At 70.6% G+C, this 42317-nt stretch carries 38 protein-coding genes, 1 tRNA gene and 1 pseudogene; 14 read left to right on the forward strand and 26 right to left on the reverse strand.

Annotation, left to right across the window (positions count from 1 at the left end; translation table 11 throughout):
- Positions 1-136, reverse strand: a pseudogene (locus VGR06_RS07905) (gamma carbonic anhydrase family protein); the annotation flags it as partial.
- A 125-nt stretch (positions 137-261) separates the two neighbouring features.
- Here VGR06_RS07905 and VGR06_RS43830 point away from each other — a divergent pair.
- Positions 262-645: an excalibur calcium-binding domain-containing protein gene (locus tag VGR06_RS43830; RefSeq protein WP_414637189.1), complete on the forward strand. Its 384-nt coding sequence runs from the start codon at positions 262-264 to the stop codon at positions 643-645.
- Here the strand turns inward: VGR06_RS43830 and VGR06_RS07915 are convergent, their stop codons facing one another.
- Positions 646-1788, reverse strand: a complete 1143-nt coding sequence (locus VGR06_RS07915) for a serine hydrolase domain-containing protein (RefSeq protein WP_327558314.1) — start codon at positions 1786-1788, stop codon at positions 646-648. It lies immediately after the preceding gene.
- 26 nt (positions 1789-1814) lie between these two features.
- Complete coding sequence (locus tag VGR06_RS07920; RefSeq protein WP_327558315.1) at positions 1815-2165, reverse strand: DoxX family protein; 351 nt, start codon at positions 2163-2165, stop codon at positions 1815-1817.
- 50 nt (positions 2166-2215) lie between these two features.
- On the opposite strand from VGR06_RS07920, the gene VGR06_RS07925 reads away from it, so the two are divergent.
- Both VGR06_RS07925 and VGR06_RS07930 read left to right on the forward strand, forming a co-directional pair.
- Entirely contained in the window at positions 2216-2797 is a 582-nt protein-coding gene (locus VGR06_RS07925) for a TetR/AcrR family transcriptional regulator (RefSeq protein WP_327558316.1), read from the forward strand.
- Positions 2798-3511: 714 nt separating this feature from the next.
- Entirely contained in the window at positions 3512-3886 is a 375-nt protein-coding gene (locus VGR06_RS07930) for an XRE family transcriptional regulator (RefSeq protein WP_327558317.1), read from the forward strand.
- Positions 3887-4096: 210 nt separating this feature from the next.
- Here VGR06_RS07930 and VGR06_RS07935 read toward each other — a convergent pair whose 3' ends face one another.
- The 4 genes from VGR06_RS07935 to VGR06_RS07950 all read right to left on the reverse strand — a co-directional run bounded on the left by VGR06_RS07935 (position 4097) and on the right by VGR06_RS07950 (position 6560).
- Positions 4097-4579: a hypothetical protein gene (locus VGR06_RS07935; RefSeq protein WP_327558318.1), complete on the reverse strand. Its 483-nt coding sequence runs from the start codon at positions 4577-4579 to the stop codon at positions 4097-4099.
- A gap of 63 nt (positions 4580-4642) precedes the next feature.
- A complete protein-coding gene (locus VGR06_RS07940; protein ID WP_327558319.1) occupies positions 4643-5869 on the reverse strand; it encodes a helix-turn-helix transcriptional regulator in 1227 nt (408 codons plus the stop codon).
- A 74-nt stretch (positions 5870-5943) separates the two neighbouring features.
- Positions 5944-6480 (reverse strand): NUDIX hydrolase, encoded by a 537-nt coding sequence (locus VGR06_RS07945; RefSeq protein WP_327558320.1) that lies wholly within the window; start codon positions 6478-6480, stop codon positions 5944-5946.
- A gap of 3 nt (positions 6481-6483) precedes the next feature.
- Positions 6484-6560, reverse strand: a tRNA-Thr gene (locus tag VGR06_RS07950).
- Between the two features lie 84 nt (positions 6561-6644).
- On the opposite strand from VGR06_RS07950, the gene VGR06_RS07955 reads away from it, so the two are divergent.
- A complete protein-coding gene (locus VGR06_RS07955; RefSeq protein WP_327558321.1) occupies positions 6645-8204 on the forward strand; it encodes a hypothetical protein in 1560 nt (519 codons plus the stop codon).
- Here VGR06_RS07955 and VGR06_RS07960 read toward each other — a convergent pair.
- From VGR06_RS07960 to VGR06_RS08000, 9 genes are all read right to left on the reverse strand, one after another.
- On the reverse strand, positions 8201-9391 hold the full coding sequence (locus VGR06_RS07960; RefSeq protein ID WP_327558322.1) for a DNA polymerase III subunit delta': 1191 nt from the start codon (positions 9389-9391) through the stop codon (positions 8201-8203). The genes VGR06_RS07955 and VGR06_RS07960 overlap by 4 nt on opposite strands.
- Entirely contained in the window at positions 9388-11457 is a 2070-nt protein-coding gene (locus VGR06_RS07965) for a dTMP kinase (RefSeq protein WP_327558349.1), read from the reverse strand. Before VGR06_RS07965 ends, VGR06_RS07960 begins: the two co-directional genes overlap by 4 nt.
- A gap of 100 nt (positions 11458-11557) precedes the next feature.
- Complete coding sequence (locus tag VGR06_RS07970; RefSeq protein ID WP_327558323.1) at positions 11558-12043, reverse strand: hypothetical protein; 486 nt, start codon at positions 12041-12043, stop codon at positions 11558-11560.
- A gap of 5 nt (positions 12044-12048) precedes the next feature.
- On the reverse strand, positions 12049-13221 hold the full coding sequence (locus VGR06_RS07975) for a hypothetical protein (RefSeq protein ID WP_327558324.1): 1173 nt from the start codon (positions 13219-13221) through the stop codon (positions 12049-12051).
- A 146-nt stretch (positions 13222-13367) separates the two neighbouring features.
- Positions 13368-16046: a type I DNA topoisomerase gene (gene topA / locus VGR06_RS07980; protein ID WP_327558325.1), complete on the reverse strand. Its 2679-nt coding sequence runs from the start codon at positions 16044-16046 to the stop codon at positions 13368-13370.
- A 170-nt stretch (positions 16047-16216) separates the two neighbouring features.
- Positions 16217-16813, reverse strand: coding sequence for a hypothetical protein (locus tag VGR06_RS07985; RefSeq protein WP_327558326.1), 597 nt, complete (start codon positions 16811-16813; stop codon positions 16217-16219).
- 42 nt (positions 16814-16855) lie between these two features.
- Positions 16856-17938: a peptidoglycan-binding protein gene (locus VGR06_RS07990; RefSeq protein WP_327558327.1), complete on the reverse strand. Its 1083-nt coding sequence runs from the start codon at positions 17936-17938 to the stop codon at positions 16856-16858.
- Positions 17939-18063: 125 nt separating this feature from the next.
- Positions 18064-18675 carry a hypothetical protein gene (locus VGR06_RS07995; RefSeq protein ID WP_327558328.1) on the reverse strand — a complete coding sequence of 204 codons (612 nt, stop codon included), beginning with the start codon at positions 18673-18675 and terminating at the stop codon, positions 18064-18066.
- Positions 18676-18793: 118 nt separating this feature from the next.
- Entirely contained in the window at positions 18794-21100 is a 2307-nt protein-coding gene (locus tag VGR06_RS08000; RefSeq protein ID WP_327558329.1) for a sodium-translocating pyrophosphatase, read from the reverse strand.
- 158 nt (positions 21101-21258) lie between these two features.
- On the opposite strand from VGR06_RS08000, the gene VGR06_RS08005 reads away from it, so the two are divergent.
- Positions 21259-23559, forward strand: a complete 2301-nt coding sequence (locus VGR06_RS08005; protein ID WP_327558330.1) for a DEAD/DEAH box helicase — start codon at positions 21259-21261, stop codon at positions 23557-23559.
- 487 nt (positions 23560-24046) lie between these two features.
- Here the strand turns inward: VGR06_RS08005 and VGR06_RS08010 are convergent, their stop codons facing one another.
- From VGR06_RS08010 to ssd, 8 genes are all read right to left on the reverse strand, one after another.
- A complete protein-coding gene (locus tag VGR06_RS08010; RefSeq protein WP_327558331.1) occupies positions 24047-24670 on the reverse strand; it encodes a bifunctional DNA primase/polymerase in 624 nt (207 codons plus the stop codon).
- A gap of 270 nt (positions 24671-24940) precedes the next feature.
- Positions 24941-25291: an Rv3654c family TadE-like protein gene (locus VGR06_RS08015; protein ID WP_327558332.1), complete on the reverse strand. Its 351-nt coding sequence runs from the start codon at positions 25289-25291 to the stop codon at positions 24941-24943.
- The gene (locus VGR06_RS08020) at positions 25288-25650 is read right to left on the reverse strand and encodes a TadE family type IV pilus minor pilin (RefSeq protein ID WP_327558333.1); all 363 of its coding nucleotides are present in this window, start codon (positions 25648-25650) and stop codon (positions 25288-25290) included. Before VGR06_RS08020 ends, VGR06_RS08015 begins: the two co-directional genes overlap by 4 nt.
- Positions 25650-25832 carry a DUF4244 domain-containing protein gene (locus tag VGR06_RS08025; RefSeq protein WP_327558334.1) on the reverse strand — a complete coding sequence of 61 codons (183 nt, stop codon included), beginning with the start codon at positions 25830-25832 and terminating at the stop codon, positions 25650-25652. The genes VGR06_RS08020 and VGR06_RS08025 overlap by 1 nt, the downstream gene beginning before the upstream one ends.
- A 17-nt stretch (positions 25833-25849) precedes the next feature.
- The gene (locus tag VGR06_RS08030) at positions 25850-26596 is read right to left on the reverse strand and encodes a type II secretion system F family protein (protein WP_327558335.1); all 747 of its coding nucleotides are present in this window, start codon (positions 26594-26596) and stop codon (positions 25850-25852) included.
- Positions 26593-27405 (reverse strand): type II secretion system F family protein, encoded by an 813-nt coding sequence (locus tag VGR06_RS08035; RefSeq protein ID WP_327558336.1) that lies wholly within the window; start codon positions 27403-27405, stop codon positions 26593-26595. The genes VGR06_RS08030 and VGR06_RS08035 overlap by 4 nt, the downstream gene beginning before the upstream one ends.
- Positions 27399-28565, reverse strand: coding sequence for a TadA family conjugal transfer-associated ATPase (locus VGR06_RS08040; RefSeq protein ID WP_327558337.1), 1167 nt, complete (start codon positions 28563-28565; stop codon positions 27399-27401). The genes VGR06_RS08035 and VGR06_RS08040 overlap by 7 nt, the downstream gene beginning before the upstream one ends.
- Positions 28562-29641: a septum site-determining protein Ssd gene (ssd, locus tag VGR06_RS08045; RefSeq protein WP_327558338.1), complete on the reverse strand. Its 1080-nt coding sequence runs from the start codon at positions 29639-29641 to the stop codon at positions 28562-28564. Before ssd ends, VGR06_RS08040 begins: the two co-directional genes overlap by 4 nt.
- A gap of 564 nt (positions 29642-30205) precedes the next feature.
- Between ssd and VGR06_RS08050 the strand changes: the two genes are divergently transcribed.
- The 6 genes from VGR06_RS08050 (at position 30206) to VGR06_RS08075 (ending at position 38602) form a co-directional block, all read left to right on the forward strand.
- Positions 30206-31063, forward strand: coding sequence for an HAD family hydrolase (locus tag VGR06_RS08050; protein WP_414637190.1), 858 nt, complete (start codon positions 30206-30208; stop codon positions 31061-31063).
- A 633-nt stretch (positions 31064-31696) separates the two neighbouring features.
- Positions 31697-33496, forward strand: coding sequence for a glycoside hydrolase family 3 protein (locus tag VGR06_RS08055; protein WP_414637191.1), 1800 nt, complete (start codon positions 31697-31699; stop codon positions 33494-33496).
- On the forward strand, positions 33490-34749 hold the full coding sequence (locus VGR06_RS08060) for a DUF1343 domain-containing protein (RefSeq protein WP_327558340.1): 1260 nt from the start codon (positions 33490-33492) through the stop codon (positions 34747-34749). The genes VGR06_RS08055 and VGR06_RS08060 overlap by 7 nt, the downstream gene beginning before the upstream one ends.
- A 10-nt stretch (positions 34750-34759) precedes the next feature.
- Entirely contained in the window at positions 34760-36508 is a 1749-nt protein-coding gene (locus VGR06_RS08065; protein WP_327558341.1) for a serine hydrolase domain-containing protein, read from the forward strand.
- A gap of 166 nt (positions 36509-36674) precedes the next feature.
- Positions 36675-37592: a MurR/RpiR family transcriptional regulator gene (locus VGR06_RS08070; protein WP_327558342.1), complete on the forward strand. Its 918-nt coding sequence runs from the start codon at positions 36675-36677 to the stop codon at positions 37590-37592.
- Between the two features lie 86 nt (positions 37593-37678).
- Positions 37679-38602 carry an N-acetylmuramic acid 6-phosphate etherase gene (locus tag VGR06_RS08075; protein ID WP_327558343.1) on the forward strand — a complete coding sequence of 308 codons (924 nt, stop codon included), beginning with the start codon at positions 37679-37681 and terminating at the stop codon, positions 38600-38602.
- A gap of 354 nt (positions 38603-38956) precedes the next feature.
- Here the strand turns inward: VGR06_RS08075 and VGR06_RS08080 are convergent, their stop codons facing one another.
- The gene (locus tag VGR06_RS08080; RefSeq protein WP_327558344.1) at positions 38957-39760 is read right to left on the reverse strand and encodes an AraC family transcriptional regulator; all 804 of its coding nucleotides are present in this window, start codon (positions 39758-39760) and stop codon (positions 38957-38959) included.
- A gap of 244 nt (positions 39761-40004) precedes the next feature.
- On the opposite strand from VGR06_RS08080, the gene VGR06_RS08085 reads away from it, so the two are divergent.
- Entirely contained in the window at positions 40005-40898 is an 894-nt protein-coding gene (locus VGR06_RS08085; protein WP_327558345.1) for a DMT family transporter, read from the forward strand.
- A 4-nt stretch (positions 40899-40902) separates the two neighbouring features.
- The gene (locus VGR06_RS08090; RefSeq protein WP_327558346.1) at positions 40903-41478 is read left to right on the forward strand and encodes a hypothetical protein; all 576 of its coding nucleotides are present in this window, start codon (positions 40903-40905) and stop codon (positions 41476-41478) included.
- Here the strand turns inward: VGR06_RS08090 and VGR06_RS08095 are convergent.
- Positions 41465-41923: a group II truncated hemoglobin gene (locus VGR06_RS08095; RefSeq protein ID WP_327558347.1), complete on the reverse strand. Its 459-nt coding sequence runs from the start codon at positions 41921-41923 to the stop codon at positions 41465-41467. The two genes, VGR06_RS08090 and VGR06_RS08095, sit on opposite strands and share 14 nt — an antisense overlap.
- A 113-nt stretch (positions 41924-42036) precedes the next feature.
- Here VGR06_RS08095 and VGR06_RS08100 point away from each other — a divergent pair, with 113 nt between their 5' ends.
- Positions 42037-42204: an AAA family ATPase gene (locus VGR06_RS08100; protein ID WP_327558348.1), complete on the forward strand. Its 168-nt coding sequence runs from the start codon at positions 42037-42039 to the stop codon at positions 42202-42204.
- Positions 42205-42317: the final 113 nt, after the last annotated feature.

Here is a 42317-nt window from a genome sequence, read left to right on the forward strand (position 1 = left end):
CGGCGCGGATGACGGCGCCGTACCAGACCGACGCCCTCGCCTCGACCGTCACGTCGCCGATCAGCGTGGCCGTCGGCGCCACCCAGGCCTCCGGGTGCACGATCGGCGTCTTGCCTTCGAACGAGAACAGCGGCACCGGCCAGACGTTACCGGCTCAGGGCCGTTCGACCCTTCTTCACCGCACAGCGCTAACGGAGCGTGCACCGCGCCGATGTCCCCGCTGCAACATGCAATCGGCCTATCGCGCTTGCGAGGTTCACCATGCGTCCCCGGTTCGCCCTCCCGCACTGGCGACGCATTGCCGGCGCCGTCGCCTTCCTCGCCCTGAGCGCACTGGCCTCGGGCTGCGGCAGTGCCGATCCGGCCGGGCCCAGCCCGACCACCACGACGACCACCACGACGACGACCACGGTGGCGCCCGGCCCGCCGGCTCCCCCGGCTGCGGCGGTCACGACCCCACCGCCACCACCGCCGCCCGTGGCCACTCAGGAGCCCGCGCCCACCACGACCGCGGCACCGCCGCCGGCCTACTACGCCAACTGCGCCGCGGCCAAAGCCGCCGGCGCCGCGCCGCTGCACCGCGGCGACCCCGGCTACCGGCCCGCGCTGGACCGCGACGGCGACGGCACCGCGTGTGAGAAGTAGCTAGAGACAACCGAGGGTGGCCTCGATCAGCGCCTTCGACCGCGGATCCACGGTGCCGCCCGGCAACATCTGGTTCACCACGTACCCGAACGCGATGCCCTGCCCCGGATGGGCGAATCCCACCGAGCCACCCAACCCATAGTGCCCGAACGAACCCTCGCCGGCCATCGGCCGCTCCGGAAAGGACAGCTGCAGCCCGAGCCCGAACCTGCTGCTGAATCCCAGCACCCTGTCCCGCCCCGTGGTCTGCTGAACCGTCGCCACCGCAACCGTTTCCGGCTTGATCAGCCGCACCCCGTCCACCTCACCGAGACACGCCGCATACATCCGCGCCAGCCCCCGGGCGTTGGCGATCCCGTTCGCCGCCGGCAACTGCGCCCGCCACAGGTCCGGATCGTTGATCACCCCGAACAACCCGTTCGGCACGAAGAAAGCCTTGAACGCCAACCCATGCGGGTCCAGCAGCAGCATCGTCAACGGATCCGGCTCCGCTCCCGGCGGCGGCGCCGGCGCGGGCGTCAATGGCGCCACTCTCCCGTGCTCCTCGTCCGGCAACCCCACCCAGAAGTCGACCCCCAACGGCCCCGCAATCTCCCGCTCGAGCAGGTCCCCCGGCGTGAGCCCGGTGATCCGCCCCAGCACCTCCCCCACCAGCCACCCGTACGTCAACGCGTGATACCCGTGCGCCGACCCCGGCTCCCAATACGGCTCCTGCGCCGCCAACGCCTCCACCATCGGCCCCCACCGGTACACCTCTGCCATCGCGATCGTCTGGTCCACCGCCGGCAACCCCGCCTGATGGCTGAACAACCACCGCACTGGAATCCGGTCCTTGCCGCCCGCCCCGAACTCCGGCCAGTACTCCGCCACCGGCGCGTCAAAATCGAGCTCCCCCCGCTCACTCAACCGCAACGCGCACAGCGCCATCGCCCCCTTCGTCGCCGACGCCACCAGCTGCAATGTCTCCCCGGTGTACGCCTCCGCCGACCCCGGCGCCCGGCGCCCACCCCAGATGTCCACCACCGGCCGCCCGTCGAAGTACACACAGCACGAAGCCCCAACCTCCCCGCGCTGGAAGTTCGCCTCGAACGCCTCCCGCACCGGCTCGAACCCCGGCGCCACGGTCCCACCCACGTCCACCACGGCCGTGAGTCTACGGATCGTCCTGGTCACAGCGTCGCCAGTCGCAGCACCAGGGCCGCCACGGCGATCACCGCCAGCACCGCCGGCGTCGGGGCGTTCCTGATGTCCCGGGCCCGGATGTGGAACCCGACCGCGGCAACGAAGTAGACGATCAGCCCGATCGCCGCCGCGACCCCGACCGGCGCCCAGGCCAGCCCGGCCAGCAGCCCCACCGCGCCGGCGAGCAGGATCACCGCAAGGTGGTTCAGCTTGTCCTCGGGAACCCCCACCCTGACGTAGGTCGACACCACCTCCGCCCGGTGCGACAGCTTCCGGACCGCCGACAGCGTCAGCACCCCGGCCAACACGACCGACACGATCACCGTTGCTGTGAACACACTCAATCTATACACTCGTACAAATTCGTCGGCAAGGTACAAAGAGCCTCGTGAGCCCCCAACGCAGCAACCGCGCACAGCTCATCGAGGGCACGCTTCGCTGCCTCGAGCGGCTCCCGCCCGAACGGATCACCGCCCGCGCGATCGCCGCCGAGTCGGGCGCCAACCTCGCCTCGATCACCTACCACTTCGGCAGCAAGGACAACCTCATCACCGAGGCCGTCATCGAAGGCCTCGACCGCTGGCTCGCCGACATCAGCCGGCGCCTGACCGGCCTCGCCGGCTCATCCCCCGCGGCCCGGTTCCGCCGCGCCGCGGAGATCATGGAGTCCAGCCGCGACGAGCACACCGGCCTCGCCCACAACTTCCTCAGCGCCCTCGCCAAGGCCCACCACGACCCCCGCGTCCGAACCCTGCTCGCCGCCGGCTACCACCGCACCCGCCCCACCCTGGCCAGCGTGCTCGACCTCGGCTCCGACCAACCCGGCACCGACGCCGCCGGCCTCGTCCTCGCCCTGTTCCACGGCCTCCTCTTCCAATCCCTCCTCGACCCGTCCCTGACCATCTCCGGCCCCCGCATGCACCACGCCCAAACCCGCCTCCTCCGAGTCCTACCCGACACGGACGAGTGAACCCATTTGCACCATTGGCAGCAGACTAGTCAGCTGTTCGCACAAAGCCGCAAGTTGGAGCGGTCCACAATGGAATATTCTTGCCCGTATGGACAATTCTCATTCGCCGGCGTATCGACTTCGACATCCCGGCGTCCTACGCTTGCGATACGTCGCCACAAAGGGACCTGCCGGAGAGATCTCCCGGCAGGTCCCTGCTGGGAGATCCTTCTCCACGAGAGGAAATCCCTATGTGCGGCCACTGCAAGAAGTGCCCCGACAGTTGGGTTTGGACGCTTCTGATCCTGTTGATCCGGACCGTCCTCCGGTTGTGGCTGGCTCACCAATAGCGTCGGCCACCCTCAGGGCCGAGCTGGAAGTCCTTAGCTTCCAGCTCGGCCCCTTTTCATGCCACGTGGCCTCTACCGAATTGCCACCGTGGCAAGTTTCGCCCCGCCGGACGGGTCACGTCAAACTCCAGAGACGAACTGCTTGAGTCCGTCCACGAATGGGGTAATGAGCGTTTCTTCCACCAAGTCCGAGCCGACCTAGTGCTGATTTTAGTCGTATTTCGGCGCACATGCCAGCGCCGCCCCGAAAACTGGGTCGAAGAACGAACGAAGCTTGACCGATATCAGCACAAATTGCCGACACGCCGCCGCGATTGCGGGCCACCCCGCAAACTCCGGCCCGCGAATCGCTAACCTCGCCTCCGAGCCAAGGCACGGAGGAGATGTGACGGAGGACTGGGCCGCGGTCGCCGCGACCATCGAAGAGCACATGACCAGGGTCGGCGTCAACCAGCGCGAACTAGCCGAACGCGCCAGCGTCGCCCTGTCGATCGTCCGCGAGCTGCGCCACAACACCGTCCAACGCCACCGCAACGGCCGCACCCTCGAGGCGATCAGCGTCGCCCTCGACCTCCACCCCCGCCACCTCTCCGCGGTCGCCGCCGGCCACCCCCCACCCACCCCCGCCGACCCGGCCGCCCCCACCGACCAACTCAGCCGCATCGAAGCCCGCCTCGACGAGCTCGCCACCCAACTAGGCGCCGTCCAAACCCAACTCACCACGATCATCGACATTGTGTGGCCCAACCAGGACCGCTAGGCACCCCGGTCAGCCGTCATACGCGCCGGACCCGAGCCGCCCGACGACACCTCCGTGTCCAGATCGACGATGACACAATCCGTAAGCTCGCGGACCAGCTGCGTTGCACAGGTCCATCGAATGGCCGGATCACCGAATGCGACGACCTCATCCCCCGCCATGATCGGAACCCGGGTATTTCCCACTCGATAACGCGCGCCGTAGATACCACTAACCGCCGACTCGCCGACGCGGAGGGCAACATAACCCTTCCGCAGCGACGGACACATCCGAACGGACAGCCGCGCACACGGCAAGCAGATGGGGCGGCTCAGTGGCCCCCATATGCTCGGGCCAGTTCGGCCAGTCTCCGCGATAATCCCGAACAAGCCACAGCACACCACGCTCGTCGCAATCGGGCGGGCCCGCACAGATCCCGCACAAGAGCTTGCGCATGGCCCGCCGCTGCCGCAATGGATGAATCCGCCCGAACTCCGGCCGCCCATGGACGCGACGAAGAGTCACCCTCTGCCACAACACCCCGCGCGCATCGCGGTCGGCCAGTGTCTCGTCCACATAGCCGATCCCCGACCACGGACGCTCGATCACCGTCGCCGGCAGACACTCCTCGGCGCTCCACGACACGATGTAGGGAACCACGCCACGCGAGTTGAGAGGCGGCACGGGTTCTCGGCATGCATCCAGTTCGGTCACGACCTGACGGTAAGACCGGCTCAACCGGCCGAGAGGGACTGGGTGTCCCCCTACCCGATCGGGCTACACGGACGGCAGTATTCCGATCTCACTGGCAAGCGAGACCGCTTCGGCCTTCAGCGATCCAGTCGCATTACGCACCAACTCGACCGCGACACCGCGAGTCAGCGGCGCAAAAGGAACCTCTTCGGGAGAAGTCATATACGACATTCTGAGAAAATGCAGGGCGGCATCATATTCGCGACGTTGCATGTGGCCAGCCGCAATTTCGCCGAACAGCCGTCCACGACGTTCTCGGGATGGCACCGCCTGCGGATCGATTCGCTCGGCCCGGCCGATCGCCTCGCCGGCCCGTCGTAACTCGGCAGCGATGCTGACGCCGTGTATCGCGACATTCTCCGCGCCGAAGACCGTCTGAGGATGATAATAACCCGACGGCAGGCGGCGAACTGTTGCGTTTGCGACGTCCCAGAAACCCCAGGCCGAACCCGATTGTCCCTGATATGCGGCCGAAATTGCCATGTGCAGGTTGAGGCTGCCAAACAGACACATGGCGTCCGGGTCTCCCGCCATGTGTCGTTCCAGCTCGGCGGCCGCCTCGGCAACGATCCGCAACGCCGTGTCGGCATCGACGCTCCGAAGCACGTGCCCGTAGGTCCAGGCGCCGAACGCCAAGCTCACGGGGTCGTCCGCAGCGTGCGCCGCCCGAGCGGCGCGCCCGGCGATCACCCGACCCAGTTCCGGCTCAACCATGTCAACAGCGAGGTGCTGAGCAAGCCCGTACGCACCAGCCAACGAAGCATGCGCCAACCTGCGCTGGCCAGCGTCAAGCACGACGGTCGCCTGCTCCAAGGCGGTGATCAGCTCGGGTAGTGCCCTGGCGACAGTGGTGTGATTGTCCGGCAACGTGTGCCAATCCCGCCACGCTTGATCGACACCCGCGGCCAAGGCGACGACATCAGGCTCCGTTTCCCGGTCAGCCGGAGCAAAAGTATTGATGCCCGCAATCTGACGGACCGCCGTCGCAACCGGATGATCTGGACCTTCCCACGCCGAAACAGGCAGCGGCCGGTCCCCATCGATCAGCGTCGACAGATCGTCAACATGAAGAACCCGCGCGATACGAATGAGGGCCGGTATCGATATCCCGCGTTGACCAGCCTCGATCCGCTTCAACCAGTCGGCGGAGTAGCCGACCAGCCCGGCGAGCACCGGGCGTGTCAGACCCCGACGCTCCCGCAGATGCCGAATGATCTCGCCAGTCGTCAGACTGGCCGGAACATCGCTCACTATTCAGCCTTCATCGCACAACAGCTACCTGAACAGCCTATCCACACGAATGATCAACAGCGGTCATCATCTGATCAACATCGCGAAGAGCGCGACGCGACGTAGTACAACAGCGGCACCAGCGAGCCTGCACCCAGGAACTGCTGCCGCTCGGCCAACTCCGGGATGCGGGTGAGCGGTACCCACTCCAGCCGCCCAACCTCCTCCGTGTCCGTCGGTTCTCCCACCTGCTCCGCCCCACGCCACAGGAACACATCTACCGGCGCCGTGATCTGGCCGGGCAGCGGCTCGAAGCTGATCAAGTGCTCCGGCTCACCCACCGGCCGCCATCCGGTCTCTTCGACCAGCTCTCGCGCGGCCGTTGCGGCAGGCTCTTCACCGTCCTCGACCAGCCCGCCGGGCAGCTCGTATCCCCACTGATCCGTCGGGAACCGGTATCGCCACAACATCAACACCCGGTCCAGCTCGTCCACGACCAGTGCGATCGCGATCCGGTCCAGGTGAACGACGTGGTACTCCCACCGCCGCCCGTTGGGCGCTTCGACGTCCACGAGCCCCAGCCGTACCCAGCGACTGTCGTAGACCAACCGCTCGCCGTGCGTCTTCCACATCGATGGAGCCGCCTGTCGGAATCGAACCGACGACCTGTTCATTACGAGTGAACCGCTCTGGCCGACTGAGCTAAGGCGGCGTGACCTCGGACAGTGTAGCGGGGCGGGGGCGTCACTTGTGGGGGGCGGGGTCGTTAGGGGAATGTGATGTGCATGGAGGGCCGGTGAGGCGAAGATCGCTGGTAGGGGCGCTGCTGGGTGTGGCGGTGGTGCTGGGGATGAGTGCTGCGCCGGCGGCGGGGGCGCAGCCGGCGAGTAAGCCCGCGGGGCGGGCGGTGGGGGATGCGGGGACCGGGCTCGCTGTGGTGCGGGTGTTGCCGGGGGAGCGGGAGGCGGCTGTCCAGCTCGGGTTTGGGGTGGCTACGGCGTCGGCGAACAGTGAGGCGACGTTTTCGTTCGAGAAGTCGGTGGCGCGGGCGGCGCCGGGGGCGGTGGCGGTGCAGGGGAGCGGGCCGCAGGCGCCGGGGACGTTGAGTCAGAACGCTCCGCCGGACAATGCGCAGGCGACGACCGGTGGGTTGAAGTTGCCGGCTACGGCGCTGGATGCGCTGGTGACGGGTGGGGTGCTGAACGGGTCGGTGCAGGCGCGGTGGAGCGACACGCTGGGGCCGTGCGTGGGGACGATCTCGGACGCGAGCACTGAGCTGGCGAGCTTGTCGGTGTTGAACGCGATTCCGTCGTTGCCGAGCGTGACGGATCTGACGGGGCGGTTTGACGCTCCGAACTTGGATGCGCAGGCGGATCAGGCCATTGTGGACGGGTTGAAGAAGCTGGCGGGGCCGCTGAGCACGTTGGGTGGGGTACTGGGAGGAGCGGGGAGCACGACCGGGTCGCTGGTGAGCCTGCCGAACACGCTGTCGGCGCGGTCGGTGGTGCGGCTGGTGGACATGGCGGGGACCCCGAACAAGGCCGTGCAGGCGACGTCGACGATGCAGGTCGCGGCGGTGAAGTTGCTGGCGGGGACGCCGTTCGAGGTGTCGGTGAACGTGGTGAGCCAGCCGATGCTGCAGGTGACGTCGACCGGGGACGAGAAGACGTCGGCGGTGAGCTACACGGCGCCGGTGCTGGAGGTCGTGCAGGGCGGCAAGAGCCTGGGGCGGCTGGACGCGGCGAACCCGAAGCTGGACATCCCGATCGCGATTCCGCTGCCGGGGGTTCCGGGCGCCGGGAACCTGCCGATCATCGGCGGGCTGCTGGCCAGCGGGCAGCAGGTGAGCGACGCGCTGAGTCAGGGGTTGAAGAAGCTGGACCTGGGTGTGATCCGGTTGGGCATCGCCGAGTTGAACCAGCAGGCGCAAAAGATGACCACGCCGTTCCCGGGGTTCCAGCTCGCTGCCACGGCGCGGTTGCTGGACCTGCAGGTGCTGCCGACCGCGGCGCTGGGGCTGGCGAACCTGCCGTCGGCGCTGGCGCAGGTCTCCCTCGGCGAGCAGATGGCGCGGGCCTACGCGCCCGACGGCGGGGTGGTCTGCTCGACGCCGGCCGAGATGCCCACCGCTCCCCCGGCGCCGATGCCGCAGCACAAGACGCCGGGGCTGGCCATGACCAGCGTCATGCAGTACCAGACGATCCCGATGTTCTGGGCCGGCACGGCGATGCTGATGATCGGGGTGATCATGGTGGCGGCGTTCCCCCGTCGCCCCGAACTCGTTGCCACGGAGCCGGACGCCGACCCGGACACACCTGAACCCGACGACTCGAGCACAACGAGGTCCGCGACCTAACCGCGGTAGAGCGCGGTGAGCATGGCCTCAACGGCGATGCGCGGCTTCACGTTGAGCTCGATGGCTTCGCGGCAGGCGAGGACCGCCTCCAAGCGGCGAAGCGTCGACTCGGGGGTCCAGGCGCCGGCGGCCTTGGCGACGTCGGCGGCATGGTCGGGGTGGGTGAGGACGGCGGTGGAGCGGCTGCCCGCCACGAGGACATCGCGGTAGAAGCCGGCGAGATCGACCAGGGCCAGGTCGAGAGCGTCGCGCTGGGTGCGGGTGGCCCGGGACTTCTGGCGTTTCTCCAGTTCTTTGATGGCGCCGGCGCTGCCGCGGCTGGCCGCGGCCGCGCCCTTGCCGGTGCCGCCGTAGCCCATGGCGGTTTTCAGCGCCTCTTTCTCGGCGTCGTCACGGCGCTCGCTGACCTCGGTGGCGTCGGCCTCGGCGGTTTTGACCAGGTCGTCGGCACATTCGAAGACGTCGGAGAGCCGGCGCAGGTGGAGCGGGATGCGCAGGACGGCGGCGCGGCGGTCGCGGGCGGCTGGATCGGTGGCGAGGCGGCGGGCGCGGCCGACGTGGCCGCCGCAGACGGACGCGGCCCAGCGCGCGGTGTCGGCGTCGATGCCGTCGCGGAGCTGGAGTACCTCGGCGATCGCGGTCGCGGACGGGGTGCGCAGCGCGACCGGGCGGCAGCGGGAGCGGATCGTCACCGGCACGTCGTCCGGGTGGTCGGAGGGCGCGCAGAGCAGGAACACGGTCCGCTCCGGGGGCTCCTCGATGCACTTCAGCAGGGCGTTGGCGGCGCCCTCGGTGAGCCGGTCGGCGTCCTCGATGATCACGACCTGCCAGCGGCCGCCGGTGGGGCGGCGCGCAGAGGTCTGGACCAGGGCGCGCATCTCGGCCACCGAGATGGACAGGCCCTCGGGGACGACGAGCCGGACGTCGGCGTGGGTGCCGGTGATGGTGGTGCGGCAGCCGGGGCACTCGCCGCAGCCACGTCCGGTCGCGCACTCCAGCGCGCCGGCGAACGCACGGGCGGCGACCGAGCGGCCGGAACCGGGCGGGCCGGTGAACAGCCAGGCGTGGATCATGCCGGAGCCGGAGCCCGAACCGTCCACAATGGACGCCGCGGCGGCAGCGGCGGACCGCAGGATCGCGATCGCCTCGGGTTGGCCGACGACCTGCGACCAGATGCCGTCGATCACCGTGTCTCCGCCGGGGTGAGGGGCTCGTCGGGGATGAGCGCGGCCAGGCGCCGGCCGGCGAGGGCGGCCTGCACGGCAATGCGGACCCGCTCGGCCACCTGGTCGGGTGAGCCGTCCGCGTCGACCACCACGTAGCGGTCCGGATCCGCGCGGGCCATCTCGGTCAGCACCCGCTGCACCCGCCAGTGATGCTCGGTGTTGCCGCGGCTGGGGAACGGCATGGTGCTCGGATCCCGGTCCAGCAGCACGGTGATGTCCGGGCGCAGCCGCGCCGTGGCCCAGTCCGCCAGGCCCTCGAGCTCGGCCGGGTCCATGCCGGCCGCCACGGACAGCTGGGCGAGCGGGCTGTCCACGAACCGCTCCATCACCACCAGCGCGCCGCGGTCCAGCGCCGGGCGGATCTGCCGTTCCACGATGTCGGCCCGGACGGCGGCGGCCACCAGCGCGTGCGCCCGCGCCCCGGCGAGCTGCGCGCCGGCCAGCACGGCCTGCAGCCGGCGGTCGTCCAGCGCCGGATCGGTGGCCAGCAGCACCTCCTTGCGACCGGGGTGCCGCAGCCAGTCGGCCAGCAGGTGTGCCTGGGTCGAGGTGTCCTGCACGGTGTCGCCCTCGACCGCGACCAGCAGTCCGGTCGAGCGCCGCGGCTTGCCCCGGATCGCGGCCAGCAGGTCGGCGATGATCGGCTCCGCGCGCCGGTCGTCCATCTGCCGGTAGGCGATCACCCCGACCAGGGCGGCGATCAGGCCCGCGCCGAGCAGCACCGGGCGGGTGCCGTCGACCATCATGGAGCGGCCCCACGCATTCACCAGCCGGGGCTTGACCAGGCCGACCAGCAGCGGCACGGACGCGGTCACGCCGAACAGGACGATCTTGAGCAGGGACTGGTAGATCGCGTTGATCCGGCCCCGGATGGCGTCCTCGACCTGCGAGCCGATGATCGTCACACCGGTCAGGAACGCCACCCCGGCGCACGCGCCGACCAGCGCCACCGTGATCAGCGCGACGGCCAGGTGCGGGGACAGCGCCACCAGCGTGAGGATCAGGCCGGCCAGCACGATGGCGATGCCGAACAGCCGGTTGTGCGGCAGCCGCACGGCGAGCTTGGGCGAGGTGGCCATGCCGAGGCCCAGGCCCACGAACAGCGCCACGAACAGCAGGCCGAACGCCGAGTCACCGGCCTGCAGGCTGTTGGCGTACTGCTTGGCCGTTCCGATCACCGCGCCGCCCGCGGCGAACGCGCCGACCATGCCGACCAGCAGGCCGCGGACCAGCCGGGTGCTGCGCACGAACCGCAGCCCGTCGCGGAGCATGCCGAACAGGCCGGGACGTTCCGCCTCGGTCTCGGCGAGGGGTTGGCTCCCGACCGGCTCCCGGTGGGAGAGCTCGGGAATCCGGGTGATCAGGATCGCGCTGGTCAGGTAGAGCAGCCCGTTGATCACCAGGATGATCTTGGCGACGTTCAGCGCGACCTCGTCGGTCTGGAAGTCCAGCGTCGTACCGAGGCCGGTGACCAGGGAGTACAGCCCGGCGGCGGTCACCACGGAGATCCCGTAGGTCATCACCATGCTGAGTTGGTTGGCCGTCTCCACCTGGTCGCGGCGGCGCAGCAGGTTGGGGACCGCGGCGTCCTTGGACGGGATCCACATCATCGCGCAGCTGCCGATCAGGAAGTTCGCCACGAACAGCCACCAGGCGTTGCCGACGATGGCGATCGAGCTGAACAGCACGCAGCGCAACAGGTCGCAGGTGATCATCACGGTGCGCCGGTCGAATCGGTCCGCGAACACACCGCCGAGCGGGGCGAACAGCAGCCCGGGAAGCAGCTGGGTGAGCACCACGCCGGCGAAGGCGAAGCTCTGCGCCTGGTAGTCGTGGGTCAGTTTGGTGACCAGGCCGGTGAGCGCGAGCAGGGATAACCAGTCGCCGATGCTGCACAGGTAGGTGACGCCCCACAGCCGGCGGAACGCGCGGATGGCCAGGACACTGCGGGCGCGGTGCGTGATGGACGCGTTGGAAGTGGCCGGGGAGCTTGCCCAGCCACCGCTGTCCACGTTCACGCCCCCGATGACCGCCACCCCTCTCCCGCCACCCCGGCACAGCCAGCGTAGCCGGGCGCGCCGACAGAGGTGCGCCGGATGCCCAACTAGGCATCAGCTGAGCGATCAACTAATGGAAGAGGGTGGTGATCGTGTCCACCAGGCTGGCGACGATCGACACGATGATCACGACGATCACTCCGAGCGCCACCACGACGCCGACCGCGACGGCCGCGCTCACGCCTCCCGAGCCGCCGCCGCTGCGCACGGTCCGGATCCGGGCGGGCAGCCGCACGGTGGGCGTCCGGGGCCAGCCGGCGCGCGGGTTGGGCGGCACGATGCCCGGCGGCGATGGGGCAGGTGCGGCGGGCGGTGCCGACGGGCGGCGCGGGGCGGGGATCACCGGCGCCTCATCGACCTGCTCCTCGGCGGACAGCGCCGCATCGACGGCCCGGCGCACCTCGTCCAGGTCCGGCTCCACCGGCGTCGCGAGGTCGATCCGTAACGGCTCGGCCTCGTAGGTGGCGCCGGTGACGAGCCCGGAAACCGGGTCGTCCCAGACGGTGGGCGGCGGGGAGGGCTGGGTCCCGTCGGGCACCCATGGTGACTCGGCCACGCCTTTCAGTATGGGGGTTGGCCCGCATTCGGCCAACGGGTCAAATACACCTCGCGTGCGGCAAGGCTCATCCGAACGTGGGCCAGCAGCGGCTCGAAGAACGACCGGCGGTAGTGCGGATCGGTGGCCGCCGATGCGGCGAAGTACAACCCGGAGAACATCGCGAGGAACAGCGACACCTGCACCAGCGCGTCCGTCACCGGGAGTTGGATGCCGAACAACTGCCCGCGCGGCGGCTCCCGGCCCACCCAGGACTCGACCACCGAGGGCTCCACGGCGAGCGTGCCGAACACCATGAACAGGGCGAACATCAGCGAGGCGAACACCACGATCTGCAACGCCTGGGCGAGAAAGAGCACCAGGGCGATGTTCACCTTCTCCGGGCGGGTCAGCGGGTGCTTGCCGCGCTCGTGGCCCTCGTCGATCAGGTCGGCGAACGGGGTGCCGGTCACGTGCGCGACCAGGTCCGCGGTACGCCCGGCCCGCAGCGTCCGGACCATCGTGCGGAGTTCCTCGGAGAGAACCGCAACCAGGAAGAGCGCGGCCAGGGCCGCGAGGAAGGCCACCACCAGCCAGAGCCGCCAGCGGGGCAGGGCGGCGGCGACCTGCCAGACCTCGGTGGCGAAGAAGGAGAACAGCACGACCAGCATCAGCAGCGGGAGCGCCCGGCTGGCCAGCGTCCCGACCTTGCCGAGCTGGTAGACGGCGTTGCGCAGCGCCCACGACAGGATCGAGCCCGCGCCCACGTACACCAGGAACAGCAGGACCGGCACGGCGACCAGGTTGAGCAGCACGTGGGTGAGCACGCCGGCGCGCAGGCCCGACCAGTTCTCGACCAGCGGGAGCGCGATGACGGTGAGCATCACGACGGCGGCGGCGAGGACGCGGCGGGTGCGCTCGGACATCCGGCGCATCGTCCGGGCCAGGAGCCAGCCGGCGAGCACCGGGAGCACCAGGGCGCCGACGGTGAGCGTGAGCAGGGCGATGACGTAGCCGGGGTTGGCGGTGCGCCGGGCGAACTCCTCGTCGTCCACGGCGAGCAGCACGCCGAGGCCGGACAGCAGCGGGTCGATCAGCAGCAGGAAGACCAGCGCGGGCGTGGTGCGTTCGAGCAACGCCGTGCCGCGGCGCCGTCGGACCACGAGCGGCAGCCCGCGGCGGCGGAACCACGCCTCCACCGCGCGCCGATTCTGATCATCCGAGCCGCTCACGACGAGCCGTCACGCTAGCGGACGGTCGGCGGTGGCATGCACGAACCGCGAACTCGCGTCCTGGAACCGCGAACTCGCGTGCTGGAACCGGGGACTCGCCGGATCCCTGGGGGTCAGGACTTGGCTTTGGAGCGGGTGGGGGCCTTGCGGCGGGTGGTCGTGGTGCGCTTGGGGGCGGGGCCCTTGGCGCGGCGTTCGGCGAGGAGCTCGGCGGCGCGTTCGACGGTGAGCGTCTCAACGTTGTCGGCCTTGCGCAGGGAGGCGTTGGTCTCGCCGTCGGTGACGTACGGACCGAACCGGCCTTCCTTGACCACCATGGGTTTCCCGGAGGCGGGGTCGCTGCCCAGCTCACGCAGCGGCGGGGCGGACGCGGCGGACGCGCGGCCCCGGCGCTTCGGCTCGGCGTAGATCTTCACGGCGTCCTCGACGGTGACCGTGAAGATCTCGTCCTCGCCGTTCAGCGAGCGGGAGTCGGTGCCCTTCTTCAGGTACGGCCCGTAGCGGCCGTTCTGCGCGGTGATCTCCTCGCCGCTGACCGGATCCTTGCCGACCACCCGGGGCAGCGACAGCAGCTTCAGCGCGTCGTCGAGCGTGACCGTGTCCAGCGACATCGACTTGAACAGCGAGCCGGTGCGCGGCTTGATCTTCTTGGCCTTGCCGTCCTCGGGTTCCGGCAGGACCTCCGTGACGTACGGCCCGAACCGGCCCTCCTTGGCCACGATCTCGTTGCCGGTCACCGGATCCGTGCCCAGCGAGCGGCCCTCCACCGGCGTGGCGAACAACTTCTCGGCGATCTCCAGGGTGAGCTCGTCCGGCGGCAGGTCCTCCGGCAGGTTCGCCCGCTGCGCGGTTCCCTCGACCTCACGCTCCAGGTACGGGCCGTAGCGGCCGACCCGGACCGTGATCGGCCGGCTCTCCTCGTCGTCGAACAGCGGGATGGAGTTGATCTCCCGCGGGTCGATCTCCTCGACGCCGGAGCCGACCAGCTTCTTCAACCCGCCGGAACGGGCCACCGAACCGTCCGGCCCCATTTCGCCGCCGAAGTAGAACATCGACAGCCACGGGGTGCGCTGCGCCCGGCCGGTGGCGATGCCGTCCAGTTCGTCCTCGAGCGCGGCGGTGAAGTCGTAGTCGACCAGCCGGCGGAAGTGCTGCTCCAGCAACCCGACCACGGAGAACGCGATCCAGGCCGGCACCAGTGCCGAGCCCTTCTTCCAGACGTAGCCGCGGTCCTGGATGGTGTTGATGATCGAGGCGTAGGTGGACGGGCGGCCGATGCCCAGTTCCTCCAACGTCTTCACCAGGCTGGCCTCGGTGTAGCGCGGCGGCGGGCTGGTCGCGTGCCCGTCGGCGGAGAGCTCCACGGCCGTGATCGCCTGGTCCTTCACCAGGTGCGGCAGCCGGCGCTCGGCGTCGTCGGCCTCCCCGCCGGCCTCCTGGTCCACCGCCTCCACGTACGCCTTGAGAAAACCGGCGAACGTGATCGTCCGGCCGGACGCGGCGAACGTGCACTCCTCGCCGCTGGCGGCCGTGCCGGTGATCCGCACGCTCATCGTGGTGCCGCGAGCGTCGGCCATCTGCGAGGCGATCGTGCGCTGCCAGATCAGCTCGTAGAGCCGGAACTCGTCGGACTCCAGCTCGCCGGCCACCTGCCCGGGGGTGCGGAACACCTCGCCGGCCGGCCGGATCGCCTCGTGCGCCTCCTGGGCGTTCTTCACCTTGCGGGTGTACTGCCGGGGCTGCGGCGCCACGTACTGGTCACCGTAGAGGTCCCGGGCCTGCGCGCGGGCCGCCGCGATCGCCGTCGCGGACAGCGTCGTCGAGTCGGTCCGCATGTAGGTGATGTAGCCGTTCTCGTACAGGCGCTGCGCGATGCGCATGGTGCGCTCGGAGCCGAACCGGAGCTTGCGGCCGGCCTCCTGCTGCAGCGTGGACGTCATGAACGGGGCGTACGGGCGGCGAGTGTACGGCTTCTCCTCGACGCTGGAGACGGCGAGCGCCGAGTTGTTCAGCGCCTCGGCCAACCGGCGCGCCTCCGGCTCGTCCAGGCGCAGCACCTGGGCGCCGGCCTTGAGCTGGCCGTCCGGGTTGAAATCCCGGCCGGTAGCCAGGCGCGTGCCGTCCACGGAGAGCAGCCGGGCGCCGAACGTGCGCGGGTCGGCGTCCTCCCCCGCGTCGAGCTTCGCCGAGATGTCCCAGTACGAGGCGGAGACGAAGCGCATCCGCTCGCGCTCGCGCTCCACCACGATCCGGGTGGCCACCGACTGCACCCGGCCGGCGGAGAGGTTGCGCATGATCTTCTTCCAGAGCACCGGGCTGACCTCGTAGCCGTACAGCCGGTCGAGGATGCGCCGGGTCTCCTGAGCGTCCACCAGATCCTGGTCGAGGTCCCGGGTGTTCTCCGCGGCCTCCCGGATGGCCGGCTCGGTGATCTCGTGGAAGACCATGCGGCGCACCGGAACCTTGGGCTTGAGCGCCTCCAGCAGGTGCCAGGCGATGGCCTCGCCCTCGCGGTCGCCGTCCGTGGCCAGGTACAGCTCGTCGACGCCCTTGAGCGCCTCCTTCAGCTCGGTGACCGTGGAGCGCTTGTCCGGGGTGACGATGTAGATCGGCTCGAAGCCGTTGTCGACGTTGACGCCCAGGTTCGCCCACGGCTCGCCCTTGTACTTGGCCGGCACCTCGGCGGCCTTGCGGGGCAGGTCACGGATGTGGCCGCGGGAGGACTCCACGACGAAGTTCCGGCCGAGGTACGAGGCGATCTTGCGTGCCTTGGCCGGCGACTCGACGATCACCAGGCGGCGCGTCGATCTGTCGGCTGCTCTCGTCGTCTTCTCCGATGCCACTACAAGCCCTGCTCTCTCGTCCCGCGCGGGCGGCGATGCCCGGTGTCAGCACGCCAGTGTGCCCTCATCCGCCGCACACTTCGTACTGGGAGTATTACTCGTTACCACTTGTAGCAGGCTTACCCGGTCGCACGCACGCGCGAAACCACGGGCCACTCACCGTGTGGCACCTCGACCGGAGACCCGCCGACAAGCTCGGCCAAGCGGTTCAACCGGCGCTGCCCGGACACCCGAAGGCCCGGTCCGCCGCCACGCACTCCCATCGTCGCGGCCAACCCACATCGTGCCAGAGCGCCGCCGAGCGGCTCGTGGGTGTCCGGGGCGCGCGGGTCGAGCCCCAGCAGATAGCCGCCCTCCGACCAGCGGCCGGCGGCCATCGCCCAGAGCCGGAGCATCGCCCCGTCCAGCGCCAACCCGGGCGGCACCGCCTTCACCGCGCCCCTGGTCCAGTCCACCGCGAACCCGATGAGATCGGCGCGGAACGGCGTGCGCACCAGCGGACTGTCCTCCTCGGAGGTGGTCAACTCGGCCGGCACACCCCGCTCGGCGCAGGCGGCGACCAGGGCCTGGGCCCGCCACAGCTCGTCCACCACGACGCTGAGCCGGGCCGCGGTGCCGCCGAAGCTCACCACCTGGCCCTGGCAGCACAGCAGGCCGGCGAGGTCGTCCAGCACCGGCGGGTTGGCCTCGGCCGAGAAGAACGACAGCTGGGCCATCCGGCAAGGTTAGAACAGTAGTTCGATCTTGGTAAGTGGCTGCTACGGGATGAGGGCGTCCCAGGTGGCCTTGCCGACGACGCCGTCGTCCTTGAGGCTCTTGGACCGCTGGAAGATCTTGACCGCGTCCTCGGTCTTGTCCTGGAAGTCGCCGTCGACGCCGACCCACGAGTAGCCGTGGTAGACGAGGAGTTGTTGCAGGTAGCGGACTTCGTCGGGGTCGCAGTTGCGGTCGCGGCGCAGGGTCGGGCGGCGCACCGGCGACCAGCCGCCGTCGTCGACCTCACGGTAGGACTGCCGCACGGTGACCTCGCCGTCCTTCGGGTCGCGCTCCTCGGCGAGGTTGCGGTAGTCCTCGTAGTTCATCGGGTCGGTGGTCAGCACGTCGCGCCGGTGGTCCTTGCCGGAACCGTAGACGCTTTCGTACCAGTCGAAGGCCGGGCCGTTGGCCATCGTGCACTCGCGGATCGGGTCGGCCGCGGCCACCGTCGCCACGTCGACCGGGATGTTCATCTGGCTGTGGATGGCGTCCGCGTCCAGGTCGTGCAGGCCGGCCAGCAGCCGGGCGACGGTGTAGAACTGCTCGGCGTGCCGCGCCTCGTGCAGCACCGTGGACACCAGGTCGGCCTGGTCCTCCTGGGTGGCCGCGTTGACCCAGTCGTCCGCGAGCCGGGTCTCGTTGATCGACATCTCCCACTCCCACCAGGTGAAGATGCCGTGCGTGTCGGCGTCCAGCGCCTTGCTCGCGAACGTGACGTCGGGCACCCCGGCGGCCTCGAGCCGCTCGTTGGCCGCGCCCTTGAGCGCGGCGAGCCGGTCGTCCAGGGTCATCGAGGTGTGCAGGATGCCGTGCACGTCGTGGACGAACTCGTCCACCGAATCCTCGGAGCGCAGGCCCTCCAGGTCGCCGAACTGGCTCTCCAGGCTCTGCCAGGTGGGCTGGTCGCACACGCCGTCGCTGCTCGCCAGCTCCGCGTCGCTCTGGTAGCGCTTGACGGCGGCCTCGGTCTTGTCGCCGAAGACCCCGTCCATCCAGTGGACCTCGTCGTAGCGCAGGTCCCGCAGCAACCGCTGCAGCAGCTTCACATCAGGGCCACGGTCGCCGTTTCGCACGGTGCTCGGCATGGCGCTCCTCCTCCGGCGTGGGGTTCAGCCGGAGTATCAGGCGCTGGAACGGCCCACCGCGCGAGCCGAGAGGGCAGGCGAACGGGCAGGCCGAATCGGCCTGCCCGCCGGCTGCCGCCGTTCGATCAGGAGGTCGGCGTGCTGCTCGACCCGCCACCCATGTCGATCTTCTTGCAGGTCGGCGCCTGGTCGAAGGCGTCCTTGAGCTCCTTGTTGGCTTCCAGGCTCTTGGTCGGGTCCTCGAGGTCACCCAGCTTCGACAGGTCCTCGCCGACCTTGGTGAACGCCTCCTGGAACGCGGCCGGGTCGCTGGCCGAGGCCTTGTCCAGGTTCGTCTTGGCCTCGTCGACCGCCTTCTTGGCCGAGTCGAGGGCGCTGATCAGCTTCGCCACGTCCTCCTTGCCGTTGGCCACCGGCGGGTCACCGGAGTCCTTGAGCGAGGTGGCCATGTGACCCAGCGCCGTGGAGAACTTGCCGAGAAACGAGACCATGTTGTCCTTGGTCTTGGCCATGTCCGACGGATCCACGTCGGGCGTCTTGCCCAGCGCCTCGACGTCCGGCTCGATGGACTTGCACACCTTCTCGGCCCAGTCGACCGCGGAGCCCGAACCACCGCTCGAACCGGAGCCGGAGTTGGACCCGCTGCCGGAGCCCGAGTTTGAGCTGTTTCCGCAACCCGCCAAGGCGAGGGAGAGCGCGGCCGCCGCGACGGTGGCCACGGTAAGACGGCGAATCATGGGTTGTCCCCCTATCCAGTTAGTGACGAAACATCGTCTCATGTCCGAAATGGACGAAATGCTCCGGGGCCGGCCCGGAAACCGGACCGGCCCCGATTCATGTTGTCAGGTAAGGCGATCAGGCCGCGCCGTTGGTGATCCGCTCGGCCGGGTTGTCCGCGATCGCCGTGCCGCGCCGCTTGGAGACCACCACGGCCCCCACGATGATCGCGGCGGCGACCAGCGCGATGACGATGCGCAGGGCGGTGTTCTTGTCCTCACCGATCGACAGCGCCACGATGGCCGGCGCGATCAGCAGCGAGACCAGGTTCATCACCTTGATCAGCGGGTTGATGGCCGGACCCGCGGTGTCCTTGAACGGGTCGCCCACCGTGTCGCCGATCACGGTGGCGGCGTGGGCCTCGGAGCCCTTGCCGCCGTGGTGGCCGTCCTCCACCAGCTTCTTGGCGTTGTCCCAGGCACCACCGGAGTTGGCCAGGAAGATCGCCATCAGCGTACCGGTGGCGATCGCCCCGGCCAGGTAGCCGGCCAGCGGGCCGACGCCGAGCCCGAAACCGACGGCCATCGGCGCGAGCACGGCCAGCAGGCCGGGGGTGGTCAGCTCGCGCTGCGCGTCCCGGGTGCAGATGTCCACGACCCGGCCGTACTCCGGACGGACCGAGTAATCCATGATGCCGGGGTTCTCATGGAACTGGCGGCGCACTTCGAACACCACCGCGCCGGCCGCCCGGGACACCGCGTTGACCGCGAGCCCGGAGAACATGAACACGACCGCGGCGCCGATTGTAATGCCGACCAGCACGTTCGGGCTGAACACGATGAAGTTGAACGAGGACACGTTGGCGATCGACTGCTTCGCCTTGTCCACCGCCTTGCCGATCGCGTCGGTATAGGAGCCGAACAGAGCCGTCGCGGCGAGCACCGCCGTGGCGATCGCGATGCCCTTGGTGATCGCCTTGGTGGTGTTGCCCACCGCGTCCAGCTCGGTCAGCACCTGCACGCCCTCGCCCTGGACGTCGCCGGACATCTCCGCGATGCCCTGCGCGTTGTCGCTGACCGGGCCGAACGTGTCCATTGCCACGATCACGCCGACGGTGGTGAGCAGGCCGCAGCCGGCGAGCGCGATGGCGAACAGCGACACGAAGACCGAGCCGGAGAGCAGGAACGCGCCGTACACGGCGGCCCCGATCACGAGCGCGGTGTACACCGCGGACTCGAAGCCGACCGAGATGCCGGCCAGGATCACCGTGGCCGGGCCGGTCAGCGAGCTCTTGCCGACGTCCATGACCGGCTTGTGCTCGGTGCCGGTGAAGTAACCGGTCAGCCACAGGATCACGCCGGCCAGCACGATGCCGATGATCACGGCCACCGCGGCGATCAGCGCCGGGCTGCCGTCGACCTGTGCGGCGTCCCCGGTCAGGCCGTCCAGCTCGGAGAACGAGTTCGGCAGGTAGATGAACGCGGCCACGCTGCACAGCAGCGCGGAGATCAGCGCGGAGATGTAGAACGACCGGTTGATCGCGACCAGGCCACCCTCGCCGGCCCGCGCCTTGGTGAGGTAGACGCCGATCACCGCGGTGATCACGCCGAGCGCGGGGACGATCAGCGGGAACAGCAGGCCCTGCGCGCCGAACGCGGTGCTGCCCAGGATCAGCGCGGCGACCAGCGTGACCGCGTAGGACTCGAACAGGTCCGCGGCCATCCCGGCGCAGTCGCCGACGTTGTCGCCCACGTTGTCGGCGATCGTGGCGGCGTTGCGCGGGTCGTCCTCGGGGATGCCCTGCTCCACCTTGCCGACCAGGTCGGCGCCCACGTCGGCGGCCTTGGTGAAGATCCCGCCGCCCACCCGCATGAACATGGCGATCAGCGCGGCGCCGAAACCGAAGCCCTCCAACACCTTGGGCGCGTCGGCCGCGTAGACCAGCACGACCAGAGAGGCGCCGAACAAGCCCAGCCCGACGGTGCTCATGCCGACCACGCCGCCGGTGCGGAAGGCCACCCGCATCGCCTTCTCCCGGCCGCCCTCGTCCCGCGCCGCGGCCGCCACGCGAAGGTTCGCCTGCGTGGACAGCCACATGCCCAGATAGCCGATGGAGAACGAGAACCCGGCGCCGACCAGGAAGAAGATCGACCGGCCGATCCGCTCACCCCAACCCTCGGCCGGCAGCACGAGCAGCAGCAGGAACACGATCACCCCGAAGATCGCCAGGGTGTTTCGCTGCCGCTGCAGGTAAGCCGCCGCGCCTTCCTGCACCGCCTTCGCGATGTCCTGCATCTTCGCGGTGCCCTGCCCGGCCGCCAGCACCTCCTTGAGCAGTACGTAGCCGACGCCCAGCGCAGCGAGGGCGATCACGGCGACCACGACGACCACGCCGCGATCACCTCCGGACAGCGACAGGCCATCCGCGAGCAAGTGCCCGGACATCCGTCCTCCTGGTACCTCTACCGGCAGCAATGCCGGTGACCGGTGACTGGACGTGGTCGCCACCGGGAACTCAACGTATTGGACCGGCGGAGTCTATTGGTTCTGTTATTCCGCCCTGCGGGGTGTTCCCGTCGGGGGCCTGTGCCAAGCTCCCGGACGTGCGCGAGAACACCGGTCGGGGGCTGCTCGACCGCGTGCTGGCCGGGGTTCCCGGCGGCGAGAATCCGTTGACCCACGTCAGAGATCTGCCTGAGCGGCAAGCACTTCCGGTCGACTGGCCGGACTGGGTGCCGGCCCGGGTGCGGGAGGCGTTCGTCCGGTGCGGCGTGGCGGCGCCATGGGCGCATCAGGCCGAGGCGGCCGGGCACGCGCACGCCGGGCGAAATGTGGTGATCGCCACGGGCACCGCGTCCGGGAAGTCGCTGGCCTACCAGCTGCCGGTGGCCGTGGCGCTGTCGGCGAACCCCCGGGCGACCGCGCTGTACCTGGCGCCCACCAAGGCGTTGAGCGCCGACCAGCTCCGGTCGGCATGCGCGCTGGACCTGCCGAAACTGCGCCCGGCGGCCTACGACGGGGACACGCCGATGGCCGAGCGGGACTGGGTCCGGGCGCACGCGCGGTGGGTGTTCACCAACCCGGACATGCTGCATCGCGGCGTGCTGCCGGCGCACGGGCGGTGGGCGGCGTTCTTCCGGAAACTCGCCTACGTCGTGGTGGACGAGTGCCACGGGTACCGCGGGGTGTTCGGCTCGCACGTGGCGTTGCTGCTGCGGCGGCTGCGCCGGGTGGCCCGGCGGTACGGGTCGGACCCGGTGTTCGTCCTGGCCTCGGCGACGGTGACGGACCCGGCCGCGTCCGCCTCCCGGCTGTCCGGTGTGGACTGCGTGGCGGTGACCGCGGACGCCTCGCCGCGCGGGGCCCGCACGGTCGCGCTGTGGGAGCCGCCGCTGTCGGAGCTGACCGGTGAGAACGGCGCGCCGGTGCGCCGGGCGGCGGCCGCCGAGGCCGCGCGGATCCTGACCGACCTGGTGGTGGAGGGCGCGCGGACGCTGGCCTTCGTGCGGTCCCGGCGGGGCGCGGAGCTGACCGCCCTCAGCGCCCGCCGGGCACTGTCCGAAGTGGACCCCGGGCTGGCCGGGCGGGTGGCGGCCTACCGCGCCGGGTACCTGCCGGAGGAGCGGCGGGCCCTGGAGGACGCGCTGGCCAGCGGCGAGCTGCTGGGCGTGGCCAGCACCAATGCATTGGAGCTGGGGGTGGACATCGCCGGGCTGGACGCCGTGGTGATGGCCGGCTACCCGGGCACGCTGGCCTCGTTCTGGCAGCAGGCCGGGCGGGCGGGCCGGGCCGGCGACGGCGCGCTGGTGGTGTTCGTGGCACGGGACGACCCACTGGACACCTACCTGGTGCACAACCCGTCGGCGGTGCTGGACAAGCCGGTCGAGGCCACGGTGCTCGATCCCGGCAACCCGTACGTGCTGGCGCCGCAGCTGGCCTGCGCGGCGAGCGAGCTGCCGCTGACGCCGGCGTGCCTGGCGGACTTCGGCGGGGCGGCGGCGACACGGGTGGTCGAGGACCTGGTGGCAGACGGCCTGCTGCGCCGGCGCCCGACCGGGTGGTACTGGACCGGGCGGGAACGCCCGCACGCCAATGTGGACATTCGCGGGTCGGGGGGCGAGCAGGTCGCCGTGGTGGAGGCGGACTCCGGGCGCATGCTCGGCACGGTCAACCCCGGTTCGGCGTGCGTGACCGTCCATCCCGGCGCGGTGTACCTGCACCAGGGGGCGTCCTATGTGGTCGATGAGCTCGACCTGGACAGCGGGCTCGCCCTGGTGCACGCGGAGGATCCGGAGTGGACGACGTCGCCCCGGGAGGTTGTGGACATCTCGGTGCTGTCCACGGCGCAGCGGCGCGAGCACGGCGGGATGGCGGTATGTCTGGGCGAGGTCGGGGTGACCGCGCAGGTGGTCGGCTACCTGCGCCGGTTGCCCACCGGTGAGGTGCTCGACCAGATCCCGCTGGACCTGCCGGAGCGGACGCTGTCGACCCGGGCGGTCTGGTACACGATCAGCGAGGAGTTGCTGGGCGCGGCCGGCCTCACCCCGGCGCGGGTGCCGGGTGCGCTGCACGCCGCCGAGCACGCCGCGATCGGCCTGCTGCCGCTGTTCGCCACCTGTGACCGTTGGGATATCGGCGGCGTGTCCACGGCGATGCACCCGGACACCGGAGCGGCGACCGTGTTCGTGCACGACGGCCACCCGGGCGGAGCAGGGTTCGCCGACCGCGCGTTCGCCGCGTTCACCCCGTGGCTGACCGCCACCCGGGACGCGATCGCCGCCTGCGAGTGCCCGTCCGGCTGCCCGTCCTGTGTGCAATCCCCCAAGTGCGGCAACGGAAACGAGCCCCTAGACAAAGCCGGCGCCCTCGCCCTCCTGACCGCCGTCCTGGCAGCCATGAACTAGCGCGCCCAGACCAACCGCACCTCAGGGGACCGTGACGGCACCCAGCCACAATCAACCCGATATCCGCAGCGTTCGCCGGGACGCAACGACCACAACAAAATTCCGGAGAGGCGGGTCGGAGGCGGACCAGTACAGCAGCGCGCCGGGGCGGCCGGTTCTTGACCGGCGCGTCCCGGCGCGCTGCATATCGCCGAACACGCGGAGGGCCCTGCTACCGCTCCTTGTGACGGGCGACCACGGGATGATCGGCTGGGTGTCCATCGCGGCGTACGGAGATAAACGGGAGGCGGGAAGCTCCGTGCCGAATGGTCAACCCTGGGGCCAGGTGTTCGCCGATCTGGTCCCGTTGCTGCCTGCCACGCGGGAGGTCGAATCCCCCTGCGAGTGCCCGGCGGGTTGCCCGGTCCGCGACTCGCCGGCTGGGTGCGGGAGTTGCGACAAGTCGCGTTCCTGGGCGGGTACTGAGGTTGGGCATGGTCCGATGTGGTCAGTCCGCGGAGACGACGAGCTGACGGGTGGCGGCGCCGGCCGCCCGGGTGGCGATGGCGTCGAGAAGTGCGTCCTGGACGACGTGCGCCGCGGGGATCTGCCAGCCGCAGACTTCCGGCCTCACCCGCCAGTGCACGACACCGTGCTGGAACTGCGTTGGCGGCAGCGGGACCCAGCTGTCCTTGCCGTGCACCACGACGTCGCCGTGCCCGGCCAGTGCGTCCGCGACCCGGTGACCGGACTTGGTAAGGAAGATCCAGCGCCCGGTGGGCGTGGCGATGATCGGCACGGGCATGCCGAGCGTGCGCAGCACCCGGGCCGCGCCGGTGCCGAGCGAGCTGCCGACCTCGATGGCGTCGAGGGTGGCCCCGGTGGCCAGCAGCAGGCTGTACGGGCGACCCGCCCACCAGCTCGCGACCTGTTCCGGTTGGGTTCCGATGCGTTCCGGCCAGTCCTTGTGCACCGGAGCGGGTCCGCTGTCGTCCATGCCGTCGCGGCCCGCCCAGTGCGCGCCGGCCGGATACGTGCCGGGCAGTACCGGCCAACGGCGCCACGCCAGGCCGATGGCCTGGGCGCGCAGTTCGACGCGGAACGCTCGCCGCCAGTTATCCGACCAGTCCATTTCCAACATCTCGGGTGCTTGCCTCCTTGCGCATCGGGCTCCGGGTCGGTGCCCACATGTGACTCAACGACATTTCCTGACCGCTTTGAAACTTGCAGTCGACAACTGGTCGCTGTGGCACGCCGAATGAAAGGTGGTCGGAAGACCGGGTGAACACTATGGGTGCGATCACCGGCCACCGAATTGGCCCCGGAGGCCCCCGGCCTACCGTTCGTCGCCGCTGAACGACCGTTCCTCGTACGCGGACGACCGCTGCCCGTGCCTAGATGATCACTCCGGCACTGGCCCGGCCCGTGCCCGCGCGGTCGCTGAGCCGAAGCCTAATAGCAGGTCCGGGGTTTGCGCGGTGATCTCCACCTCGGCGTCCCAGCCGGCGAGCCGGCAGGCGGAGAGCTCCACCCGCATTCGCCGGGCCACCCAGCGCGCCCGCTCGCAGGCCCGGTCGGAACCGGCGGTCGCGGAGGCGGCGGCCGCCAGCGCGGCGAGATCGGCGGCGCTGTCCGCCCGGTGCCGGGTCGCCGCGGCCGAACCGAGCCCGACGATCAGACCCACCACGAGCAGAACCGCGGCGATGCCACCGGCCGCCCAGACCGACGCCGAACCCCGGTCGCCGGTGATCATGGCTCGCCTTCGGGGTTCGCGGAGTCGGGTTCGGCGACCGCGAAGGCGTGGCCGGTCACGTGCAGGCCGGGGATCAGGCCGCCGGCCGGGGTGGCGGCGACCTCGACGGCGATGGTGTCGCCGTCAAGCTGGATCGCGACGTGGGCGCCGCGTGGGGCGATCGTCTCGGCGGCGGTGCGGGCCCGGTCCGGCTCACCGCGGGCGGCCAGCCGGGCGGCCTCGCGGGCCGCGTCGGTGCAGCGAAGCTGGTCGGTGACGGCGGTGATCGCGGCCAGCGCGAAGCCGAGCACGGTGACGAACGCGCAGAGGACGATCGCACCCTCGACGGTGACCATTCCGGCGTCGTGGCGGCGGCGCATCAGAAGCTCACCGACAGCGCCCGCTGCACCAGCGCGGACAGCGCGCCGACGACGCCGTCGCCGGTGACGACGCCGTAGAGAATCGCGGCGAACGCGGCCGCCGCGATGGTGCCGATGGCGTATTCCGCGGTCGACATGCCGTCGTCCGGGCGCCAGCAGGCGTGGATCAGTTTGCGCAACATGGGGTTTCTCCTTTGATTCAGGGATGGACGGAAAGCTGGGTGGCGAGGCCGATGACGACCGGCACGATGCCCAGGCAGACGAAGGCGGGCAGGAAGCACAGCCCGAGCGGGCCGGTGATCAGCACGCCGGCGCGCTGGGCGCGGGCTTCGGCGAGGTCGCCGGCCTGGGCGCGGATGGCCGCGGCGAGCTCGACGGCGACACCGGCGAGCGCCGTTCCGGATCTCGCGGTGCGCCGGGCACCGCGAGCGAGCTCGGCCGTGCCGGGGCAGTGCAGTGCGGGTTCCCAGGCGGTGACCGGATCCGCCCCCAGAGCAAGGAGTTCGGACGTCGACCGCAAGGCCGTGGCCGCCGCCGCGGGAAGGCCACCGGCCACGGCGAGCACCGCGGTCGGGACCGGGAGACCGGCGCGCAGGCAGGCGGCGAGGAGGTCCCACGTCGCCGCCGTGGCGAGCTGATCTCCGGCCGGTGCAGGCGCGGCCGACCGGCGCCGAACCCAGTGCGCGGCCAGCCAGCCGGCCACGGCGACGCCACCACCCACCGGCCAGCCGCCGAGCGCCGCGGCCAGCGCACCCGTCGACACCGCGAACGCCACCGGCACCAGCCGCGCCCGGATCACGGCCGCCGGTCCCGGCAGATGCCACCAGCGCCGACCGGTCACGGTGGTGCCGATCGTGGCCAGGCGCGCTTTGGCCAGCGCGGGGCCGGCCGAGCCGAGCGGCAGGGCTGCGGCGAGGAGAAGGGCGGCGAGGCTGAGCGAGGTCACCGGAACACCACCGCCTTGGTGAGGTGCGCGCTCCAGGCGACCCCGGCGCAGCCGAGGGCGGCGCCGACGGGAAGCAGGAGTTGGCCGGCGGGGGTGGCGAGCAGGATGTGCAGCGGATGGGCGCCCATGGCCTGGCCAAGGGCGATGCCGAGGAGGGGAAGCAGCGCGAGGATGGTGGCGCTGGCCCGGGGGCCGGCCATCCTGGCCAGTACCTGGCGGGCGAAGCGGGCGCGGGAGTCGAGATCGGCGCGGACGGCGTCGAGCACCTCGGCGAGGGGCAGACCGTGGCGGTGCCCGAGGGTCCAGGCGCGGGCGAGCTGGTCGAGGACCGGTGCCGTGGTCGGGTTCGCCGCGCGGCTGGTGTGTAGCGCCTGGTCCAGGTCGCCGTCGAGGCGGGCGGCCGCGGCCAGGGCACGCAAGGCGCGCGCGGCGCGCGGCTCGGCGTCCGAGGCGGCGGACTCGCACGCGGCGGCCGGATGGGCGCCGGCCCGGAGCTCGGCGACGACCGACCGCACGGCCTCGGCCAGCCCGTCGATGGCGCTGAGCGTCTGCCGCGTCGTCCGGCGGACGGTCCACCGTCGCCAGGCCGTGGCCGCGCCGAGCGCGCAGGCGATCGCGCCGCCGAACCCGCCGGCCAGCCACCCCAGCGAGCCAAGCCCGAGGGAGATCATCGCGGTGGTCGGCCGGGGCAGCCGGACCCGGCGGCGCGACCGGGCACCGGCCGGGACGAGCCCACGGAGCCGGACGGCACCGGGTTTTGCCGGCCAGCACAGAAAAGCCGTCGCCAGCAGCACGAGAGAGATCACCACGGCGGCGTCACTCCGCGGGCGGTGAGGGCGTCGTACAGGGCCTGCTGCCAGGGGAGCCAGCCGGTGGGCCGCCAGGCGGGCAGCACGCGCAAGCCCAGGTCGTTGTGGTTGAGGAGGGCGATTTCGGCCAGGTGGCGGGTGCCGTCGGGGTTGCGTCGCATGTGGAGGATGACGTGCACCGCGGCGGCGAGCTGGCTGTGCAGGGCGTCTCGCGGGAGGCCGCCGAGCGCGGCGAGCGCCTCCATGCGGGCCGGGACCTCGGCCGGGGAGTTGGCGTGGATGGTGCCGGCGCCGCCGTCGTGGCCGGTGTTGAGGGCAGCCAACAGGTCGCCGACCTCGGCGCCGCGCACCTCGCCGACCACGAGGCGGTCGGGACGCATCCGCAGGCCCTGGCGCACCAGGTCGGACAGGGTGACCTCGCCGGCGCCCTCGATGTTCGGCGGGCGGGCGATGAGCCGGACGAACTGCGGATGGTCCGGGTGCAGCTCGCCGGCGTCCTCGACGCAGACGATGCGCTCGTGCCCGGGCACGCGGCCGAGCAGCGCGGAGAGCAGGGTGGTCTTCCCTGAGCCGGTTCCGCCGGAGACCACGAACGCCATCCGGGCGTCCACAATGGACTCCAGCACGGATTGTGTTGGCGTGTCGAAGGTGCCGAGGGCGCGCAGCGCGCTCAGGTCATGGGTGGCCGGGCGCAGGACCCGCAGCGACAGGCACGTGCCGTCGGCGGCGACCGGTGGCAGCACGGCATGCAGCCGGACCCGGCCGTGTGGTCCGGTGCCGGGCAGCCAGGCGTCGACGAACGGCTGCGCATCGTCGAGCCGCCGGCCGCAGGCCAGGGCCAGCCGCTGGGCCAGCCGCCGCACGGAATCCTCGTCCGGGAACACGACCTCCGCGCGCCGCAACCCGCCCGCGCCGTCGACCCAGACCCGGTCCGGGCTGGTGACCAGGACGTCCGTGGTGCCCGGATCGCGCAGCAGCGGCTCGAGCAGGCCGGCGCCGGCGAACTCCTGACGCAGCAACCGAAGTGCGCTCAGCACGTCGTCGTGGCCGACCACCCCACCGGCCTCCCGGCGCACCGCGTCGGCCACCACCGCCGGGGTGAGTTCCACGCCGCCAGCGGCCAACCGGCTGCGCACCCGCTCGATCAGGTCGCGGCTCATGCGGCGACCTCGCGATCACGGGTCAGCGCGCGCAGCGTGACGCGAGCCGCCTTGGCGAGCGGGCTTTCCAGCTTGAGCTTGAACTCCCCACGGTCGATCATCCGGGCCACCCCGGGCTCCGGCCGCATCGAGTGCAGCAGCGGAAGACCGACCGCCTCGGCCACCTCGTCGGGACTCAGCCTGCCCGGCGCCGGACCGCGCACGATCAACTCGGCCGTGTGGCCCCGCTCCGCCAACCGGCTCACCATGATCTTGGCCGCCACACAGGCACGCACCTCGGCCGGCACGATCATCACGGTCAGGTCGGACCGCTCCAGCGCCGTGTGAGCACAGTCGTCAAAGTTCCTCGGCAGATCACAGATCACCGTCTCGCCACCGCGCCGCCCGGCCTCGATCACCGCAGCCACCGCATCCGGCTCGGGTGCCGTGCCCTCCCGTGCCCCGGACAGCAACGAAAGCCGCGCCGACCCCTCCGTTCGCCCGGGCAGCGCCGCATGCAGCGAGGACATCGCCACCCGCCCGCCACGCAACCGCATGTCCGGCCAGCGCAACCCGCTGTCGGACTCCGCCCCCAGCACCAGGTCCAACCCACCGGCCAGCGCGTCACAGTCGATCAGCAACGCACTTTCCTCGGCGCGCAACACACTCAGCCCCGCCGCGACGGCGAACACCGACGCCCCCGCGCCACCCCGGCTGCCGAGCACCGCGAGCACGCGACCGGCCGAATTCGCGGGCGCCTCCGCCACGTCGGCGAGCGCCCGCACCAGCCAGTCCTCATCAGCAGGCAGCTCGATCACCCGCTCGGCACCGAGCCGGACCGCGTCCCGCCACACTTCCGTGGGCGGCGGCGCACCCACCACCAGCGCCACCCCGCCACGCCGGGCCAGCCCCAACTCCCGGCACTCCCGCGCGCTGTCCGCGTCCAGGATCACCAGCGGCGCGCTGTTCCAATGCGCCCGCGCCTGCGCCGTGTCCGCGACCCGCTCCACCGCACATCCCGCCGCCGCCGCGAGCTTCAGCACATCGTCGAGCAACTCCTCGTCCTCGACCAACGCCACCGTGCGCTTCACACTCATTCGCCTGCCCCACCCCAACGCCGATCGTCCGCAACCGGCGGTGCTGCCGGCGCAATCCCACGATCGACCCGCCCCGAGCCCCCGACACCGCCCAATGATCAACATGGGGACAACCACCCCGAATGTGGACAACCACCCCAACCAAGATCACCGCAACGCCGTTTTGTCGGTGGCACACGACAGACTGGGCGGGGGCCGCCTGCGCTCGCCCAGATACGCACCCAGTTCGAAGTCCAGGGCCGAAGCCCAGTGGGGCCCGGTAGGGGTCCAGGGGCGAAGCCCCGGTGGGGGGTCCGGGGGGCGAAGCCCCGCCGGCCGGGGGTCTGGGGGCTTGGCCCCCAGAAGACACCTCAAATCCCACCTGGCGAGCGCCCTCCGCGAGCAAGCACAACCAGGGATTTGAGGACGACCCCCGCCAGGGGGGAGGGACGGGGGTCGTCAGAAGGTTCAGCCCCGGGGGGTCGGACTGAACCGTCCGGTCTAGCCGGACTTCCCTTACTGTAGCTCGTTCCTGCCGGCGCCGGGTGACAACGGGGTCGAGGCGCGCCAAGTTTCGCAATATCGATGGTTGTCGCTGGTCGTCCGTATGCTGGCAAGGTGACCGACTCTCGCAGCGAGGCGACGGGCAGCGCCGTGGCCGCGTTCTTTGACCTGGACAAGACGGTCATCGCGAAGTCGAGCACCCTGGCCTTCAGCCGCCCGTTCTTCCAGAGCGGGTTGATCAACCGTCGAGCGGTGCTGAAGTCCGCTTACGCGCAGTTCGTGTTCGCCTCGTCGGGCGCCGACGCCGACCAGGTCGAGCGGATGCGCGCGCACCTGACCGCCCTGTGCACCGGCTGGGACGTCGCCCAGGTGCGCTCGATCGTCGAGGAGACCCTGCACGACATCGTGAATCCGCTGGTCTACGCCGAGGCCGCCGACCTGATCGCCGACCACAAGGCCAACGGCCACGACGTCGTGATCATCTCGGCGTCCGGTGAGGAGATCGTCGCCCGGGTCGCGGACATGATCGGCGCCACGGGCTTCGTCGGCACCCGGATGGTCGCGGTCGACGGGCGGTACACCGGCGAGATCGACTTCTACTGCTACGGCGAGAACAAGGCCGCCGCCGTCAAGCAGCTGGCCGCCGAGCGCGGCTACGACCTGGACGCCTGCCACGCGTACTCGGACTCGGTCACGGACCTGCCGATGCTCGAGGCGGTCGGCCACCCCACCGCGGTGAACCCGGACCGGGCCCTGCGCGCCGCCGCCCTCGAGCGGGGCTGGCCGGTGCTCACGTTCACCAAACCGGTGTCGCTGCGCTCCCGGTTCCACGCACCGAGCGGCACCGCCGTGGCGGTCACCGCGATCGGGCTCGGCGCCATCGCCACCGCAGGCGCCACGTGGTACGGCCTGCACCGCCGGCGCCGGCCGAAAACCTAGGGACACAAGGGAATCCGCGTCACCCGACCGGCGGTACCCAGACACGCCCGAACGCCGGTATGCCCTGGTAGCAACCGACAAGAATACGCGCACTCAGCGTGTCCGTACACCACTTCCGGGCTCTTTAACGGTGCACCCATATGTGCCCTTGAAGTGGCTCCAGCCAGTGAGTAGAAAGTAGGTGCGGACTTCCGATCGGCCAGGGACGAGGCGAAGAGAAGCCCCGGGCCACCCCGGCGGAACTCCGTGCGTGAACACTGGAGTACCCACGCGCAGCACGCCGCGGGAGGCATGTCGTCAGGGACTGCGTACCGGGACGCCGGACGCCGAGGCCAGGTAAGCACGACACCGTTGCACGCTTGGTAACCCAAGTGTTCACGCGGACGATCTGGGCGATCCTTGCCCGCGGAAAGCGCGGGCATGGATCGTCCGATTTTGTTCTGGGGGGCGACCCCCCAGACCCCCACGGTGCTAGCTCCTCACGACCCGGCGCTGGGCACGTTGGTTCTGAACCAGCCGCGGGCTCTACTCCTGAATTTCTTGCCATGCAACGGTGTGTTGACCCGCGTGCGGTGACGTGGGTAACTTGCTGATACTGTGCACAGTTGGTAAGGATCTTTCGGAGTGGTGGCCATGCGGATCCGTCGTGGGGTGTCCTGGGGGGTTGCCGCGCTGGTGGTGGGCTCGGTGCTGGGGGCGCCGGCGGCGCGAGCCGTGGTGATGGGGGTGCCGACCAACGAGGTGCTGGCCATCCAGCTGCTGAACCGTCTGTCGCTGGAACAGAAGGTGGGCCAGCTGTTCGTCGTTTCGGTGTGGGGGAAGTCGGCCGATGAGGCGCATCCGACGAATCAGGCCAATTATGGGGTGGACACGCCGGCGCAGGTGGTGGAGCGGTACAACGTCGGCGGCGTCATCTATTTCAACAACTCGTCCACGGACAACGTGGACAGCCCGCGGCAGGTGGCGGAGCTGTCCAACGGACTGCAGCGCGCGGCGATCCGCTCGGGGCTGCACGTTCCGCTGATCATCGCCATTGATCAGGAGGGCGGAAACGTCACCCGGCTGGAGTCGCCGGCCACGGAATTTCCCGGGAACATGGCTATCGGCGCGGGTCGCAGCGCCGCGGACGCCCGCAGCCTGGCCACGATCAACGGGCACGAGCTGCGCGCGATGGGGATCAACCAGAATTTCGCACCGGTCGCCGATGTGAACTCAAATCCGTTGAATCCGGTGATCGGGGCGCGGTCGTTCTCGTCACATGCGGATCTGGCGAGCAATCTTGTCGCCGCGGAAATCCAGGGATACCAGAATTCCGGGCGCGCGAAGGAAACGGTGTCGTCGGCGGCGAAGCATTTCCCGGGGCACGGGGACGCGGCGACGGACAGCCACACCACGCTGCCGATCATCAACCGGACCGAGGAGGAATGGCGGCGCATCGACCTGCCACCGTTCCGGGCGGCCATCGCGGCCGGCGTGGACGCGATCATGACCGCGCACATCGAGATGCCCAACATCGAGCCATCGGGAGTGCCGGCGACGCTGTCCCACCACATCCTCACCGACCTGCTGCGTGACGAGCTCGGCTACCGCGGCGTGATCGTCACCGACGCGCTGGGCATGGGCGGGGCGAACGTGTTCCCGCCCGAGGAGATCCCGGTCCGAGCCCTCGAGGCCGGCGCCGACGAGCTGCTCATGCCACCGGACCTGAACCTGGCGAAGAACGCGGTGATCAACGCGGTGCGCTCCGGCCGGCTCACCGAGGAGCGGATCAACCAGAGCGTGCTGCGGATCCTGCTGCAGAAGGTCAACCGCGGCGTGCTGACCGGCCCGTTCGTGGACGTGGACAAGGTGGACAGCGGAGTCGGCACGCCGGCGCATCTGGCCGAGGTGCAGCGGACCAGCGACCGCACCACGACCGTGCTGCGCAACGACGCCGGCCTGCTTCCCTTGCGCACCAAGCCGAACACCGTGCTGGTGACCGGCCTGGGCGACACCGGGCTCACCGCACGCAGCCCGCAGTGGCTGGCCGCGAGCCTCACCGCCCGGGGCATCAACGCCACCGCGATGCCCAGCGGGTCGGTGCCCAGCGAAGCGACCATCACCCAGATCGTGACCGCCGCCCAGGGCGCGGATGTCGTCATCGACCTGACCAACAGCCTCGGCACCCGCGCCTCCCACCGAAACCTGCTCACCCGCCTGCTCGCCACCGGCAAGCCGGTCGTCCCGGTCGCCACGCAGATCCCCTACGACGCCGGGTTCATCGACGCCCCCACCTGGGTGGCGACCTACTCCTGGCGCGCGGTGTCCATGGAGTCCCTGGCGAAGGTGCTCCTCGGCGAGGTGGCGCCGCAGGGAAAGCTGCCGGTCGACGTGCCGGCGGGCAGCGATCCGGCCACCATCCGGTACGCGTTCGACACGGGGTTGACATGGTGATCGGGCGGCGCGGATTCCTCGCCGCCTCGGCACTCACACCGGTCGCGGCCGCCGCACCGGCCGGCGCCGAGGTGCGGGACGACAACCTGAAACACCAGGTCACGCCGGGCGCGGACGTCCTCGCCGCGCAGGGCTGGCGCGCGCTGGCCGGACGCCGGATCGGCGTGCTCACCAACCCCACCGGCGCGCTCCGCGATCACACCCACATCGTCGACGCCATGGTCGCCGCCGGGGTCACCCCGGTGGCCGCGTTCGGCCCCGAGCACGGCTTCCGCGGCACAGCGCAGGCCGGCGGCTCGGAGGGCGACTTCCTCGACCCGCGCACCGGCATCCCGGTCTACGACGCGTTCGGCGCGTCGGCGGACAAGCTGGCCGGCCTGTACGCCAAGGCCGGCGTGGACACCGTCGTGTTCGACATCGCCGACGTCGGCGCCCGCTTCTACACGTTCATCTGGAGCATGTACACCGCGATGCGCGCGGCCGCGACCACCGGCGCCGCGTTCGTGGTGCTGGACCGCCCGAACCCGGTCGGCGGCTCGCCCCGCGGCCCGCAGCTCGACCCGGCGTTCGCCTCCGGGGTCGGGCTGAAACCCATCGTGCAGCAACACGGCATGACCATCGGCGAGCTGGCCCGGTTCTTCGACGCGGAGTTCCTGCCCGCCGACACCGGCCGGCGCCTCACCAGCCTGGACGTGGTGCGGCTGCGCGGCTGGCGGCGCGACGAGCTGCATGACGACACCGGGCTGCCGTGGCGGCTGCCCAGCCCGAACATGCCCACGCCGGCAACAGCGCTGCTCTACCCCGGCACGTGCCTGTTCGAGGGCACGGTCTTCTCCGAGGGCCGCGGCACGACCCGGCCGTTCGAGATCATCGGCGCGCCGAACCTGGACTGGCGCTGGGCGGAGCGGCTCAACGAGGCAGACCTGCCGGGCCTGCGGTTCCGGGAGATCTACTTCTCCCCCACGTTCAGCAAGTGGACCGGTCAGGTGTGCGGCGGCGTCCAGGTGCACATCACCGACGAGCGCGCGGTCGAAGCCATCCGCAGCGCCGTCATGATGATCATCACGGCAAGGCAGCTCTACCCGGGCGCGTTCGGCTGGCGGCCCGACAACTGGATCGACAAGTTGACCGGCTCGGACCGGCTGCGGCGGATGGTGGACGCCGGGGCCGGGGTCGACGAGGTGGTCGGGGCCTGGCGGGACGAGCTGGCGGCGTTCCGCCGGCAGCGGGAGCCGTATCTTCTGTACCGGTGAGGGGCATGCCATGCGCGGGCGACGGTTGTTGCTGGCCACGATGGTGCTCGCGACGGCCGCGAGCGGGACCGTAGCGGTGGCCGACAGCGAAGTGGACGGCCGGGCCGGCCGGTTCGACCGGCCGTTCCACGGGTTCGCACCGCCATGGACGACGCTGCGCGCCGGCACGCCGCGGCAGGCCGGGCTGGACCCGGCGCCGATCACCGCGGCCCTGGACAAGATCACCGCGTGGACCCGGGTCAACCCGGCCAGCGGGCACCCGCTGTTCTCCGGCGCGGTCACACTGCTGGCGCACGACGGCGTCGTGGTCAGCCACACCGCGACCGGCCAGGCGGTCCGCTACGCCGACGCCGCCGGCACGGAGCTGCCCGCCGATCAGCAGGTCCCGATGCGCCTGGACACGATCTTCGACATGGCGTCGGTGACCAAGCTGTTCACCTCGATCGTGACACTGCAGCTGCTCGAGACCGGCCGGATCGAGTTGGCCGCGCCGGTGGCCCGGTACCTGCCGGAGTTCGGCACGTTCGGCAAGGACGTGATCACCGTCCAGCAGCTGCTCACCCACACCTCGGGGCTCAAGCCCGACCCGGTGCCGTCGCTGTGGGCCGGCTACCCGGACATCCCGTCCCGGCGTGCGGAGGTCATGACCGAGATCCCGGTCAACCCGCCGGGCAGCACGTATCTGTACTCCGACATCAACCTGATCGTGCTGCAGCTGCTGGCCGAGCGGCTCACCGGCAAGGGCCTCGACGAGCTGATCCGCACCGGGATCACCGAGCCGCTGGGCATGGTGGACACCGGGTTCAACCCGCCGGTCGCCAAGCTGGACCGGATCGCGGCCACCGAGTACGAGGCGAACCCGCCGCGCGGCATGGTCCGCGGGTCGGTGCACGACGAGAACGCCTGGTCGCTCGGCGGTGTCGCCGGGCATGCCGGGATCTTCTCCACCGCCCGTGACCTGGCCGTACTGGCCCAGACCGTGCTCAATGGCGGCACCTACGGCGGCCACCGGATCCTGCGTGCGCAGACCGTGGACGCCATGCTGACCAACTACAACCAGGCCTTCCCCGGGCACGACCACGGGCTGGGGTTCGAGCTCAACCAGCGGTTCTACATGGGCGGGCTGTCCGGGCCGCGCACCGCCGGGCACACCGGCTTCACCGGCACCGACCTGGTGATCGACCCGGCGTCGCGGTCGTTCGCCATCCTGCTCACCAACCGGGTACACCCGAGCCGGGGCTGGGGATCGATCAACCTGGCCCGGGAGAGCGTCACGCTGGGACTGGCGAAATCGCTCGCGGTCCGGCCGAAACGGGGCCAGGACGCGTGGTACACCGGCATCGGTGACGCCAGTTCGGCCACCTTGACTACCGATGTCCTCCATTCGGATGGACCCGTTTGGGTGAGCTTCGCGACATTTATCGACAGCGAGGACACCGACCGGCTGGTGCTCGAGTCCAGCGTGGACGGCACCACCTGGCAGGCCGTCCCGGTGACCGCCGAGGGTCCCGGTGCACCGCCCGGACCTGCGCAGACGCTGTCGGGCTCCGGGCACCGTAGCTGGTGGACGGTGCACGCGGAGCTACCCCGGGCTGCGGACATCACGTTCCGTTGGCGATTTACCACCGATAGTCGCTACACCGGTCGCGGCATCTATCTCGACGCCATTCTTATCACTGACGGTAATCGCGCGCTCCTCAACGGTGAGAAAGAACCCCACATGTTGCACCCGCAAGAGTGGCAACCAAAATCTCGATGACGTTGGAGCGATAACAAACCCCGTACCATCAGCGATTCTGCTGGCAAGCCCACAAGGCGTTGCCAGAAGTTTCGGACGGGTTTGGGTAGCGTAGCCGGTACAGGTCACGCATCACCTTGTCGTACCCTGTGACTGTTAGTAAGTTTCCCACGTGAGCGCGAGTGCCATGACAACAGAGCACCTAGAGTCCAGCCCCCTGGTTCGCATCCGTTCGCTCCTGCCGGGCCTAGCCCGAGCGGAGCAACGGGTGGCCAAGGTCGTGCTGGACAACCCGTCGAGCGTCGCCCGCCGCAGCATCACCGAGGTGGCCGACGCCGCCGGCACCAGCGAGACCACGGTGACCAGGTTCTGCAAGGCCATCGGCGTCGGCGGCTATCCCGAGCTGCGCATCGCGCTGGCAGCGGACACCGCGCGGACGGAGATGCGCGTCGACCGCGACCTCGGCGGCGAGATCGCCCCGGACGACGACCTGGCCACGGTCGTCGGCAAGGTCACCTTCGCCGACGCCCGAGCCGTTGAGGAGACGGCCGCGCAGCTCGAGGTGGACGTACTTCAGCGGGTGGCGGACGCCATCGCGGCAGCCGGCCGGGTGGACGTCTACGGCGTCGGCGCGAGCGCCTTCGTGGCCGCCGACCTGCAGCAGAAGCTGCACCGGATCGGCCGGGTCAGCTTCGCCTGGAACGACACCCACATCATGCTCACCTCGGCGGCCGTGCTGGGTCCCGGCGACGTCGCGGTCGGCATCTCGCACACCGGCGCGACCATCGACACGGTCGAGACGCTGCGGGTGGCCCGCGAGCGCGGAGCCACGACTGTGGCGCTCACGAACTTCCCCACCTCGCCGATCACCGAGGTGGCGGACCTCGTGCTGACCACGGCCGCCCGGGAGACCACGTTCCGCTCGGGCGCCATGGCCAGCCGGATCGCCCAGCTCACGGTGATCGACTGTCTGTTCATCGGGGTCGCCCAGCGGCACCTGGAGCAGTCCATGCGCGCGCTGGACGACACGCGGGAGGCGGTCGGCGCGCACCGGCTGGAGACCCGTCACGACGGGCGACGGAAAGTTCGGGAGACCGGGAAATGACCTGGGAGGCCGTCGGTAGCGACCGTCGCGACGTCGACGGCCGGCCCGCGCCGGCGGCCACCGGTGGAGAGCAAGGGGGAGACGAAATGACCGTGCCGCGCCAGGCGGTGCACGTGGACTCTCCGACGGAGCGGCGGAACCCGCGCACCACCAACATCGACCAGCTGTCCACGCTGGAGATCCTCCGGGCGATCAACGCCGAGGACCGCCTGGTGCCGGACGCCGTCGCGGCCACCCTCCCCGCCGTGGGCACCGCCGTCGACCTCGCCGTCGAGGCGCTGCGCACCGGCCACCGGGTGCACTACGTGGGCGCCGGCACGTCCGGGCGGCTGGCCACCCTGGACGCCGCCGAGCTCCCGCCGACCTACAACGTGCCGGCCGACTGGTTCGTCGTGCATCAGGCCGGCGGCCCGACGGCGCTGCGCTCGGCGGTGGAGAACGCCGAGGACGACGAGGAGGCCGGGGAGCGCGAGCTGGCCGGCGCCGAGCGCGGTGACTTCGTGCTGGGGCTGACCGCGTCCGGGCGCACGCCGTACGTGCTCGGGGCGCTGCGCGCGGCCCACCGGCGCGGCGCCACCACCGCGCTGATCTCGAACAACCCGCTGGCCACCCGGTCCATCGACGTCGACGTGATGATCACCGTGGACACCGGGCCGGAGGCGATCGCCGGGTCCACCCGGATGAAGGCCGGCACCGCGCAGAAGCAGGTGCTCACCGGCTTCTCCACGGCCGTCATGATCCGGCTCGGCCGCACCTACTCGAACCTCATGGTGAGCGTCCGGGCGAACAACGCCAAGCTGCGCGGGCGGACCGTGCGGATCCTGCGCGAGGCAACGGGTCTCGGCCTCGAGGAATGCTCCGACGCGCTCACCGCGGCCCGCGGCGACCTCAAGGTCGCGCTCGTGCACCTGCTGTCCGGAGTGGACACCCGGCGGGCGGCGGCCGCGCTCACCGACACCGGCGGCCACGTCCGCCGCGCGCTGGCGACGCTGCGCGCCACCGCCGTCTAGGGTGTGTCGAAAGTGCGCCGGGGTCGGCAAATCATTGGCGAGGGCGGCCGTCACACGGCGACAAGGACAGGGCGAGGAACGAGCCCCTGCCCGCAGGCGTCGTCAGCCAACCACCCACGACAGGCAACCACCCACACCGGCCCGCAACCCCCAGACAACTCGACCCGAGGCCGTTCACCGGAGGCGACCGGCGGCCTTGCCCGAGTTGACAAACACCCGTCTAGACGTGGCGGCGGGCCGAGACACTAGGCAATCTCGGCCCGCACTGTGGGGATCCCACGTCCGCGAGGAAGGGGGAGAACTCGCGCACCTCAAACGGTACGGCGGCGGGCACGTGGGTCGCTGAAGCCTCGCTCAACACCCGGCGTTGCGGTAGGTGCCCGGGGTGATGCCGTAGCAGCGGCGGAACCAGCGGGTCAGGTGTGCCTGGTCGGCGAAACCCGCCCGGACCGCCGCCTCGGCCACCGGATGGCCGGCGACGATCAGCCGCCGGGCCGCCCGCAGGCGCAGCAGCCGCTGGTACTCGCTGGGCGCGAGGCCATAGCTCTCCTTGAACGCCCGGTACAGCGCATACCGGCTGCAACCCGTTGCGGCGGCGAGGTCTTCGGCGCTCACATCGTCCAAATAGGACTCATTGAGCACGGTCCGGGCCCGGTGGGCGGCCACGGTGGCCGCCTTGACGTTCGCGGTGGGGGACGTTCGGTGCGCGCCGCGGTGCACCAGCGCGGCGACGGTGGCGGCCAGCGCCTCGTCCCGGACCAGGGTGGTCGCCTCGGCGGAGAGACTGGCATAGAGCCGGGCGAGGGCGGTGGCCAGCACCGGGTCGTGCAGCACCGGCTCGTCGAACAGCGGCAGCCCGGTGGCACGGCCGGCCTTGTCGGACAGCAGATCCGCGACCAGCTCCGGTCCGATGTGGACGATGCGGTAGGTGAACCCGCCGGCGGTGGCGGCATGCCCGTCGTGCGGCTCGTCCGGGTTGAACGCCATCACCAGCCCGGCGGCGCTGGTCCGTGCCTCGCCCCGGCAGTTGAACGCCTGCGCGCCGAACTCGGTCAGCCCGAACGAGTACGTCTCGTGCGCGTGCATGTCGTAGGTGTGCCGCTCGAAGTGCGCGTGCATGGCCTCGACCGGCCGGTCGGCCAGCCTCCGGTACCGCACCCACTCTGTGTCTGATTTGCTCGCTCCGCTCGCGGGAGCGGGCAGTGACATTGGGCTCGCTCCGCTCGCGGGAGCGGGCCTTGACGCGGTGCCTTCCCTCCTGCGCTGCTCGGTCGCTCGCTGGCGCTCGCTCCCTGCGCTGCTCGTCAGTCCAGGCACCGCCGGCCCGCTCGAGTCCATGTGTCCATTGTGCCCGCACGAGCGTTCAAGACCGGGCGGTCACCCGACGCCGATGATGCGGTTTGTGCGCATCTATCTGTCGTTGGTGCTGGTGATGGCGTTCTGGGGCAGCGCGTTCCCGTCGTCGAAGATCGCGGTGCAGTCGGCGCCGCCCGAGGTGGCCGCGTTCATCCGGTTCCTGCTGGGCGCAGCGGTGCTGGTGGCGCTGGGCGGGGTGCGGCGGTTGCCGGTGCGGGATGTGGCGGCGGTGGGCGGGCTGGGCCTGGTCGGGGTGTTCGGCTACAACGTGCTGTTCTTCGCCGCGCTCACGCTCGCCCCGGCGGCGGACGGCAGCGTGATCGTGCCGGTGACCGCCCCGGTGATCACGGTCGTGGTCACGGCGGTGCTCGGCCGGCGTCGGCTGGCGGCCCGCACCGCGCTCGGCCTGATCGCGGCCGTGGCCGGGGGCGGCGTGTTCCTCGCCGGCATCCCAGCCGGTGGGGGCGAACGGTTCGCGGGCGACCTGGTGTTCATCGCCGGGGCCGCGTGCTGGGCGGTGTACACGATCTTCGGTGCGCCGGTGCTGCGCCGGTTGCCGGCGTTCACCGTGACCACCTACGCGACCCTGGCCGGCGCGCTGGCACTGGGGGTGTTCGCGCTGCCGTCGTTCGGCGAGCTGCGCTGGTCCGAACTGGACACTGGATTCTGGCTCAACCAGGCCTATCTCTCGGTTCTCCCCACGGCGTTGGCGTACGTCGTGTATTACCAGGCGGTGCGCCGGGTGGGGCCGGCTGTCTCGTCGTCGGCGATGTTCCTGGTGCCGGTGTTCGGGCTGGCGTGCTCGTGGCTGCTGCTCGGTGAGTCGATCACCGGTGTGCAGGCGGCCGGTTCGGTGCTGATGCTCGCCGGCGCGTGGCTCGCGACCCGCCCGGATGCTGGCGTGCGGCGGAAATCCCGTTTGGCCGAGGTGGCAGGGTAGGCGCATGACCGAACTGTCCGCCTATCACGCCCGGTTGCCTTACGGGGAGCGGGTTTCCGCCGATCCGGTGCTCGGCAGCCCGTTCTTCCCGTTCGACGGCGAGATCCAGGTCCGCCCGCTGGACGAGCCGATCGTGCCGGAGCCGCCCCGGCGCGGTGAACCGGGCGCGCCGCCCTGCGACCAGTGCGCCGAACCGGAGAAGTACCTGGTATGGCAGGACGACACGTGGCGGCTCTACGCCGGTTTCGAGCCGATCGGCCTGCCCATGGTGGCGGTGCTGGTCCCCGTCGAGCACGTCACGCTGCACATGATGCCGCCGGCCCTGGCCGCGAGCTTCGGGGTGATGATCCAGCGCGTCGCCCTCGCCATCGGCCGGATCGACGGCGTCGGCCGGGTCCATTTCGCCCGCTACGGCGACGGTGGCGAGCACTTCCACACCTGGTTCTTCGCCCGCCCGCTGGGCATGATGCAGCTGCGCGGCCCCATGCTCGCCGTCTGGGACGACCTCCTCCCCCGCGTGCCCGACGAGGAGTTCCAGGCCAACTGCCGCACCGTGGCCGAGGCGCTCAACGCTGGATGACCAAGCCGTCCCAGGTCCACCCCGGCATGGGCGCGTCCGTCTTGATCGCCGCGTCGCCGTCCGGATGGGACAGCATGTCGTCCACCGCCCACACCATGTAAGCCCGCAGCGCCGCCCGGAACTCCGGATCGCCAGGCAACCCGGCGTCATCCGCCGCCCGCACGAAGCACTCGAGGAACCGCCGCCCCAGGTCGCTGATGTCCCCGTTCCCGCAGTGCATCCGCAGCACGGACGTGTGGTCGCCGCACTCCTCGGAGAACCGCGGCGGCCCACCCATCACCTCGGCCCAGTAGGCCGCCAGCCGCTCAACATGCTGCGGATGCTGGTCCGGATGCGAGAACGGATGGTTCAACTCCGGATCCGCCAGACACCGCCGGTGATGAGCCTCGGCCAGCGCCAAAAACGCCGGCTCACCGCCGGCGAACTCGAACAACGTAGGACGCACCCGCCGAAGCCTGGCACGCCTGAGTGATCAACGCTATCCCCAGTAGACAACCTACCTGTGGACAACTCGGCCGGTCGTGCACTTGCGTGGGTCTTCGGCCGTACAGTGACCCCATGACCAGCCGGCAGCTCACGATGATCGAGGTCGAAGGCTTTACTTCGATCCGTAGGGCTACGGTCACGCTCGGTAGAATCAATGTTCTGGTCGGCGCCAATGGGGCCGGCAAGAGCAACTTCATCCGTGCTCTCGAACTGCTAGCGGGAGTTTCCTGGATAAGTTGATCTAGGCATGGGTTTTCGCTGGTCGGCACTGGTGTTGATCTTGTGTGGGTGTATTGCCTAACTTGTCGGCGCCCACCGGGCGAGATTGAAGGTGTCGAACAGGTTTTGCTGGA

It is taken from the genome of Actinophytocola sp. (assembly GCF_036002505.1).
Taxonomy (GTDB): Bacteria; Actinomycetota; Actinomycetes; order Mycobacteriales; family Pseudonocardiaceae; genus DASYTH01.

What these genes read in the sequence shown, in the direction of transcription:
- VGR06_RS08100 (WP_327558348.1), top strand. Translation starts at nt 42,037, where the DNA reads ATGACCAGCCGGCAGCTCACGATGATCGAGGTCGAAGGCTTTACTTCG.
- VGR06_RS08060 (WP_327558340.1), top strand. Translation starts at nt 33,490, where the DNA reads ATGGTGATCGGGCGGCGCGGATTCCTCGCCGCCTCGGCACTCACACCG.
- VGR06_RS08020 (WP_327558333.1), bottom strand. Translation starts at nt 25,650, where the DNA reads ATGCGCCGCCGCCACGACGCCGGAATGGTCACCGTCGAGGGTGCGATC.
- VGR06_RS08000 (WP_327558329.1), bottom strand. Translation starts at nt 21,100, where the DNA reads ATGTCCGGGCACTTGCTCGCGGATGGCCTGTCGCTGTCCGGAGGTGAT.
- VGR06_RS08015 (WP_327558332.1), bottom strand. Translation starts at nt 25,291, where the DNA reads ATGATCACCGGCGACCGGGGTTCGGCGTCGGTCTGGGCGGCCGGTGGC.
- VGR06_RS08025 (WP_327558334.1), bottom strand. Translation starts at nt 25,832, where the DNA reads ATGTTGCGCAAACTGATCCACGCCTGCTGGCGCCCGGACGACGGCATG.
- VGR06_RS08075 (WP_327558343.1), top strand. Translation starts at nt 37,679, where the DNA reads ATGACCGTGCCGCGCCAGGCGGTGCACGTGGACTCTCCGACGGAGCGG.
- ssd (WP_327558338.1), bottom strand. Translation starts at nt 29,641, where the DNA reads ATGAGTGTGAAGCGCACGGTGGCGTTGGTCGAGGACGAGGAGTTGCTC.
- VGR06_RS07995 (WP_327558328.1), bottom strand. Translation starts at nt 18,675, where the DNA reads ATGATTCGCCGTCTTACCGTGGCCACCGTCGCGGCGGCCGCGCTCTCC.
- VGR06_RS08065 (WP_327558341.1), top strand. Translation starts at nt 34,760, where the DNA reads ATGCGCGGGCGACGGTTGTTGCTGGCCACGATGGTGCTCGCGACGGCC.
- VGR06_RS07985 (WP_327558326.1), bottom strand. Translation starts at nt 16,813, where the DNA reads ATGGCCCAGCTGTCGTTCTTCTCGGCCGAGGCCAACCCGCCGGTGCTG.
- VGR06_RS08090 (WP_327558346.1), top strand. Translation starts at nt 40,903, where the DNA reads ATGACCGAACTGTCCGCCTATCACGCCCGGTTGCCTTACGGGGAGCGG.
- VGR06_RS07945 (WP_327558320.1), bottom strand. Translation starts at nt 6,480, where the DNA reads ATGTGGAAGACGCACGGCGAGCGGTTGGTCTACGACAGTCGCTGGGTA.
- VGR06_RS08070 (WP_327558342.1), top strand. Translation starts at nt 36,675, where the DNA reads ATGACAACAGAGCACCTAGAGTCCAGCCCCCTGGTTCGCATCCGTTCG.
- VGR06_RS08040 (WP_327558337.1), bottom strand. Translation starts at nt 28,565, where the DNA reads ATGAGCCGCGACCTGATCGAGCGGGTGCGCAGCCGGTTGGCCGCTGGC.
- VGR06_RS08050 (WP_414637190.1), top strand. Translation starts at nt 30,206, where the DNA reads ATGGTTGTCGCTGGTCGTCCGTATGCTGGCAAGGTGACCGACTCTCGC.
- VGR06_RS08055 (WP_414637191.1), top strand. Translation starts at nt 31,697, where the DNA reads ATGCGGATCCGTCGTGGGGTGTCCTGGGGGGTTGCCGCGCTGGTGGTG.
- VGR06_RS43830 (WP_414637189.1), top strand. Translation starts at nt 262, where the DNA reads ATGCGTCCCCGGTTCGCCCTCCCGCACTGGCGACGCATTGCCGGCGCC.
- VGR06_RS07990 (WP_327558327.1), bottom strand. Translation starts at nt 17,938, where the DNA reads ATGCCGAGCACCGTGCGAAACGGCGACCGTGGCCCTGATGTGAAGCTG.
- VGR06_RS08010 (WP_327558331.1), bottom strand. Translation starts at nt 24,670, where the DNA reads ATGGACTGGTCGGATAACTGGCGGCGAGCGTTCCGCGTCGAACTGCGC.